This is a genomic window from Nakamurella sp. UYEF19 (genome assembly GCF_040546275.1).
Taxonomy (GTDB): domain Bacteria; phylum Actinomycetota; class Actinomycetes; order Mycobacteriales; family Nakamurellaceae; genus Nakamurella.
Genome location: NZ_JBEPNO010000010.1, coordinates 1 through 55,637, shown reverse-complemented (window position 1 = coordinate 55,637; position 55,637 = coordinate 1). Strand labels below are relative to the sequence as shown.

Annotated in this window: 57 protein-coding genes and 3 pseudogenes (1 of these 60 running past the window's edge); 34 read left to right on the top strand and 26 right to left on the bottom strand. The window is 65.9% G+C overall.

What is annotated here, in order from left to right; translation table 11 throughout:
* The 3 genes in view from ABIB25_RS15185 to ABIB25_RS15175 are tightly spaced (at most 1 nt apart) and all read right to left on the bottom strand, a layout consistent with a single transcriptional unit that may run on beyond the window.
* Window positions 1-742: the 5' portion of a carbohydrate ABC transporter permease gene (locus ABIB25_RS15185; protein WP_354529306.1), read on the bottom strand. The gene continues 152 nt to the left of window position 1, outside the view; only the first 742 of its 894 coding nucleotides appear in the window; its start codon is at window positions 740-742; its stop codon lies off the left edge, out of view.
* A 1-nt stretch (window position 743) separates the two neighbouring features.
* Complete coding sequence (locus tag ABIB25_RS15180; RefSeq protein ID WP_354529305.1) at window positions 744-1,763, bottom strand: carbohydrate ABC transporter permease; 1,020 nt, start codon at window positions 1,761-1,763, stop codon at window positions 744-746.
* Window positions 1,760-3,109, bottom strand: coding sequence for an extracellular solute-binding protein (locus ABIB25_RS15175; protein ID WP_354529304.1), 1,350 nt, complete (start codon window positions 3,107-3,109; stop codon window positions 1,760-1,762). Before ABIB25_RS15175 ends, ABIB25_RS15180 begins: the two co-directional genes overlap by 4 nt.
* Window positions 3,110-3,329: 220 nt before the next feature.
* On the opposite strand from ABIB25_RS15175, the gene ABIB25_RS15170 reads away from it, so the two are divergent.
* Window positions 3,330-4,370, top strand: a complete 1,041-nt coding sequence (locus ABIB25_RS15170; RefSeq protein WP_354529303.1) for a LacI family DNA-binding transcriptional regulator — start codon at window positions 3,330-3,332, stop codon at window positions 4,368-4,370.
* A 128-nt stretch (window positions 4,371-4,498) separates the two neighbouring features.
* On the top strand, window positions 4,499-5,320 hold the full coding sequence (locus ABIB25_RS15165) for a pentapeptide repeat-containing protein (protein ID WP_502919820.1): 822 nt from the start codon (window positions 4,499-4,501) through the stop codon (window positions 5,318-5,320).
* A gap of 392 nt (window positions 5,321-5,712) precedes the next feature.
* Here ABIB25_RS15165 and ABIB25_RS15160 read toward each other — a convergent pair whose 3' ends face one another.
* Window positions 5,713-6,684, bottom strand: coding sequence for a GNAT family N-acetyltransferase (locus ABIB25_RS15160; RefSeq protein ID WP_354529302.1), 972 nt, complete (start codon window positions 6,682-6,684; stop codon window positions 5,713-5,715).
* Between the two features lie 660 nt (window positions 6,685-7,344).
* Between ABIB25_RS15160 and ABIB25_RS15155 the strand changes: the two genes are divergently transcribed.
* The gene (locus ABIB25_RS15155; RefSeq protein ID WP_354529301.1) at window positions 7,345-7,563 is read left to right on the top strand and encodes a hypothetical protein; all 219 of its coding nucleotides are present in this window, start codon (window positions 7,345-7,347) and stop codon (window positions 7,561-7,563) included.
* Between the two features lie 156 nt (window positions 7,564-7,719).
* Here ABIB25_RS15155 and ABIB25_RS15150 read toward each other — a convergent pair whose 3' ends face one another.
* Together ABIB25_RS15150 and ABIB25_RS15145 are read right to left on the bottom strand one after the other, a co-directional pair.
* A complete protein-coding gene (locus tag ABIB25_RS15150; protein WP_354529300.1) occupies window positions 7,720-8,376 on the bottom strand; it encodes a hypothetical protein in 657 nt (218 codons plus the stop codon).
* A 384-nt stretch (window positions 8,377-8,760) separates the two neighbouring features.
* Entirely contained in the window at window positions 8,761-9,525 is a 765-nt protein-coding gene (locus ABIB25_RS15145) for an AAC(3) family N-acetyltransferase (protein ID WP_354529299.1), read from the bottom strand.
* A 479-nt stretch (window positions 9,526-10,004) separates the two neighbouring features.
* Between ABIB25_RS15145 and fxlM the strand changes: the two genes are divergently transcribed.
* The 3 genes from fxlM (at window position 10,005) to ABIB25_RS15130 (ending at window position 11,908) form a co-directional block, all read left to right on the top strand.
* Window positions 10,005-11,228, top strand: coding sequence for a methyltransferase, FxLD system (gene fxlM, locus ABIB25_RS15140; protein ID WP_354529298.1), 1,224 nt, complete (start codon window positions 10,005-10,007; stop codon window positions 11,226-11,228).
* 156 nt (window positions 11,229-11,384) lie between these two features.
* Window positions 11,385-11,666, top strand: coding sequence for a hypothetical protein (locus ABIB25_RS15135; protein ID WP_354529297.1), 282 nt, complete (start codon window positions 11,385-11,387; stop codon window positions 11,664-11,666).
* Complete coding sequence (locus tag ABIB25_RS15130; RefSeq protein WP_354529296.1) at window positions 11,663-11,908, top strand: hypothetical protein; 246 nt, start codon at window positions 11,663-11,665, stop codon at window positions 11,906-11,908. Before ABIB25_RS15135 ends, ABIB25_RS15130 begins: the two co-directional genes overlap by 4 nt.
* A 440-nt stretch (window positions 11,909-12,348) precedes the next feature.
* Here ABIB25_RS15130 and ABIB25_RS15125 read toward each other — a convergent pair.
* Together ABIB25_RS15125 and ABIB25_RS15120 are read right to left on the bottom strand one after the other, a co-directional pair.
* Window positions 12,349-12,933: pseudogene (locus ABIB25_RS15125) on the bottom strand (dihydrofolate reductase family protein).
* A gap of 365 nt (window positions 12,934-13,298) precedes the next feature.
* On the bottom strand, window positions 13,299-13,553 hold the full coding sequence (locus ABIB25_RS15120) for a hypothetical protein (protein ID WP_354529295.1): 255 nt from the start codon (window positions 13,551-13,553) through the stop codon (window positions 13,299-13,301).
* A 41-nt stretch (window positions 13,554-13,594) separates the two neighbouring features.
* Between ABIB25_RS15120 and ABIB25_RS15115 the strand changes: the two genes are divergently transcribed.
* Complete coding sequence (locus ABIB25_RS15115) at window positions 13,595-14,374, top strand: phosphotransferase family protein (RefSeq protein ID WP_354529294.1); 780 nt, start codon at window positions 13,595-13,597, stop codon at window positions 14,372-14,374.
* A gap of 787 nt (window positions 14,375-15,161) precedes the next feature.
* Complete coding sequence (locus ABIB25_RS15110) at window positions 15,162-15,647, top strand: GNAT family N-acetyltransferase (RefSeq protein WP_354529293.1); 486 nt, start codon at window positions 15,162-15,164, stop codon at window positions 15,645-15,647.
* A gap of 89 nt (window positions 15,648-15,736) precedes the next feature.
* Here the strand turns inward: ABIB25_RS15110 and ABIB25_RS15105 are convergent, their stop codons facing one another.
* Together ABIB25_RS15105 and ABIB25_RS15100 are read right to left on the bottom strand one after the other, a co-directional pair.
* Entirely contained in the window at window positions 15,737-16,027 is a 291-nt protein-coding gene (locus ABIB25_RS15105; protein ID WP_354529292.1) for an antibiotic biosynthesis monooxygenase family protein, read from the bottom strand.
* 280 nt (window positions 16,028-16,307) lie between these two features.
* Window positions 16,308-16,871, bottom strand: a complete 564-nt coding sequence (locus tag ABIB25_RS15100) for a GNAT family N-acetyltransferase (RefSeq protein WP_354529291.1) — start codon at window positions 16,869-16,871, stop codon at window positions 16,308-16,310.
* A 254-nt stretch (window positions 16,872-17,125) separates the two neighbouring features.
* Here ABIB25_RS15100 and ABIB25_RS15095 point away from each other — a divergent pair, with 254 nt between their 5' ends.
* Window positions 17,126-17,497, top strand: a complete 372-nt coding sequence (locus ABIB25_RS15095) for a hypothetical protein (RefSeq protein WP_354529290.1) — start codon at window positions 17,126-17,128, stop codon at window positions 17,495-17,497.
* Here ABIB25_RS15095 and ABIB25_RS15090 read toward each other — a convergent pair whose 3' ends face one another.
* Window positions 17,498-17,914 (bottom strand): SRPBCC family protein, encoded by a 417-nt coding sequence (locus ABIB25_RS15090; RefSeq protein WP_354529289.1) that lies wholly within the window; start codon window positions 17,912-17,914, stop codon window positions 17,498-17,500.
* A 671-nt stretch (window positions 17,915-18,585) separates the two neighbouring features.
* Between ABIB25_RS15090 and ABIB25_RS15085 the strand changes: the two genes are divergently transcribed.
* Both ABIB25_RS15085 and ABIB25_RS15080 read left to right on the top strand, forming a co-directional pair.
* A complete protein-coding gene (locus ABIB25_RS15085; protein ID WP_354529288.1) occupies window positions 18,586-19,506 on the top strand; it encodes a methylenetetrahydrofolate reductase in 921 nt (306 codons plus the stop codon).
* A gap of 129 nt (window positions 19,507-19,635) precedes the next feature.
* Entirely contained in the window at window positions 19,636-19,959 is a 324-nt protein-coding gene (locus ABIB25_RS15080; RefSeq protein ID WP_354529287.1) for a hypothetical protein, read from the top strand.
* 80 nt (window positions 19,960-20,039) lie between these two features.
* On the opposite strand, the gene ABIB25_RS15075 is transcribed toward ABIB25_RS15080, so the two are convergent.
* Entirely contained in the window at window positions 20,040-20,207 is a 168-nt protein-coding gene (locus tag ABIB25_RS15075) for a hypothetical protein (protein WP_354529286.1), read from the bottom strand.
* 546 nt (window positions 20,208-20,753) lie between these two features.
* Between ABIB25_RS15075 and ABIB25_RS15070 the strand changes: the two genes are divergently transcribed.
* The 4 genes from ABIB25_RS15070 to ABIB25_RS15055 all read left to right on the top strand — a co-directional run bounded on the left by ABIB25_RS15070 (window position 20,754) and on the right by ABIB25_RS15055 (window position 23,560).
* Complete coding sequence (locus ABIB25_RS15070; RefSeq protein WP_354529285.1) at window positions 20,754-21,395, top strand: dihydrofolate reductase family protein; 642 nt, start codon at window positions 20,754-20,756, stop codon at window positions 21,393-21,395.
* A gap of 37 nt (window positions 21,396-21,432) precedes the next feature.
* The gene (locus ABIB25_RS15065; protein WP_354529284.1) at window positions 21,433-21,996 is read left to right on the top strand and encodes an RNA polymerase sigma factor; all 564 of its coding nucleotides are present in this window, start codon (window positions 21,433-21,435) and stop codon (window positions 21,994-21,996) included.
* Window positions 21,996-23,273 (top strand): hypothetical protein, encoded by a 1,278-nt coding sequence (locus tag ABIB25_RS15060; protein ID WP_354529283.1) that lies wholly within the window; start codon window positions 21,996-21,998, stop codon window positions 23,271-23,273. The genes ABIB25_RS15065 and ABIB25_RS15060 overlap by 1 nt, the downstream gene beginning before the upstream one ends.
* 164 nt (window positions 23,274-23,437) lie before the next feature.
* The gene (locus ABIB25_RS15055; RefSeq protein ID WP_354529282.1) at window positions 23,438-23,560 is read left to right on the top strand and encodes a hypothetical protein; all 123 of its coding nucleotides are present in this window, start codon (window positions 23,438-23,440) and stop codon (window positions 23,558-23,560) included.
* A gap of 382 nt (window positions 23,561-23,942) precedes the next feature.
* Here the strand turns inward: ABIB25_RS15055 and ABIB25_RS15050 are convergent, their stop codons facing one another.
* The gene (locus tag ABIB25_RS15050) at window positions 23,943-24,110 is read right to left on the bottom strand and encodes a hypothetical protein (protein ID WP_354529281.1); all 168 of its coding nucleotides are present in this window, start codon (window positions 24,108-24,110) and stop codon (window positions 23,943-23,945) included.
* Between the two features lie 555 nt (window positions 24,111-24,665).
* Window positions 24,666-24,761 (bottom strand): VOC family protein, encoded by a 96-nt coding sequence (locus tag ABIB25_RS15045; protein WP_502919819.1) that lies wholly within the window; start codon window positions 24,759-24,761, stop codon window positions 24,666-24,668.
* Between the two features lie 700 nt (window positions 24,762-25,461).
* On the opposite strand from ABIB25_RS15045, the gene ABIB25_RS15040 reads away from it, so the two are divergent.
* From ABIB25_RS15040 to ABIB25_RS15025, 4 genes are all read left to right on the top strand, one after another.
* Window positions 25,462-25,674, top strand: coding sequence for a type II toxin-antitoxin system PemK/MazF family toxin (locus tag ABIB25_RS15040; RefSeq protein WP_354529280.1), 213 nt, complete (start codon window positions 25,462-25,464; stop codon window positions 25,672-25,674).
* 159 nt (window positions 25,675-25,833) lie between these two features.
* A complete protein-coding gene (gene metH / locus ABIB25_RS15035) occupies window positions 25,834-29,484 on the top strand; it encodes a methionine synthase (protein ID WP_354529279.1) in 3,651 nt (1,216 codons plus the stop codon).
* 70 nt (window positions 29,485-29,554) lie between these two features.
* A complete protein-coding gene (locus tag ABIB25_RS15030; RefSeq protein ID WP_354529278.1) occupies window positions 29,555-30,286 on the top strand; it encodes a VOC family protein in 732 nt (243 codons plus the stop codon).
* A gap of 90 nt (window positions 30,287-30,376) precedes the next feature.
* Window positions 30,377-31,258 carry a dioxygenase family protein gene (locus ABIB25_RS15025; RefSeq protein WP_354529277.1) on the top strand — a complete coding sequence of 294 codons (882 nt, stop codon included), beginning with the start codon at window positions 30,377-30,379 and terminating at the stop codon, window positions 31,256-31,258.
* 29 nt (window positions 31,259-31,287) lie between these two features.
* Here the strand turns inward: ABIB25_RS15025 and ABIB25_RS15020 are convergent, their stop codons facing one another.
* A complete protein-coding gene (locus ABIB25_RS15020) occupies window positions 31,288-31,839 on the bottom strand; it encodes a 2'-5' RNA ligase family protein (RefSeq protein ID WP_354529276.1) in 552 nt (183 codons plus the stop codon).
* A gap of 22 nt (window positions 31,840-31,861) precedes the next feature.
* Entirely contained in the window at window positions 31,862-33,118 is a 1,257-nt protein-coding gene (locus tag ABIB25_RS15015) for an MFS transporter (protein WP_354529275.1), read from the bottom strand.
* A 53-nt stretch (window positions 33,119-33,171) separates the two neighbouring features.
* On the opposite strand from ABIB25_RS15015, the gene ABIB25_RS15010 reads away from it, so the two are divergent.
* From ABIB25_RS15010 to ABIB25_RS15000, 3 genes are read left to right on the top strand one after another with little or no spacing between them, the layout of a single operon-like run.
* Window positions 33,172-33,993 carry a DNA-formamidopyrimidine glycosylase family protein gene (locus tag ABIB25_RS15010; RefSeq protein WP_354529274.1) on the top strand — a complete coding sequence of 274 codons (822 nt, stop codon included), beginning with the start codon at window positions 33,172-33,174 and terminating at the stop codon, window positions 33,991-33,993.
* A 34-nt stretch (window positions 33,994-34,027) separates the two neighbouring features.
* Window positions 34,028-35,287 (top strand): M18 family aminopeptidase, encoded by a 1,260-nt coding sequence (locus ABIB25_RS15005; protein ID WP_354529273.1) that lies wholly within the window; start codon window positions 34,028-34,030, stop codon window positions 35,285-35,287.
* Window positions 35,287-35,934 carry a class I SAM-dependent DNA methyltransferase gene (locus ABIB25_RS15000; protein WP_354529272.1) on the top strand — a complete coding sequence of 216 codons (648 nt, stop codon included), beginning with the start codon at window positions 35,287-35,289 and terminating at the stop codon, window positions 35,932-35,934. The genes ABIB25_RS15005 and ABIB25_RS15000 overlap by 1 nt, the downstream gene beginning before the upstream one ends.
* A gap of 44 nt (window positions 35,935-35,978) precedes the next feature.
* Here the strand turns inward: ABIB25_RS15000 and ABIB25_RS14995 are convergent, their stop codons facing one another.
* The gene (locus ABIB25_RS14995) at window positions 35,979-37,820 is read right to left on the bottom strand and encodes a putative nucleotidyltransferase substrate binding domain-containing protein (protein ID WP_354529271.1); all 1,842 of its coding nucleotides are present in this window, start codon (window positions 37,818-37,820) and stop codon (window positions 35,979-35,981) included.
* 166 nt (window positions 37,821-37,986) lie between these two features.
* Between ABIB25_RS14995 and ABIB25_RS14990 the strand changes: the two genes are divergently transcribed.
* Both ABIB25_RS14990 and msrA read left to right on the top strand, forming a co-directional pair.
* The gene (locus ABIB25_RS14990) at window positions 37,987-38,376 is read left to right on the top strand and encodes an amino acid permease (RefSeq protein WP_354529270.1); all 390 of its coding nucleotides are present in this window, start codon (window positions 37,987-37,989) and stop codon (window positions 38,374-38,376) included.
* Between the two features lie 252 nt (window positions 38,377-38,628).
* Complete coding sequence (gene msrA, locus ABIB25_RS14985) at window positions 38,629-39,147, top strand: peptide-methionine (S)-S-oxide reductase MsrA (RefSeq protein WP_354529269.1); 519 nt, start codon at window positions 38,629-38,631, stop codon at window positions 39,145-39,147.
* Here msrA and ABIB25_RS14980 read toward each other — a convergent pair.
* Window positions 39,081-39,725: an AMP-binding protein gene (locus tag ABIB25_RS14980; protein ID WP_354529268.1), complete on the bottom strand. Its 645-nt coding sequence runs from the start codon at window positions 39,723-39,725 to the stop codon at window positions 39,081-39,083. The two genes, msrA and ABIB25_RS14980, sit on opposite strands and share 67 nt — an antisense overlap.
* A 31-nt stretch (window positions 39,726-39,756) precedes the next feature.
* Here ABIB25_RS14980 and ABIB25_RS14975 point away from each other — a divergent pair, with 31 nt between their 5' ends.
* Both ABIB25_RS14975 and ABIB25_RS14970 read left to right on the top strand, forming a co-directional pair.
* Window positions 39,757-40,662 (top strand): ankyrin repeat domain-containing protein, encoded by a 906-nt coding sequence (locus tag ABIB25_RS14975; RefSeq protein ID WP_354529267.1) that lies wholly within the window; start codon window positions 39,757-39,759, stop codon window positions 40,660-40,662.
* A 16-nt stretch (window positions 40,663-40,678) separates the two neighbouring features.
* On the top strand, window positions 40,679-42,721 hold the full coding sequence (locus ABIB25_RS14970) for a purple acid phosphatase family protein (RefSeq protein WP_502919818.1): 2,043 nt from the start codon (window positions 40,679-40,681) through the stop codon (window positions 42,719-42,721).
* 57 nt (window positions 42,722-42,778) lie between these two features.
* On the opposite strand, the pseudogene ABIB25_RS14965 reads toward ABIB25_RS14970, so the two are convergent.
* Window positions 42,779-43,441 (bottom strand): annotated as a pseudogene (locus tag ABIB25_RS14965) (RNA polymerase subunit sigma-70); the annotation flags it as partial.
* A gap of 223 nt (window positions 43,442-43,664) precedes the next feature.
* Window positions 43,665-44,684 carry an LLM class flavin-dependent oxidoreductase gene (locus ABIB25_RS14960; RefSeq protein ID WP_354529265.1) on the bottom strand — a complete coding sequence of 340 codons (1,020 nt, stop codon included), beginning with the start codon at window positions 44,682-44,684 and terminating at the stop codon, window positions 43,665-43,667.
* 67 nt (window positions 44,685-44,751) lie between these two features.
* Here ABIB25_RS14960 and ABIB25_RS14955 point away from each other — a divergent pair, with 67 nt between their 5' ends.
* From ABIB25_RS14955 to ABIB25_RS14945, 3 genes are all read left to right on the top strand, one after another.
* Window positions 44,752-45,168 (top strand): MmcQ/YjbR family DNA-binding protein, encoded by a 417-nt coding sequence (locus ABIB25_RS14955; protein ID WP_354529394.1) that lies wholly within the window; start codon window positions 44,752-44,754, stop codon window positions 45,166-45,168.
* Between the two features lie 104 nt (window positions 45,169-45,272).
* Complete coding sequence (locus ABIB25_RS14950; protein ID WP_354529264.1) at window positions 45,273-45,608, top strand: ArsR/SmtB family transcription factor; 336 nt, start codon at window positions 45,273-45,275, stop codon at window positions 45,606-45,608.
* On the top strand, window positions 45,605-46,090 hold the full coding sequence (locus ABIB25_RS14945; RefSeq protein ID WP_354529263.1) for an SRPBCC family protein: 486 nt from the start codon (window positions 45,605-45,607) through the stop codon (window positions 46,088-46,090). Before ABIB25_RS14950 ends, ABIB25_RS14945 begins: the two co-directional genes overlap by 4 nt.
* Window positions 46,091-46,187: 97 nt before the next feature.
* Here the strand turns inward: ABIB25_RS14945 and ABIB25_RS14940 are convergent, their stop codons facing one another.
* Window positions 46,188-47,102, bottom strand: coding sequence for a 2-hydroxyacid dehydrogenase (locus ABIB25_RS14940; protein ID WP_354529262.1), 915 nt, complete (start codon window positions 47,100-47,102; stop codon window positions 46,188-46,190).
* Window positions 47,103-47,517: 415 nt separating this feature from the next.
* Window positions 47,518-48,126, bottom strand: a complete 609-nt coding sequence (locus ABIB25_RS14935) for an acyltransferase (protein WP_354529261.1) — start codon at window positions 48,124-48,126, stop codon at window positions 47,518-47,520.
* 275 nt (window positions 48,127-48,401) lie between these two features.
* Between ABIB25_RS14935 and ABIB25_RS14930 the strand changes: the two genes are divergently transcribed.
* Both ABIB25_RS14930 and ABIB25_RS14925 read left to right on the top strand, forming a co-directional pair.
* Window positions 48,402-48,569, top strand: coding sequence for a hypothetical protein (locus ABIB25_RS14930; RefSeq protein WP_354529260.1), 168 nt, complete (start codon window positions 48,402-48,404; stop codon window positions 48,567-48,569).
* Between the two features lie 156 nt (window positions 48,570-48,725).
* Entirely contained in the window at window positions 48,726-50,945 is a 2,220-nt protein-coding gene (locus ABIB25_RS14925) for a putative bifunctional diguanylate cyclase/phosphodiesterase (protein ID WP_354529259.1), read from the top strand.
* Window positions 50,946-51,000: 55 nt separating this feature from the next.
* Here ABIB25_RS14925 and ABIB25_RS14920 read toward each other — a convergent pair whose 3' ends face one another.
* A complete protein-coding gene (locus ABIB25_RS14920) occupies window positions 51,001-51,303 on the bottom strand; it encodes a hypothetical protein (RefSeq protein WP_354529258.1) in 303 nt (100 codons plus the stop codon).
* Between the two features lie 77 nt (window positions 51,304-51,380).
* Between ABIB25_RS14920 and ABIB25_RS14915 the strand changes: the two are divergent.
* A pseudogene (locus tag ABIB25_RS14915) lies at window positions 51,381-51,851 on the top strand (RNA polymerase sigma factor); the annotation flags it as partial.
* On the opposite strand, the gene ABIB25_RS14910 reads toward ABIB25_RS14915, so the two are convergent.
* Both ABIB25_RS14910 and ABIB25_RS14905 read right to left on the bottom strand, forming a co-directional pair.
* A complete protein-coding gene (locus ABIB25_RS14910) occupies window positions 51,848-52,681 on the bottom strand; it encodes a glycosyltransferase family 8 protein (RefSeq protein WP_354529257.1) in 834 nt (277 codons plus the stop codon). The pseudogene ABIB25_RS14915 and the gene ABIB25_RS14910 sit on opposite strands and share 4 nt — an antisense overlap.
* Window positions 52,678-54,099 (bottom strand): D-arabinono-1,4-lactone oxidase, encoded by a 1,422-nt coding sequence (locus ABIB25_RS14905; protein ID WP_354529256.1) that lies wholly within the window; start codon window positions 54,097-54,099, stop codon window positions 52,678-52,680. The genes ABIB25_RS14910 and ABIB25_RS14905 overlap by 4 nt, the downstream gene beginning before the upstream one ends.
* 260 nt (window positions 54,100-54,359) lie before the next feature.
* Here ABIB25_RS14905 and ABIB25_RS14900 point away from each other — a divergent pair, with 260 nt between their 5' ends.
* Entirely contained in the window at window positions 54,360-54,818 is a 459-nt protein-coding gene (locus ABIB25_RS14900; protein WP_354529255.1) for an SRPBCC family protein, read from the top strand.
* The gene (locus ABIB25_RS14895; protein ID WP_354529254.1) at window positions 54,815-55,171 is read left to right on the top strand and encodes an ArsR/SmtB family transcription factor; all 357 of its coding nucleotides are present in this window, start codon (window positions 54,815-54,817) and stop codon (window positions 55,169-55,171) included. The genes ABIB25_RS14900 and ABIB25_RS14895 overlap by 4 nt, the downstream gene beginning before the upstream one ends.
* Window positions 55,172-55,218: 47 nt before the next feature.
* Here ABIB25_RS14895 and ABIB25_RS14890 read toward each other — a convergent pair whose 3' ends face one another.
* Complete coding sequence (locus ABIB25_RS14890) at window positions 55,219-55,563, bottom strand: VOC family protein (protein WP_354529253.1); 345 nt, start codon at window positions 55,561-55,563, stop codon at window positions 55,219-55,221.
* Window positions 55,564-55,637 lie beyond the last annotated feature (74 nt).

The following is a 55,637-nucleotide window of genomic DNA, read 5'->3' as shown; positions in this document are numbered from 1 at the left end:
GAATCGTCATCTGCTTCGTGTTGCTCAACACCAGCAACGGCCAGAGCAGGTTGTTCCAGGTGGAGACGAAGGTGAAGATCGCGACCGCCGAGATGGCCGGCCGGCACAGCGGCATGCAGATCTTGGCGTACACCTTCCACCAGCCCGCCCCGTCGATCCGGGCGGCTTCGATCAGCGGATCCGGAATGTTTGACAGGAACGCCTGGAAGACGAAGACCCCGACGGGCGCGGCCACCGCCGGCAGGATGATCGCCCAGTAGGTATTGAGCAGCCCGGTGGCCCGGAACTCCTCGAACTGCGGCAGGATGAGCACCTGGCCGGGGATCATCAGGCCCGCCAGCACGAGTGCGGCGACCCCACCCCGCCCACGGAACCTGGTGCGCGACAGAGCAAACCCGAGCATCGAGCAGACGACCACCGTGAGGACGACGGTCAGCGTCGAGATGACGAAGCTGTTCAGGTACCACCAGCCGATGTCGGTCGAGCCGATCACGTTGCGGTAGGCGGCGAGGGTGAAGTGGGAGGACCACCACGACGTCGGGCTGGTGGTGATCTCGCCGTTCGGTCGGACCGAGGTGATGAACGCCCAGACGAGTGGCACCAACCAGATGATGGCGAAAAGAGTCAGGGTGACGGTGCACAGGATGCCGAAGGTGCGGGAATTGGACCGTGGGTCCATCCGCCTCGTCCCCGGCCGCGGGTTCGGGCGGCGGATCGAGTTCGTGGTCAGAGTGGTTGCCATGTCAGATCTCCCGTGCTGGGTTGATGGCGGGGGACTTCGGCGCAATCGCAGGTTCGTCGACCGCCATGGCCTCGGCGGTCTCCGCCGGGTCGGCGCGATGCCGGTTGAGCAGGAGCCAGCCAACGGAGACGATCAACAGGAGGACGAAGTAGACCATCGTGGCCGCCGCTGCGTAGCCCGCCCGGAAATCAGTGAAACCGACGTCGTAGATGTACTCGATGACCGGGCGGGTGCTGTAGTTCGGACCGCCCTGCAGCAGCAGGTAGATCTGGTCGAAGACCCGCAGCGACGCGAGCAGTTGCAACACGATCACCAGTGCGGTGGTCCGCTTGAGCAGTGGGAAGGTGATCGACTTGATCTGCTGCCAGCCGCTGGCGCCATCCACTGCGGCGGCCTCGTAGAGATCGGCCGGGATGTCCTGCAGACCGGCGAGATACAGCACGAAGTTGAATCCGACGGTCCACCAGATGGTCAACAGGATGACCGAGGCCATCGCCCACGCCTGGGTACCCGACCAGTTCGGGGCGTCGAAGCCCAGCAGCGTGAAAGCCTTGTTGATCAGCCCGATCTGCGGCGCGTAGAGCCAGGTGAAGATGAGCACGACCGAGGCCGATGGCACCACGTAGGGCGCGAAGAAGACCAGACGGTAGAACCACTTCCCGCGGCGGACCCGTTCGGCCATGATGGCGAAGGCGAGGGCCAGCAACACCAGGAACGGGGTCGAGACGATGGTGAACAGGATGGTGTGCCACATCGACGACCAGAATTCCGGGCTGGTCAACGCTTCCCGGTAGTTTTCGACGCCGACGAAGTCCCCCAGACCGCCCTTCACCGTCGTGGTGTTGAAGAAGCTCATCAACAGGCCGTAGATGGTCGGCCCGATCAAGAAGAGCGCGTAGAGGATCAGGAAGGGGAGCGAGAAGGCCCACCCAGCACGGTGTTCCAGCTTCCTGGCGTCGAGCTGTTCGGGTACCGCCTCGACCGGGGCCGTTGTGGTCGGACGGGGGGCGACGGTGGTCATGACGCGCTCACCTCTTTGACGGGCGGAATGGTGTTGGCATAGGTGGTCAGGCCCGCGCGCATCGACGCAATGGCGGCGGCGGTGCTCCCGGATCCGGTCTGCACGGTGGCGACCGAGGAGCCCATGAGTGTCTCGAAGTCCGAGCCGGAACCGCTGTACCAGGCATCCGGGTCGTAGAGCGCCGAGTAGGCAGACTCGATGTAGTTGGACTGCGGTGACATCGCCTGGAACTCGCTGCTCTTCTGCACCGGTAGCCACGCCGGGATGTGGCCGCCCTTGGCCCAGACCAGACTGTTGTCCAGCATGGCCTTGACGAAGGCCACCGCCCGTGCGGCGCGCTCCGGCGAGCGGTTGTGGTCGACCGGGATCACCAGGGCATGCGAATCGGCGTGGGAGACGGACTTCTCGCTGAGCAGGGCCGGGATCGGCACGACGCTGAAGTTGGTCTTGGACCCTTCGTAGGTGGGGATCTGCCATTCACCGTCCAGCAGGAATCCGCACTTCCCGGTGGAGAACAGCGATGTCACGCCCTGGCCGTCGATGCTACTGGGGAACAGGCCGAGTGGTCCGGTCAACTGATGCATGAAATCCAGTACCTTGGCGGCCTTCTCATCGTCCAGGACGACCTTGCGCCCCTGGTCGGTGACCACCTGGCCCTCGAGTTGACCGTAGAGGGTGTTGAACCAACGCCAGTTGGTGGACGGGTCGTTGTTGATGTTGATGACCCCGCCGTAGGCGCCGGTAGCCTTCTTCATCGCCTGCAGCGCGGAGATGAACTCGTCCTTGCCGCTGATCGCCTTCAACTTGTTGTCGGCGTCCAGGAGGCCGGCCTTCTTCGCGACGTCGATGTTGTAGTAAAGGACGAACGGGTGGGTGTCCAGCGGGATCGCGAACGGCTTGCCGTCGACCTGCGACTTCTGCCAGGCGGCCGGGGTGAACGAGGACGCGGTCATCCCCGCCTCGGCGGTGCCGAGCGTGGAGAGATCGGTGACAAGGCCGGCCCTGGCCAGCAGCGCGAGCCGGGTGAGGTGGGTGACCGCGACGTCCGGCGGTTGGCCGCCGGCACTGGCCAGCGCAAGCTTCGTGTAATACGGATTGCCCCAGGCCAAGGTGGTCGATTCGAGGGGGATCGTCGGGTTGGCCTGCTGGTAGGCGTTCTCCATCAGGACCATGTTGGCGCCATCACCACCGGAGAACAGGTTCCAATAGGTGAGCCCGTCGGGATTGGGGGACTTTCCGGTCAAACCGGACGTCACGGGATTGGCACACGCCGATGCGGTCGCACCGGCCAACGCGAGAACTCCGGCAGCGCCGAGGAAACGGCGCCTGGAAAGGGGGACAGCCATGGGCAGGGACCTCCAGGCATCCGCGCCTCGTCGGTGAGGCGCAGGTTGTTGCCGATAGTGTGCCGCTAAATTTGCAACGCTGCAAGCCTCTCGGAAGAATGGATTCACCGGCGCGTCCGAAACGTGGGTGTCCGGCGGAAGCAGCCAGGCGATCGTGAATACTGTCCTTCCGGACTCGAATGGCAGCTTTCGGACCCGACAGGCAGGAGGCAGGAGCACGATGGCGGTCACCCTGCGCGACGTCGCCGTGCTGGCGGGCGTGTCGGTACGGACCGTTTCGAATGTGGTCAACGGCTTCCGTCACGTGTCGCCGCCGATGCGCGAGCGCGTGCAGGCCGCCATCGACCAACTCGGCTACCAGCCCAACGTGGTGGCGCGCAGCCTACGGCGTGGCCATACCGGGGTCATCGCCTTCCTCCTGCCCGAGCTCAGCGTCCCGTACTTCGGTGAACTGGCCCACGAGGTGATCGAGGCGGCTCGGACCCGGGGGCTGACGGTGCTCGTGGACGAGACCGCCGGACAGGCCGATCGCGAACGCGAGATCCTGGATCTGGCCGCCAACTCCGGTCTGGTGGACGGAGTCATCCTCAGTGCCCTCGGGATGCTCGGACGCGAGATCGCGCTGCTGCGGCCGAGGGTTCCGATGGTGCTGATCGGCGAGCGCCTGGCACCCCAGGTGTTCGACCACGCCGGGACCGACAACGTCCGTGCGGCAAAGGATGCCGTGAAGCATCTGGTCGACGGCGGATCGAGGCGAATAGCGACCATTGGAGCCGAGCCGGGCACCGGGCGAGAGACGTCACGTCTGCGCCTGCAGGGCTACCGAGCTGCGCTCAAGGCGGCCGGGCATCAGGTCCGTCCCGGGATGGTTCAGAACGTCGACAACTTCCACCGGCAGGACGGGGCGGTGGCCATGCGCCGCCTGCTCGCACTCGACGAACCCCCGGACGCGCTCTTCTGCTTCAACGACAGCCTCGCCCTCGGTGCGCTGCGAGTGCTGTTCGACGCCGGCGTCCGGTCCCCGGACGACATGCGGATCATCGGCTTCGACGACGTCGAGGAGGGACGGTTCAGCATGCCGACGCTCAGCACCGTGACGCCGGACAAACCGGCGATCGCCCGGGAGGCCGTGGCGCTGCTGGCCGATCGGATCGGCGGGTCGACGGCGCCGCCCCGGGATGTCGTGGTGCCGCACTATGTGGTCGAGCGGGAGAGCACTGCACCGACGGCGCGAACCGTGGCCAGGAAGTCGGCGGTGTGACCACGGACCCGCACAGAGGACTCGGCCCGCGTGGCGAACCCAGCGGGTGCAGCGGGCTCGGCCCGCGTGGCGAACCCAGCAGGCGCAGCGGACCCAATCTGCTCGCCGACTGCTCATCCTGTTTCGGGCTGTGTTGTGTGGCACTGCCTTTCGCCGCCTCGGCGGACTTCGCCGTCGACAAGGCGGCCGGCGAGCCATGTGAGAATCTGCTGAACGACTTCCGTTGCGGCATCCACCCGTCCCTTCGCACCAGCGGTTTTGCTGGTTGCACCGTCTACGACTGTTTCGGGGCCGGCCAGCAGGTCTCGCAGGTGACCTACGGCGGCAGCGACTGGCGGGCTGCGCCGGAGACCTCCGCGGAGATGTTCCGGGTCTTCCCGATCGTCCGGCAACTGCACGAATTGCTCTTCTACCTCGAGCAGGTACTCACCATGGCGCCGGCGGCCACAGTGCACGACGCCGTTCGGCGTGCGCTGCGTGTCACCCGCGGGATGGCCGGTGGTTCGCCGACAACGATTCTCGAGCTGGATCTTCCGGCGCACCGGGCGGCCGTGGACGTATTGCTCCGGCGGGGGAGTGGGCTGGTGCGATCCGGGTACCGCACCGGGCCCGAGAACGTCATTGGGAACGCCGGGTCTGTGAAGAAACGTGCCAGGAAAGGTTCTGCCGCCGGGGATCTCGCGCGTGCCGACCTCATCGGGGCCGATCTGGCGGGGGCTGATCTGCGTGCTGCGGATCTCCGGGGGAGCTACCTGATCGGCGCCAATCTGAGGGCAGCGGACCTACGCCTCGCCGATCTCATCGGAGCTGACCTGCGCGCCGCTGACCTCCGCGGTGCCGACCTGTCAACGTCACTGTTCCTCACCCAGTTCCAGGTCAACGCCGGCAGGGGAGACGAAGGCACCCAACTGCCGCCAGGACTCACCCGGCCCGGACATTGGTCGAGTTGACCAGCTGATTCGGTCGGTTCTGGACCCGACTGTCTCGGAACTGGGCCGATCGGGGCTGCTGACAGGAACGGCATGACTATTTTGGCCCCGACGTCGTCGGTGTCGGTCATCCGCCGCACCTGCGCAAACCCGAGCTCCAGGAAGTAGATCCCATGGCGAGGATGTCAACTTGGCGACCCGTTTCCGGGACCTTCACCGGGCGCGCTTGCGGACGGACCCTACGGGAACCACTGCGGAGCGCTGGGGGAGGAGCCTTGTCCGCTGTCGGCGAGGTGCGATCGCGGATTCGGCCTACGTCCGGCTGGCCATCGGGTGGATCGGCGAAGCGTCAGCGCGATCAGCCTACTGACGCGCGGGCCGGTGCGGGTCGAGTGGGCGGATGGTGGAGTGCGTCAGAGTTCGAGGCAGTAGTGGACCTGGGTGTCCTGGGTGACAAACCCGGCATTCTCGTAGACTCTGAGCTCTTTGCTCGAACTATCGGCATCGACCCTGAGGCTGGCCCGCCCGTAACCCTGGTCCTGCGCTTCCGTCAGCGTGTGTGAGATCAGGACTTCGGCCGCACCGCGCTTCTCGTATGCGGGCCGCGTGGCGATGACCCTGAAATACGCGTCACGGATGCCGGTCGCCGCCGTTTCCGCCTCCCACGAAACGACCAGGAGGACCCCCGCCGCAGTCCCGGTCTCGATGTCACGGAGCAGGAAGCTCAACTCGGGTCGGAAGTTCGCGTTCACGGCCCAGACCTTCCACTCCTCGAGGCTGAGCTGAGATCTGCCCACCTCGTCCTGGACGGTCTCGTTGCGGACCGCGCGGAACTCCTCGTCCGTCTCGGCCGTGTAGCCCTCGACCCGCAGGCCCTCGGGAATAGGGGCCTCCGGAATGGCGGTGCCGAGCGGATGCCTCATGTGCCGGGCCCACTCCGTGGCCGTCATGCCTGCCGCTCGGTACAGGGCGACGGCCCCGGAAACATGCTCACCGTAGATGGATTCGACGAGCAGTTGGAGCGTGGGGTGATGCATTGCGTGCAGCGCCTCGGCGGTCGCCCGCCCGTGCTGCATGAGCTTCGTCCCGAGTCCCCGGCGACGATGGGTAGGGCGGACGGCTCCGGTCGCCTGCACCCGATGGATAATCTCAGCGGTCGGCTTGTAGTGAACGGCCGAGAAGCCAAGCATCGTCGCACCGTCGAAGACCGCCAAAGTGGATGTCGGGAGATCGTCGACCGGTGAGTCCAGCTCCTCGGCCGCATCCTGCTCGGTGTACTGCCCCCAGACGTGGTCCTCCGCGTCGATCGCGTTCAGAAGGTCGGCCATCGCCGCGCCGTCGGACACAGCCATCGGGCGCCAAAGGAAGTTCTGTTCAACAGGCACGATCGAAAACGTATAGGACGCGGCGAGGGCTACAAACCCGATTTCGGTCCCGTCGTGGCCGGGCAAACGTCTCAGGCGGTGGTGGAATGGTCCATCGTGCTCGCCAAACAGGCCCTTCGTCCGACCGCCCAGTTTCCGAATGAACCGGCCAACGGGATGCGCCAGCCGCCCGGGAACCGAACGGCAACCAGGCAGCCAACGATCGGCTGCGACGGTGACGGAGGCGGATCGCAGAGGTGAGGCGGGATTCCGTGGAGAAGACGGCATGTCCGCCACGACGGCCAGGGGCTGCTGGTACATGGTGTCGATCATCACCAGCGTGATGTGCTTGGACTTGTAGCCCGATGGCTACTCGTCCCAGGACACGTCTGGGCGCAACTCCATCAGCCACGTCCGCTTGCGACGGACGTCGACGAGACGGCCGATCTGGACCGCGGAGAATCAGTTCTCCCGCTGGATTCTGACAAGACTGGAGACGTCCGCCATGCTGCGGACGACGCCTGCGACCGAGTTGAGGTCCAAGTCGGCGCGGGGCAGCGTGGTGGCCATGTCGCAAGGGTGCGGGCGAACTTGTCAGCAAGACCACTCGCGTCCATCCGGACCTTCTTGACGTCTTTCAGACGGAACGCTGAATAGCCGTCGAAGTGGCCGCCCTCACGAGTGGCCCTGAACGATTCCCCGGCTCTGACCGACAGCAACGATGAATCCGTCGATCGTTTCTGCGTGCTTCGTAGATCGGATGATTTCGACCAACGTCTGGGCGCGTTGTGCTCGGGCCAGCTTGGCTTGGTTCTTCATACGAGCCAGCATCTCATCGCCATCCGCCTCGATGCATCCGAAACCCCGGCAGCCGAACCCTGGCCGGTCACCGATCGCTGAACGGAACGGGAGCACGTTGCGGTCATGGTCGCCGACCGGGTCCTCCCGTCACCGGTCGGCGTTCGGCCATCGGACAAGCCGACCGAGTGAGTTGGGGCCTATACCGGCCGGCTGAGCCAGATTGACTTCTGAGGTGGAGAGAGTCGCAGCGTGGCTCTACCCGGCCGCGAGGATCATGCGACGGAAGGCAGATGCGCTGATCTCTGAACCTGACGAATGGAGCGGATGGACCGGGTCCTCATAGTTCGGGCACTTGAATGAGACATAGCCGCGCTCAATCAGAAATGCGCCCTCGAAGCCGTCGTTCAGGAAGAACCCAGTTGCTTGTGCACCCCCAAGAAACAAGATGTATTCGGACCCTCCGTCCAGGGGGGCGGGCGCGTCCAGCGTGTACGTCGACGAAGACGCGGTCGCCGGTTTGAGGGACTTGGCTCCAATCAGCCGGTACTCGTAAGGATTCGGGTCCGGTTGCCCCGATGGAGTCCTGGCAACGCTCTTCGTGAACGTCCGCGGCGCCAGCACATCGATGATGGCGGCGGCCGATGCGACGGACTGGGCGAGGTCTGGTGGTGGCATGGTGCAGGGCGTCAGCGGAGGGTGCGCGTGCGGCGCGTTGACCGTGGCCGACGTTCCAGGATCTCCTGCACGCTGCGCCGACGTACTGCTGAGCGTGCTGACGCTCAGGTTGGCGCTGCTCATTCCCGCGCGGGTCGACACCACCGGCGTTGACATGTTGTTGCCGGACAGGTCCGGAGCGGCGCAGCCAGCCATGACGGCCGCGAGGCCCAAAGCCAGGCACCCGACCAACCTCATCGACCTCACGGCGACCTCCCTGATGCCTGCAGTCTTGTCGCATTCAGACGGATGCATGTCTCCTGAGGTTGCAGGTCGAACCCCGACACCATCCGGCACCGGACCCGTCCTCATCCGCATGCGGATCCCGATCCGGGACGGTGGGAATCGGCCTTGCGGTGAGGGGTGACCCACCCATCGTTCGTGACGGAGATCAATCGGCAAGGCGGTGGAGCACGCGGTCCTACCGCGTGCGGGTTGATTCAGACGGTCATGGTCGGTTGCGGCGTACTCGTTGAAACCGCTCACAGTAGCGGCATCCCAGTCGGCGGTTGTCAGACGCGGTCTCACTGTTGTTCCGTCACGGTTCCGCTGACGTCAGAGCGCTGCTCCTGCATCGACGACTCAGACCTGCTCGTGGAGGTAAAAACCGAACCGAGGTGTGGCGAAGCGGACGAAGCTATCGGCGTCGAGCAACCGGCATGACGCCTGCCCGACAAGAGAAACGGAGGACGTTCCCAGCTCCTCGAACTCGGCGCCGATTCGAGGAAACAAGGTGTCCAGATCGTCGGCGACGTCAGGAACCTCGACCCAGACACGCTCCGCTCCGATGATCATCGGAAACCTGCGCAGCTTGTGTCGATGAAGAATGCTCAGGCTTTCGGCATGGTGCAGGAATGTGTTTCGGTTGTGACCGACCCCGAGCAACAGAATCCGGCCACCCAACCTGCGCACGGCGGCGAACGGCGACTCGGCGCCAACCGCGTATCCCAAACTCTGACGCGCGATTATCTCGGCCGCAGCCGGGCCTTGCGCGGCGACCGACACCTGCGGATGAGAGCTACGTAGCGTCCCGGTCGACCGGCGCAGCGTCTCCGCCACAGCGCCCATCTGACTTGGCGTGTCAGACCAGAACACCGGGACCGCCTCTCGCCGCGCTCGGACCTCCAGAGACCGCGCACCGGTAACTTCCGGCGCGGGATCTGCAATCTGAGGTGTGAACGTCGGGACCACAATCGTGCCCGACCGCCCGACGGCGGCGCGGATGCTGTCGACGATGCCCTGAGCACCGTCCTGCACTACACCGAAGGCAGACAGTGACGCATGCACCATGAGTACATCACCGCGATGCACGCCCAAGGCGTCCCACCCGACAGTCAGATCGTCCACAGTCAGCACAGTGCGGGAACGATACCCCGATTGATGCTGCAGCCAGCCGACAGTGGCACCTACCGAGGCGAACAGGTCCGTAGGCGGATCCGCTTGCGGAAGCCCCGCTTCATCGGGCGGCTCATGGCCTGCCTTGTCACAGTGAGTAACGGCGGCCGAGAACCAGCCCGCACTTCGAACCGGTGCATCGTGCCACTCATGCCCGATCTTTCGCGTTCATCGCGCCGACAGGCGTTCGTCCGATCGTCAGAATGCAGTGACGATTTCGTGGGCAGAAAAACTTATGCTCAACGCCGCCGTCCGGCCAACGATCGGTGACCGGAACGGGAGCCCGTTGCGGTGATGGTCGCCGACCGGGTCGTCTCGTCGCCGGTCGGCGTTCCCTAGTTGAACAAGCATGAGCCAACGGTGACTCTTCGAGGGATCACACTCCCACCCAGACCTGGCCTTCGTTTCTTATGTCCTGCAAGACTGCATACATGGGGGACTACGACGGATTTTCGGTATTGCGTGGCCAGCTGGTGGATCGTCTCTCCGCCGCCCGGTACGTCACGACTGACGTTGTCGCAGAGGCGTTTCGGGCGGTGCCGCGGCATGTCTTCCTGCCGGGAGTGGAGCTGGGGAAGGCGTACGCCGACGAGGCCGTCGTGACCAAGTGGGAGTCCGACGGTCAGCCGATCAGCTCCTCTTCACAGCCGGCGGTCATGGCAATGATGCTAGAACAGTTGGCAGTGGAATCAGGCCAGCGGGTCCTGGAGATCGGCGCCGGCACCGGCTTCAATGCGGCGCTTCTGGCTCACCTGGCCGGTGAGGCCGGAGCGGTGACAACGATCGACATCGACCAGGACTTGGTGGCTCAAGCCCGCCGCAATCTGGACACCGCCGGCCACGCCCGGGTCGACGTGGTGTGCTCTGACGGCGCCGAAGGCTGGGCCGCGAACGCCCCATATGACCGGATCATTCTGACGGCCGGCGCGGGCGACCTGACTCCGGCATGGGTGGAGCAGCTCGCCCCGGGCGGGCGGCTGGTGTTGCCGCTGTCGTTGCGGGGAGCGCAGCGCTCGGTCGCCTTCGAACGATCCGGTGATCATCTGGCCAGCGTGTCGATCGTCGACTGCGGGTTCATGCCGCTTCGCGGCACGCTCGCCAGGCCCGGCGCGGTGCATCAACTCGGCGAGGTGCCGGGGTTGCTGCTCAAGCCCGGCGACGGTCGAGAGGTCGACGCCGCGGCGCTTTCCGCGGCCCTGCGCCAGCCGGGTGAGGCCTTCACGACCGGTGTGAGCGTGATCCCTGCCGAGGTGATGGGTGGTTTGGGGTTGTGGCTGGCGCTGCACGAGCCTGATGTAGGTCACCTGTCTGCGCTGGGCGAGGCCCTCGGCCGCGGCCTGGCCCCGGCCGCGGTGCTGTTCCCCGGGATGGCGCTCACCACGGTGCTGCTGGGAGAGCAAGGCCTGGCGGCACTGGTCCGCGCAGACGAGGCCGGCGTGCCTGCGGACCGCTTCGACCTGCAGGTCCAGCCCTTCGGCCAAGGGGCTACTGACCTCGCGCATCGTTTGGCGACGCAGGTGCTCGCCTGGCAAGCAGCCGGACGACCCTTGACCACGGCACTACGCATCAGGGCATACCCCCGAAACGTGGCAGGCGACGAGGCCAACCCGATGGTCATCGACACTGCGCACGCCCGGCTACTCCTCGACTGGTGAGTTGCGCGAATTTGAGCCACCGGGCGAGCCGGTTGAGAGGATCGGCGACCACATCGTGCGGCCAACCAGTGACCCGATTGGACCCAGACCAGCCGGGACGGTCCCGAACTGAGGGCAGGCTCGGAGGCGCAGCGGCCCACTGCAAGACTCGTGCCGGTGCCCGAATCTGCGCTTCCCCTTCATCCCCCGGCGCAGCCGGTCGAGTTGGTCCGTGTCGACCGCTCGCACCGCGCGGTCCTGGAGAACCTTGGCCAGCGCTACCGCCACGACCTGTCGGAGGCATACCGACAACTGCCGAATCTGGACGGCACATTCAACAACCGTCGCCTGGACCTGTTCCTGGCCCAGGTCGATCCGCAGCACAGTGCATGGCTGATGATGGTCGCGGGCGCTCTCGGTGGATTCGCCATGACATCACCCACCGCAACGGCGACATGACAATCAGCGACTTCTTCATCGTCCGCGCACTCCGCCGTACCGGAGTCGGGCGAGCCGCGGCCGGCCAGGTACTTGCGTTCCTTCCCGGGCCATGGAGCATCGGGTTCCAGGCCTACAGCCCCGGCGTTCAACGTCTCTGGTCGCAGGTGGCCTCCGACGCAGTCGGAGACACCTGGACCACGCACGACGATCCGCCGATACAGGGACGACCTCCGGACTCCTGGATCACCTTGACGATCTAATCCGGCCAACGCGTTCGCCCGAGCCACCGAATCTCCCGGAAACATGATCGTCGATCATCGAGCGGCCCCCCACAGTCGCCGTCAATGAAGGTGGCACACTCATGTGGCTTGCGGCGGCGAAGGTACAACCACAGGATCCCGGCCGGCCTCGAGATGAACTGACCTCACTGAACATGTAGACGCCTGATCGAGGCCCTAGCCAACCCGATCTCGTCGCGGTTCTGATTGGTGACTTCGCGCTCGGCGCCGTTCGGCGATCCTCATATGGCCTCACCGAGGTTGAAGCGGACCCCGGGTAGACACGGCAGCAACCAACCGACTCTTGCTCGCCGAAAACTGAGTGCCGGACAAGTCGGATTCAGCCGCCGTGGCCGCGTAGTCGTGCCCCGATCACGTGATCATCACGAACTGCCTCGCTCGGGAGTTTTGGTGGTGTCCTGTCAGTGCCGGTCGTCAGTGCTTTCCAGTAGCGCGGGCCGGTATCGCAGGGCCACCGCCCCCGACCGGAACTCACGGCGATCCACAAGCTCGGGCTGGATGCGCTCGCGCAGACCGGCAAGCAACGTCGGCCCGTGTCCGGCAAGGACGGGCTGCACAACGAACTCGTACTCGTCGATCAAACCCAGATCGGCCAACGCCAGGGGCAGCGTCACGCCACCGACCCACAGGCCCTCGCCAGACTCCTGTTTGAGCCGCTGAACCGCTTGCCCCAGGTCGCCTCGCACCAGCTCGGCATTCCAATCAACTCCGCCAAGCGTGCTCGACACGACGTACTTCTTCGCCCGGTCGATGGTCTCGGCGAACGGGATCTGCGACCCATCCATCCAGGCGGGCCACTCGCCCGTCGCGGGTTTCTGCCACACCTACACCATTATCTCGTAGGTCACGCGACCGAACAGCAGGGCATCGGCCCGCTGCATCTCAGCGGTCCAGTAACGCATCGAATCCTCGTCCGGGGGGAGCCCCGCCTCGTGATGGCAGCAACCGTCAAGAGTGACGTTGATCGAGTATCGAAGTAGTCTCATCAGGTTGCTCTCCCTTGATGCGCAGCAGCTCGTTTTCACCGGACCGACGGTCATCCAGACCGTGTTTTCATTCGAACCGTTCGTGGGCAAAGATAATCAGCCTCGCGGTCCGACGGCAGGGTCAGCGCAGGAATTCGGCCTGGACCCGGCCACCGAGTACGACGAGATCGGACTCGTTCTCAACTCCGGGTGGACCCCGCCCAGAGGGGTTCGGCTTCCGACACGATGGCCTCTGTCCTTCGATGATCGAGGGATGGCCGGGGTGGCCGTGAGACATCCCCTAAATCGGCGGTCCGGAGGTCGGTGGTCGCGATAGTGGATAGTTTCTACATGAACGAGAGGCGGCCCAGATCCGTAGCAGCGGATCACTGGGTACCGGCGGCTTTGGCCCGGTTGGATGTGGACTGGTTGATCGGGCTGCGCGTTGCGCAGGCCCGGGCGTTGGTCCAAGAGGCCGGCGGGTCACGGTGGAACTCGGTCGGGATCAGGTCGTCAAGGTGTTGGGCCGAGGCTAACCATTCCCGGTTGCCGCGGCCGCCGACAAATGTCCCCAGAGTTTTCGTGGCCACGACAGGCAAGGACCTTTGTATCGTCATGCATCCCATTGCGATGACGGTCATCGACGGATGGTCCCTTCTCCGGATGACCTTCCTTAAATGGGATGACGTCGGTCGTGAACCGCGCGATCATTGCCGACGTGAGTCCGGTCGAGGTGGAGGTCGTCGTCGCTCATCGCGACCGCGCGACCCTGCGCCTCGGCGACGTGTTCTTGAAAATCGACGCCGATCAGAGCCGTACCGACGTCGAGGTACGAGCAATGGCATTGGCGCCCGTCCTGACCCCGCGAATCCTCTGGCGGGACCCGCCCGTGCTCGCACTCGCCGCTGTGCCGGGGACGGCTCTGGGTCACCTCGGCGAGCTATCTACCGAATCCCCGGCGGCGTGGGCCGCAGCGGGCGCAGCCATTCGGTTGCTGCACGACGCGCCGCTGCCACCCTGGCCCGGTCGGGACCTCGACGATCTGGCGACGCGCTTGGCCGGTGAATGCGAATGGCTCGTCGACAACGACATCCTCCCCGTCGACGTGGTCACTCCCAACCGCCGCCTTGCCGAGACTGCACTGCGCCCATGGACGCCGGTCTTCATTCATGGCGACCTGCAGATCGACCACGTCTTCGTGGCCGGTGACAAGGTCACCGGCATCATCGACTGGTCCGAAGGAGCCCCGGGCGACGCACTCTACGACCTCGCCACCCTCACGCTCGGACACCCGGAACACCTCGAGGATGTCATGGCCGGCTACGGCGGCGAGGTCGACCGTGACCTCATCCACGCCTGGTGGTCGTTGCGCTCCCTGACCAGTGTCCGCTGGCTGGTCGAGCACGGCTACGGGCCGCCCGAGGGCTATCCGGAAGTGGCCGTGCTGCGATCGTTCCCATAAGGCAGACCCACCGAGCCGAGCCTGGGGCAGCCCCGCCGGCTGACCGCGAACACCCCACCGGAGCACATCGCATCACTGCCGACAGCCCCGGCCGGACCGCCTTTGAGATCTGCCGGGGGCCGCGGAAGCGGTTCGGCCGGCGTTCTTGGAGGCTCAAAATCCGGTGACCCGTTGGGCGGCGCCCGTTCCACCATAAAACATTACCGCGGGTTGGCAGTTGTCGTAGCCACCACGGCCTCACCAGCCAGCCTCCCATCGGACTTGAGTCAGGGCTTCAGCCGATTCGACGACGAAGCCCGCGCGGTGGTGGTCAATGCGCAGGCGCGGGCACCCAGGGACGTTCGACCTCAAAGACTTCCCCGAGAAGTCCGCCGCCGTGCACGGCAGCGTCATCGTCCACCCCGACATCTTCCTCAGCGCTGCTGGTCGAGGACACCGAGCAGGTGCTGGCAGCGCTGGATGTCGCAACTGCGCGGCTGCGGCGGGCGCCGATGGCCGACCCCGGCGACGCCGGCGCTGGCGGGCCCTTTGGTGCAACGCGTACATGCGTCCGTCGGCCAGTACGAGATACTGGCCCGGTGACGTCGAGATAGGTGGGACCCCAAGATCACCATTTCCGTCCAGTCGGCGGCGAGCTGCCGCCCTCATTCTCGACGATCGGACTCCCATGAACCCGGGCTTTGTCATCCGCCCCTACCTGCCCACCGACAGCGAAAGCTGGCTGCGCTGCCGCGTGCTGTCTTTCTTGCACACCCAGTACTACGACGACGTCAAACCACACCGCACCGTGCTGGCCGAGACGGCCGTGGCGCTGGTGGCCACCCCGGCCACCTACCAGGTCGATCCGCTCGAAGGTCCCGACAGGAACACAGTGGTCGGCATTCTCGACATCACCATCGCCGGCGAGGCCGCGACCATCGACACCATCGCTACTCACCCTGACCATCAGGCCCATGGCATCGCCACCGCGCTGCTTCAACGGGCCCTTCCGATGCTTGCCGACCGCGGCGTCGCCACCCTCGACGCCTGGACTCGCGAGGACCAGGCGGCGAACGCCTGGTACCGCAGGAACGGTTTTGCCGAGACCTTTCGCTATGTGCACGCGTACGTCGGCGGTGACGATGATCTGGCAGGCTTCGTGACGCCACCGGGGTGCAGCCAGCCCGTCACGGCCTTCGTGCACGCGCCGATCGACCAGGAGGCGCAGGTGCGGGAACGCTTCCACCGGGTCTATGTATGCCGGCAATACCGGCGGTCCGTCATCCTGCGCTGATCGTTTGACCAGGCCCGGTCGGCACGTTCAAGATCTTGGTCCGCGGTCGCCGCCGCAAGACCGGTTTCGGTCACCGCAGGACGTTCGGTCTACGGGACGGCGACGAAGTGTTCGACGGTCGGAAACGACTCGTAGAAGTGGTGTAGGAGCCGCTTCCAGTTTTGGTGCTCGTTCGAGGTTCGGAATCCGTCGGTGTGTGCTTCGATGCTGTCCCACTCGACGAGCAGGAGGTATAGGTTCGGTGACTCGCTCGAACGCGAAAGCGAGAGATTGCGGAAGCCCGGTTGAGAGCTGATCAACGGCCGGGCCTCGTCGAAGGCTACCTCGAAAGCCGACTCGTCGCCGGGACGTACAGGCAAGACCGCGTGTTCAAGAATCACACCTCAGCCTTTCACAGCCCGCGTCCCGCGTCCGTGAACAATCGGCTTGCGAGCCGGACTTCGGAAACCATCTATTTGCGCGCAGTGTCGAAATGCAGTGGTGGGTGGTCGGGGTGGATTGTGTGCGATGAGATGGCCAGCCGTGCGCCGCGCGTCGAGAACGGCCGCGACGCGCATCATCGGAACGTTTGCATCAGCCGGCCGCTGACAGAACCTACTACGCCCGGCCCTCAACTCGGCTTGGTGCACGGCATGCGCGGGACCATCTGGTGCGTCCTGACTACTGCTGCTCCCACTGCTCCTTCGCGATCTCGTACCGCCAGCCACCAAGTTCAGAGCCCTCGATCATCTTCATGTCATCAGGAGAGGGGATCGCTTCAGCGACCGTCATTCCGACCTTCTCCATCACTTTCTGTGAGGGCAGGTTGACGAACATCGTTTCGGCCCAGACCAAGCGCACATCGAGTTCGACAAAAGCCTTCCCCAGCAACGCCCGCGAGCCCTCGGTGGCATAGCCCTTGCCCCAGGCCTCCTGGCGCAGTCGATACCCCAGTTCGACCTCGGCCGTCGAGCCGCCCCGTTCCGGGCGCAGGCAGAACCAACCAATGAACGCCCCGCCGTCCTTCTCGCGCGCGGCAAACACCCCGAAATTGCCGCCCCACCTCTCGTACGCGCCGAGAATGCCCGGCAGGTGGAGCTCACGAACAACGGCCGGCGCGGTCGGCTCGCCTCCGGTCAGGTAACGCATCACGGCTGGATCGCTGTCCAGCTCGATCAGCAAATCGGCGTCGTCCGCCGTGAAGTGTCGTAGTTCCAGGCGCTCGGTCTGCACGAAAGGGTCCACGGAAGGAGCATGCACCGGACGGCTCGGGCGTCCTACTGATTTCCTCGAAGGCAGTCCGCTTCGACACGCCGACCCGTTGTTTTCTACCCGACCAGGGCCCCGGCAGTAGGTGCTCCCGGCAATGGCCGTCCCCCCGGTGATCCCGTTGAGCTGCACCGGAGTGTCCAACCGTCAGCGGTCAACGCATAGGCCGTGGAAAGCGTGGCGTCTGTGATGGCGAAGCCGTCCCCTCCGGACGCGCCGATCCCCACTGCGTGTCCGAGCCCTGGAACCTTTTCCGCTACCAGACCGTACTACCCGTAGGTGGCGCCGATACCGGCGCCGAAGACGTCATCGGCCCCACCGCCACAATGCCGGACGTCGCCGCCGTCGCGGCCAACGTCACGGCAGTCGCTCCCGTCAGTCCCGGCTACCTGATCGTCGCACCGAACCTTGGTGTGCGTCCGCCCCCGTTCACCTCGAGCAGCAACCTCTCGCAGATGCGGAGCGTTGCCGACGGCACCTTGACCGGCGTCGGGACCGGTGGCGCCATCGCGGTCTACAAACACTCCGACAAGCCGATGAATGTCATCATCGACGTCACCTTATTCTTCCGCCTGTTTGCAGTGGCGGCCTTCCACACCTGATCAATGCGGGTCGGTGTCTGTCGTTTCGAGGATGCGTTTGAGGGAAATGAGATCGGCGCGGACGGCGGCGGCGTCGGCGGCGAACTGTTCATCGGTCATTCCCGGGCGCTGCCGAACTGTGAACACCACTTCGCTGGCATCGCCGTAGGGGATCACCCGCAGCGGGTTGTAGACGCTCTCGCCCGATGGCAACGTGACGACGTGATCAAGCACTCCGAGGTCGTTGCGCTCAGCGAAGCCGATCGTGATGCGGCCCATCGGCGAGTCGGCCACCCATTGACCGTCCACCCGATCAACGGTTGTTCTTGCGAGCCCGGCCGCCCAAGTCGGCAGGTTGGTGGGCTCGGCCGCGTAGCAGTACACCAATGCGCAGGGTTGCTCGATCACGATGCTCAGATGCTGGGACCCGGATGCCATGGTCGACATCGTGCCGCACGATGGCCACAGCTCAGTCTCACTTCGCACGCCAAGGAGCCGGATGCACTGACCACATGGCAACGGGACTTCGGCCGCCAAGCGCGCAGTCATGGTGGCTGCGGAATGCTTTCGTCATTGCGGCCATCGTCATCATCATCGCTGGATCGCTCGTCTTCTTGGTCGCGCCCACGACGGTGCCTGCCTACGGTTGGACCGCCTACACACCCCAGTCATCCGGACCTGACTACTCGAGGACTTCCTACCTCACCGAACAACACCTCGCCGGCGCAGCGCTCGCCGTCCTCGGATTGATCACGCTGGCCGGTGCCGTGGGTTTCGACTTGGCCTACGTCGGAGGGCAGCCTGACGCCGACACTCGGCCAGGTTCAGGTGATCGCCCGACCCGGCCTCGACGGCCAGGTATGTCGTCAACGATCAAGAACAACAGATCCTGCGGAGCGGGGGATTGGTGGGAGTCATCACGCGGCCGTGGATTGTCCGGACGTCAAGCCTACGTGAGAGCATTCTCTTGACGTGATCGGGCACCTCACGTTGGTAGTTGTGGCCTGTCTTGCCTTCTCAAGTCGCAGCGTCGCAGGGGGTCACGGATCGTCCACAGGACAGCCTTCATCGCGACCTCTATGTTTCGCGAGCTGAGCTAGGGTCGGCCGGTGGATCTCGTACAGCGATTGAGCTCGGGTCAGGGGGGTTTCCTGCTGTTCGCCATCACGCCGCCCAAGGCGGCCACCGGCGCCGAGGATCTGCGACGGATCGCCGAATCGACCCTGACCCGACTGCGTGCCCTGAACCCGGATGGCGTGGTCCTGTACGACATCCTCGAAGAGCGGGACCGCAACCCCGCAGTGAGACCGTTCCCGTTCCTACCCACCCTCGATCCGGCCGACTACCTGACCGATTACCTGTCCGGCTGGGACAAGCCGGCCGTCGTCTACCGAGCTGTAGGAAAATACTCGGAACCTCACCTCGAGGCGTGGATGCAGCGCCAGTCACCCGAACGGATCGCGACAGTACTGGTAGGAGCATCATCGAGCCGACACCCCGGCCTGACATCTCTGGAGCGGGCCCACGCGCTCCGGAGGCAGACGCAGCCGGATCTCATCGTCGGTGCGGTCGCCATCCCGGAAAGGCACGCGGCCCGCGGTGACGAGCACCGTCGGATGCTCGACAAGCAGGCCGCCGGATGCTCCTTCTTCATCAGCCAGGTCCTCTACGATGCAGACGCCGCCAAGAATCTTCTATCTGACTACCGAGATGAGTGCTACTCCCGCGGAGTAGCACCTCGACCGATTGTGTTGACCCTGTCGGTCTGCGGGTCGCTGAAGACGTTGGAATTTCTCGGTTGGCTCGGCGTCCAGGTGCCGCGTTGGATGCAGCGGGACCTGCAGCGTTCGGAAAGCACGCTCGACCTGTCTTTGGAGCATTCCCGAGCGGTGGGCCTCGACATGCTGGCCTACTGTCGGCGGCTCGGGGTGCCGGTCGGGCTGAACGTGGAGAGCGTGTCCAGCCGCCGAGTCGAGATCGAGGCGGCCACCCAGCTGGCCACCGGGCTACGTTCCGCGTTGCAGGGGTGAGGAACCCGATGCGCCGACAACGGGAAGTCGGAGTTCCAAATGCGAACCACAAGCTGTACCGAACAGCCAAGAGAAACGTCCCACCGAGAACGGTTGCCGGTAGCCAACTTGGGCTGCAATGCTTCGCCCATGGCGGTGACGGAGGATCAGGTCTCGTTCGAGGCGTCGAGCGCGACGACGGCAGCGGCCATGTTCACCGAGCGGTCGACCCAGGACTACGCCGACGGGCCGAATCCACTCGACGATGCTCTCACCACTCTGCTCGCTGTGTTCGACGGCAGAGGGGAACAAGTCGAGGCGCTGCGCGAGGAATTCGAGATCCGCGTCAGGTGCTGGGGGTCATCCGGCAGCGCACAGGGCGGCTTCTGGCTCAGCTCAGGGGTGATCCGGCGCGTGGGACAACTCGGAGCGGAGTTTCGCTGCACCGCAAATTTGGCGACTTCCGACGGCTGACGAGACCGGCACGATCGACCGATCACCTCTGTTGAATGAGCCTCGCGGCCATTCTCACCGACTGCGCCACGCTCGACCCACTAGCCGTGCATGTAGGCGCGGGGCGGGTCGATGATCGATTTCAACTGGAGCGCGACGATCATCAACACGAGCAGCAGACCTAGCGCAATGAGCAGGTTTTTCAACCGTCGCCGGCGCTTGGCATGCTCCGTGGCTGGAGCCGGATACCGCTCGCCATCGACGACCATCGGGCAAGTGTAATCGGTCCATCCAGCCCCGTCCCGTCCGTGGATCCATTTTTGGGGACTCCACTCGCCGTGGAGTTCGGTCGGTGACTCTCGTTGATGGGATTATCTTTGATCGCCCCACCACGGAAAGGACCGCTCAACGCCATCCTTGTACCATCGGCACCGCGACTGCAATGTCCCGAAATGGCTGCCATCGTCGAACTTCAAGTCGCGCAGTATCATTGGGCTCGAATGGTCGCCAAGTATCTCGGGCATCCACACCACGACTCTAGTGTCGCTTCCACCTCCTGTGCACTGCTTGCCATCGATTAGCACTTGTGATTGAGTACCGAGTGCTTGCATATCAAGAGCACTAAGGATGAGTGACGACCTCGGCGCGGCCGCCGCGCTTGGCCGCTGCCGGGATCGAACGCGATGGCCCGCTGTCCGGTGGCGAAATCTGGATCCTGCGACCCACCGACCCGACGGCAACAGCAGTCGTCTTCGCCGGGAGTCTGAAGCCAGAAATGCCGCACCAAACCCGCGGCGCAACCACAGGAGGTACTGATGTCCCGGACCCGCGTTCACAACTTGAACATCTCGCTCGACGGCTTCGCTGCCGGAGAGCACGTCACCCTCGACGAGCCGATCGGTGGTGCCGAGCAGCTATTCGCCCGGTTTGACGGCCGCGTGATCCACGGTGTCCACCACACGGAAGACCCGTTCACGATCGACAGGGCGCTGACTTCTCTCTGGGGGCAGGGGGTCGGCGCCGAGATCATGGGCCGCCGCAAATTCGGTCCACAAAGCGGGCCATGGGGTGACGATGACTGGCGTGGCTGGTGGGGAGACGAGCCGCCGTTTCGTACCCAGGTCTTCGTGATGACTCACCACGCCCACCCGCCGATCCACTTCGACAACGGCACCTCTTTCCATTTCATCGACGCGCCGCCACAGGAGGTGCTCGGGTACGCGAAAGAGGCAGCGAACGGGCTGGATGTACGCCTCGGCGGCGGCCCGAGCACGATCCGCCAGTTCCTCCATGCCGATCTCGTCGACTTCATGCATCTGGTGACCGTGCCGTTGGTCCTCGGTAGCGGAGTCTCGCTGTGGGAGGGGCTGGCCGGAGTGCATCAGCGGTTTGATATCGAAGTCGTCGTCGCAGCCAGCGGCCAAGTCCACCAGTTCTGGAACCGACGGACCGGCTGACCCTCAACCTTTCCGGGCAGCGAGAAGTGAAGAGGCGGTGGACCGCATACAGGAGGACATGTCGCCGCCGGCCGACGTCGGTCCCGCCCGGCCGACGTCGGGCGCAGGTGCCGCGCGAGGTGATTTCGAGAGCATCTTCCAGCGCCACTTCGCTGCGATGGTGCGCCTCGCCCATCTGCTCGGCTCGGACGACCCGGAGAACGTGGCGCAGGAGGCGTTCAGCAGGTTGCACACCCGGCTTCCGCAACTTTCGGAGCCGGACCGAGCCATCGGATACCTGCGGGCCTGCCTCGTGAACATCACCAGATCACGTCACACGCACCTGGCGGTGGTAGCCCGCTACCAGCGCACCGCGGACGCCGACGTGGCCAGCGCGGAAGCGTTGGCCATCGCCGACGTCGACCGGGCGGTGGTCATCGCCGCCCTGGGCAGGCTGAGCCCGCGGCACCGTGAGGCTCTGGTGCTGCGGTACTGGCTCGATCTGTCCGAAAAGCAGATGGCCGACGCGATGGGCACCTCTGTCGGCACCGTGAAGTCGCATGTGTCGCGCGGCCTTGCGGCGCTTCGGAGCGCCCTACCACCGATGGACCGAGGACTGTGATGGACGAACTGGAACGCCGGCTGGCCAACGCCCTGCACAGCGAAGCGCAGGCCGTGGAACCTCACAACACGAACTGGAAGGGGCGCCCGCCCGCGTCGGCCCGACGCGGCTGGCCAACATGGGCGGCCATCGCTGCAGTCGTCGCCGCCCTGGTGGTGGGGATGACGCTCGCGATCACCAGGAGCGCGGGGACACCAGATACGGCGCTGCCGCCGTCTGACACCGTCGGCTCAGTTCCTGCCACAACTGATTCCGCGGGGTCACGTTCGTGCGACGGCGGCTGGGCTGCCAACGGCACCAGCATCATCGCCGCCGGCAACAACTCAGTCGTTACCGGGACCACCGCGGTGCTTCGATTCGCTGGCGGTAACCCCGGTCCGGCGACTCTCTGCGCGCTGGTGACCGGTTCGGACCACATCACTCTCGCCAGCGGATCCGCCACGCTGGACGGCTCGAAACTTGGTTACCTGACGATGATTTCTGGAGAGGGCGCCTACTTCGTCGGCGCGTTCGGCGGCGCCACCACCGCGGTGACATTCGCCGCCGGCGAACTCGCATCCTCTCCAGGCGAGTCGGGGCCGGTCACCATCACAGCTTCAACGCGGGGGGTTATCGACCTCGGTGACGGCTGGCACGGCTACGCGGTCCTGGCTCCGAGAACCGCGTCCCCGGTGATCATCGCGACAGCGACCTCCGCCGGCGGTGCCGTTCTGGGGCGCCAACAGTTCCGTCTGATCAACCGAACCTCCTCGCCAACGCCATTGCCGTCCTCCAGCATCAACAGCTCGACACAGCCGGACGTTTCGTCGGGCAACAGTCCTGTCAGCAAGACCGATACCAACGGAGGCGATGCGCCGACAAGCCCGCAGTGTGGCGGTCGACTACCTGCCCCACTGCCAGGACTGACGGCGACGATCATCCCCGCACCGAATGGTCAATGGCAGTTCCGGCTCACCAACGCCACCACCCTGCGGCTCACCGTCGACACCGTGCGCGGTTCCGCCCAGGTCATGGCAGACGATCACGGCGTGGTGCAATCGGTCGGCCGCGACGAGTCCTACGTTCTGCGTACGGTCGTCTTGAACGCCGCCGAGAGCAAAGCCGTGGAGGTGGTCGGCGTCGACACTGCTCTGTGCACCGGCGGCCGGGTACCGACCGGCGACCACACGATGCACCTGGTCCTGACCGGTCAGCTCGGTAGCCGCAGCGTGGTCTTCACGGCAGCGACCTACGTCCTGCATTTCTCGCAGTCTGCTCCACCCACCCTCATCACGTGAGGCGGTCAACAATCGACTCCTGATCGCACGTCGTCCCGGCATGCCTATTTGAAAATTTTCGGTCGTTCGTGGCGGGGAAATCGCGTCGGGGCCAGGACAAACGCGACCAAGCTGTGGAAGCAGCGATCGCCGACGGCGGGGCATTGGCGTCAAGATGGCGTTGGATGATCGGGGATCGCAGCGTCCGGGGTGTGGTGGCGGCGTGGGACGCACGGGGTGTCGGGCGTGCCCTGCGGCGCGATGACGACACGCATCCCGACACGCCGCAGGGTTGGTGCCGGACCTGACTCCAGACGCCGGGCTCGGGTTGCCGCCGACCTTTCAAATTCGGGGCGGGGCCCGCACTACCGTTGGTAACCCGATAGTCAGCGCGCCGCCCCGGCCAGCAGATGTCCGAATTGCCGCTTCCGCGGCATCGTTTCGACTATGCCGCGTACCCGACAGGACTGCGGGGCGGGGGCTACCCAATCGTTCATCACCGGACGATGCCGTTCAGCCGAGCTCCGGGAAGGCGCGGCGGATCTCGTCGACCAGTGCCGGGTACTGATCGCCGAAGCTGACGGCGGCCGCGAACATCTCGTCCATCGCCGCGACCAGCGGGTCATCGGCCGCCGCGCCTCGGAGTGCCGGTAGCGCAGCATGCCGCGAGTGCCGATGGGGCCCACCGTCCTAGGCGGCCACCGTGGTGTAGACGACTGCGGGATCACGGTCCATCAAGGCGAAGGGGTCTCGCGCAGGTTCGTAGAGGTCGGTGGCCTCGGTGATCGAGAACTGCGCCGCGGGGAGTTGCGGAGCACCGACCGGCTGGGGGGAGCGGCGATCCGGATTCCATCGCATGCAACGCAGGCGCGACGCAAGGCAGCAGCGCAAGCCCTGCCGCCTCCAAGGCTCGCCGAGCTGCCCAATGCGTGCTGTTGACGGTCCGTTGGCCGCCGTTCGCAAAGGCGGTGCAGGCATCCCGGCGGCAGTACGGTGCCAATGAGCGGTGTGCTCGCTGGTCTGCCTGAGGACCATGTCCGCGGCAGGTGGCGCCGGCCGGAACGAGAGGAGGTAACGATCGCCCACCAACTCCTCAACGCCCGGACCCTGATCGTGCGCGCTGTCCCTTCCAGAGGCGCAACACCGGACCCGGTAGCTCACACCATGAGTCAGAGGAATTGGACACGCGGCCATCTTATTCATCTTGACCAGGCTCACCTCTTCGTCGCTGGACTGGTACAAAACCTCGACGACGTCTTCCCAGCTGTCTTCGATTGGCGGGGCGGTGTCCGCTGCTGTCCACGACGTAGGTCTGCCCGTATTCGACGCCCACCAGCGCTGCATGGGGTAGTCGCATGAGATGGGCCTCTTCTCGTTCGAACGGATTGGTCCAGCATGGCTGTCATCGCATGGCTACAGCTGCTGGCCAACGTCGATGCGGTTGCCGTCCGGGTCGGCGAAGACGAAGCCGCGCAACCCGTGATCGGCATCACGAATTCCTTTGACGATGCAGATTCCTCGTGCGGCGAGGTGATCACGCAGACCGCGGGCATCGGGTTTCGTGCGAAGGGCAGGAGAGCGGTCAGCCGGCCCAGACGGTGCTGAGCGGACTCGATCGTTTGCACGGTGGCCTGAAGTTCAGACGATAGCCGACCGACCTGATCGGCAGCGCGAACCTCGACGCACCGTCGCAACCCGTCGATCACCCGGGTTCGGCACAGCGGACCATGTGATTGCCCGCACCCATATCGTGTGATCATGCGTCCCAGCTTCTACTGCGTCGAGCACGCCATGAGTGAGTCACTCGTCCTCGCAACATCTGTCTGCAACGGACTAACCGCATGCGCGGACCACATCAGGACCGCGAACTCGCAGCAGGTTCCGACGGCACCGGGACGGAGAGCAAACCAATGCAGGCACTGCCTTCAGGTTCCGCATCGCGCCCACTTCATCGTCGACCAGCTGCCCCTATGCATCAGGCACGCGGCGGACGCCGTCTTCCCGCAGGACGACATGGGGGCCCACTACATGGCGCACGCCGCCTATCTCCGTCTTCAGATTGACGGAGTACGCGGCGCCTATTGACCCGTGTCCGCCATGCAACGCGTGAGCCGTCGGTCTCGTCTTCATCGGGAACGTCCGCAGGGATCGGGAAAGCAGCAACATATGGTCAACCGTTCGCGTCTGGGAAATACTTGCGGGTGGCGCCGTGGTGCCACTGACCAGCAACACCGGTAGAGTGTTTCCGTTTCAGGTACTCGTCCCCGCCGATGGCGCCGGACTGCGCGTTGCATCCAAAGCCCAGCCCGAACAGGTCCGCTCCGTCGCGGTTCAGCGGTTGGGACCGCCGCTCGGACTGTTGCGGGCATCCGTCATGGCCAAGATCGACGAAGCACTGCGGCTTCATCTCGACCTCTGGTAACGATCCTGGCCGCGCGCTGACACGCCCGCTTCCGGGCCTGACGGGCCGACTTACGGTATCGTTGACCAGCGAGGTCGAGGGGCGCTGCGACGGATGAGAATCCGCCACGCTCGACCCGATTTTCTGCGAGAAGGGCGCCTCCGATCCGGAGGCTCACCGATGCTCGATACTGCCAGGCCAGACGTGCATTCCCGCGCGGTCGCACTGCGCGACCTGTTCGCCAAGAAGGTCGCGGTACTCGACGGCGCCTGGGGCAGCATGTTCCAGAACGCCGGCCTGAAGCCGGAGGACTACCGCGGCGAGGTGCTGCCCAACCCGGAGCGCGACGTCACCGGCGACCCGGATCTGCTGAACCTCACCCGGCCCGACGTGGTCCTGGACGTGCATCGCCAGTACCTCGCGGCCGGCGCCGACATCACGACCACCAACACCTTCACCGCCACCAGCATCGGGCAGGCCGACTACGCACTGCAGGGCATGGTCCGCGACATGAACCTGGCCGGCGCCCGCCTGGCCCGCCAGGCCGCCGACGAGTTCGGTGGTCGGTTCGTCGCCGGGTCGATCGGGCCCCTCAACGTGACCCTGTCGCTGTCCCCGCGCGTGGAGGACCCGTCCTACCGCGCCGTGTCGTTCGACGACGTCCGCGACGCCTACGCGGAGCAGATCCAGGCCCTGTCCGACGGCGGCGTCGATCTACTGCTGATCGAGACCATCTTCGACACCCTCAACGCCAAGGCCGCGATCGCCGCCGCCCAGCAGGTGGCACCCCACCTGCCCCTGTGGATCTCGGTCACCATCGTCGACCTCTCCGGGCGCACGCTGTCCGGCCAGACGGTCGAGGCCTTCTGGAGCGCCGTCGCGCACTCGCACCCGCTGGTGGTCGGCGTCAACTGCTCGCTCGGCGCGCAGGAGATGCGGCCGCACGTCGCCGAGCTCTCCAAACTTGCCGATACCTTCGTCGCCTGCCACCCGAACGCAGGCCTGCCCAACGCCTTTGGCGGCTACGACCAGACGCCGGACGAGACCGCCGAGATGCTCGGCGAGTTTGCCGGATCCGGCATGGTCAACATCGTCGGTGGTTGCTGCGGAACCACTCCCGCCCACATCAAGGCGATCGCCGCTGCGGTGAACGGACTCCCGCCGCGCAAGCTCGCGCATCCGACCGGCAACACCAGGTTCAGCGGACTCGAGCCGTTCGTCATCGGGCGCGACACCGGTTTCGTGATGATCGGGGAGCGGACCAATGTCACCGGCTCGAAGCGGTTCCGCCGTCTCATCGAGTCCGACAACCACCAGGGCGCGGTAGATGTCGCCCTCGAGCAGGTGCGCGGCGGGGCGAATCTGCTGGACGTCAACATGGACGCCGACCTGCTGGACAGCGAACAGGCGATGACCACGTTCCTCAACCTGATCGCCACCGAGCCCGAGGTCGCCCGGCTACCCATCATGATCGACAGCTCGCGCTGGTCAGTCCTGGAAGCCGGCCTGAAGTGCGTCCAGGGCAAGGGGGTCGTGAACTCGATCTCCCTGAAGGAGGGCGAGGAGTCGTTCCTGCAGCAGGCCCGGCGGATTCACCACTACGGCGCAGGTGTCGTGGTGATGGCCTTCGACGAGCAGGGCCAGGCCGACACCGTCGAGCGCAAGGTGTCCATCTGCGGACGGGCCTACGACCTGCTGACCGAGCAGGCCGGGTTCGATCCCGAGGACATCATCTTCGACCCGAACGTGCTGGCCGTCGCCACCGGCATCAGTGAGCACAACGGTTACGCCAAAGCCTTTCTCGAGGCGCTGCCGCTGATCAAGAAGCGGTGTCCCGGTGTGCACATCTCCGGCGGCATCTCCAACCTCTCGTTCTCCTTCCGGGGCAACGACGTGGTCCGCGAGGCCATGCACTCGGCCTTCCTGTTCTACGCGATCCAGGCCGGCCTTGACATGGGCATCGTCAATGCCGGGCAGCTCGTTGTCTACCAAGACATCCCGGCCGACCTGCTGGAACTCGTCGAGGATGTGCTCTTCGACCGTCGTGAGGACGCGACGGACCGACTTGTCAGCTTCGCCGAGACGGTCACCGGGTCGGCGACGGTCCGGACGATCGATCTGTCCTGGCGCGAAGCGCCGGTGGAGGAGCGGCTGTCCTATGCACTCGTCCACGGCGTCGTCGACTTCATCGAGGAGGACACCGAAGAGGCCCGGCTGACCAAGGCCCGCCCCCTCGAGGTGATCGAGGGTCCGTTGATGGACGGCATGAAGATCGTCGGCGACCTGTTCGGCGCCGGGAAGATGTTCCTGCCGCAGGTGGTCAAGAGTGCCCGCGCGATGAAGCGGTCGGTCGCCTACCTCGAGCCGTTCATGGAGGCAGAGAAGGAGCTGGCCCGCCAGGAGGGACGTGCACACGCCGAACGTGGCCAGGGCACCGTGGTGATGGCCACCGTCAAGGGCGATGTGCACGACATCGGCAAGAACATCGTCGGAGTGGTGCTGGGCTGCAACAACTATCGGGTCATCGACCTTGGGGTTATGGTACCGGCCGCCAAGATCCTGGACACTGCGATCGCCGAGGGCGCCGACGCGATCGGCCTCTCCGGCCTGATCACCCCGTCACTGGACGAGATGGTCAACGTCGCCGCCGAGATGCAGCGGCGCGGCATCACGCTCCCCCTGCTGATCGGTGGCGCGACCACCTCGCGGCAGCACACGGCCGTCCGGATCGCACCGGCCTACGAGGGCCCGACGCTGCATGTCATCGACGCGTCTCGGGTGGTGGGCGTGGTGTCGGACCTGCTGGACGAGGGCCGCGCGAAGACGCTGGACACCGACAACCGGGCCGAGCAGGACCGGCTGCGCGTGCAGCACGCGAATCGGCAGCACAAGAAGCTGCTGAGCCTGGCGCAGATCCGGGAGAACCGCGAGGACGTCGACTTCGCCGAGCTGCCGGTGCCGGCGTTCACCGGCGCGCGGGTGGTGCATCCGGAGATCAAGGAGCTCCGCGAGATGATCGACTGGCAGTTCCTGTTCCTGGCCTGGGAGCTCCGCGGCAAGTACCCCGCGATCCTCGAGCAGCCGGTGGCTCGCGAGTTGTTCGACGACGCGAACACCCTGCTGGACCAGATCATCGCCGAGGGGCTCTTCCACGCCGACGGGGCCTACGGGTTCTGGCCGGCGCACGCCGAGGGCGACGACATCGTGCTGGACGGGGCCAAAGGCGACAGCGCCGACGTCCGGTTCCCGATGCTGCGGCAGCAGACCGAGAAGCCGGAGGCACGGGCGAACCGTTCGCTGGCCGACTACGTGGCGCCGACGGGGGACTACCTCGGCGGGTTCGCGGTGGCGATCCATGGCGCGGAGGCGCTGGCCGCCAAATACGAGGCGGAGCAGGACGACTATCGCGCGATCATGGTCAAGGCCCTGGCCGATCGGCTGGCCGAGGCCTTCGCCGAGCACATCCACCTGCAGGCCCGGCGCGAGTGGTTCGAGCCGGACGCACACCCGCTGCTGGAGGATCTGCACGCCGAACGGTTCCGCGGGATCCGGCCGGCGCTGGGGTACCCGGCCAGCCCGGACCACACGCTCAAGCAGGAGCTGTTCGACCTGCTCGGCGCCGACGGGATCGGGATGACCCTCACCGAGTCGTTCGCCATGTCGCCCGCCGCGAGCGTCAGCGGCCTGATCTTCGCCAACCCGGCCTCCCGATACTTCACCATCGGCCGGATCGACAAGGAGCAGGTCACCGACTACGCCGCCCGGCGCGGGATGGGCCTGACCGAGGTCGAACGCTGGCTGCGCCCGAACCTGGCCTACGAACCGGCCTGATCCGGGCCGGTGCCGGCTCGCTCGAACCGAACGGGGCGCGGCTCCAGGAGCGGCCTGCCAAACTGGATCCATGAACGAAACAGAAGCAGGGAGAAGACTTTCGCGGACGGCGGCCTCGGAACAGGTCGTCGACATCGGCTGGCGGTACCTGCTCGGCACGCTGTCCACCAGCGTCGCGGTGGGTTCCATGGCCGAGTCCGTGCAGGTAGCAAAGGCAGCCGTGTCGGCGTGCTCCGAGCACGCCGAGGCGCACCTCCGGGTGGACCTCCGTCCCGACCGGGTGGAACTTTCCCTCCAGACCAGGACGATGGGTGCGGTGACCGGCCGTGATGCGGCGCTGGCCCGTGCCGTCACCGCAGCGCTGACCGGCCTTGGTTTCCGGACCGGCGGATCCACGACCGGCGAGTTGCCTCGGCCGGTGCAGATGCTGGAACTGGCCATCGACGCGATGGACATCGTTGCCATCCGGCCCTTCTGGGAGGCGGTGCTGGCCTACGTCGACGATCCGGGTGACCCTGGTCCCGATGGCGGAATCGTCGACCCCACCGGACAGCTCCCCACCATCTGGTTCCAGCAGATGGATGCTGAACGGCTGCAGCGCAACCGCATCCACCTGGACATCACCGTTGCGCATGACGAAGCCGCGGACCGCGTCGCGGCGGCGGTCGCAGCCGGCGGACGCTTGATCGACGACTCCTACGCCCGGTCCTTCTGGGTGCTCGCCGACGCCGAGGGCAACGAGGTCTGCGTCTGCACCTGGACCGACCGAGACGAGCGGGACGCCGCGCGGACCGAGCCCTGATCCTCTTCGACGGGTGGGAATGCAAATCCTGGAAACTTGTTGAATCTTCAAGTAAGCTGGATTCAACAACCACCAGTGGGAGTGCCCGTCATGAGTTCACCGGTCGACCTGAGCGCCCCTGCCGGCGCGTACGACGCATTCCTGCCTGCAGCAGTGCAGACCAGCCGGGAGCAGCGTCTCTGGAGCCCGGCGGACGGTGCACTTCCCTCGTTGTACCTCGGTCACGGTGCTCCGCCGCTGCTCGACGACCCGCTGTGGATCGACCAGCTCTTCGCCTGGGGACAGGGTCTGCCGAAGCCGAAGGCCATCCTGATCGTCAGCGCCCACTGGGAGCAGGCGCCGATCAGCCTCTCCGCGCACGGCGCGAACACGCCGTTGGTCTACGACTTCGGCGGATTCGCTCGGCGCTTCTTCACCCTGCAGTACAACACCCCCGACGCGGGAACCCTCGCTGCCACAGTGCGTTCCAAGCTCGCCGACACCACCCCGGTGCACCAGCACACCACCAGAGGACTCGACCACGGCGCCTGGATCCCGCTGATGATCATGTACCCCCTCGGCGACGTCCCGGTGCTCCAGCTCAGCATGCCGACCGAGGACCCGGCCGCCCTGGTGGCCATCGGCGGTCGACTGCGGGAGCTCCGCGAGGAGGGTGTGCTGATCGTCGGATCCGGCTTCATGACCCACGGTCTTCCCTATCTCACCCAGGACGCCGTCATGGGCCGCACCCTGCCCGGCTGGTCGGCCGATTTCGACCAGTGGGCGGCCGAAGCCCTGGCGCAGGGTGACGTCGAAACGTTGGCGCGCTTCAGGTCTCAAGCGCCGGGGATGCCGTACGCGCACCCTACCGCCGAACATTTCCTGCCGCTGTTCGTGACGCTCGGAGCGGCCGGCAATCCGGAGAAGCCGGTGGACACCACCATCGAGGGATTCGCCTTCGGCCTGTCCAAGCGGTCGATCGCCGTCAGCTGACAGACGGTGCACCGGGGTGGGCCGGCTGATCAGAACTGTGATGCCGCACCGAGATCCCGCGCCCAGACGACTCGGCGTAGCCGCGCGTCGCCCTGCGGCTCCATGTCGACGATGACCGCCTGGGTGGGTTCGAGCACATCCCCGGTGTCCACCCGTCGGCCCTGCCGGACGGTGACGTGGGCGCGATAGCCCGACCCGGTGAACTCCGGGTCGTCGAAACGCGCACCGAGATCCGACAATGCCGCCACCAGCAGGTGATGCAGCGCATCCAGTTCGACTGAAGGCTCCACCACGGTCACCGGGATCGCTCCCGATCGCCCGAAGCCCTCGTCGCCCGCCGCCAGGAGGCGGAGGCTCGGACACTCCACGAGAGGCCCCTCGATGGCGGCCGAGACCATTTCGAGCACAGCACTGTCGAGCACGGCACTGTCGAGCATGCACCCGTCGTCGGAGCCAGCGTCGCGAGCCGGGCCGTCGAGGACGAAGGTGGGCGCGACCGTGACGTGAAGCGGCCAGTCCCGCAGGGCAAATGCCTCACCCACCTCGAGTCGGCGCAGTGGGAGAACGACGACCAGACGCATCCTGTGAACAGTAGCGGCAGCTCTAGCGACCGCGATCGCCCCGGACGTGTCCGAAGGTCCAGACCGCGGCGGAGGCCACGAACAGCAGCCCCCCGAAGATGCTGACCCCCACCCACCCGACGTGCTGGTAGAGCAGTCCCGAGACGGCCGATCCGATGGCCCCGCCGATGAAGATCGTCGTCATGTACACCGTGTTCAGACGCGCTCTGACCTCGTCACCCAGCGCGTAGATGTCGCGCTGCCCCAACACCTGATGCCCCTGGACGGCCAGGTCCAGCAGCACCGCGGCGATGGCCAGCAGGACGACGCTCGACGAACCGAAACCGGCCAGGACCATCGACAGGACGCCCACCAGGATGGCGCCGAACCGGCCGAGATGACCGTGCCCTCGGTCACCCAGCCGGCCGGCCAGCGGCGCCGCGGCGGCCCCCGCCGCGCCGACCAGGGCGAAGATGCCCACCTGGGCCTGGCTCAGACCGAATTGCGAGATGAGCTGGTACGCGATCGATGTCCAGAAGCTGGAGAAGGCGGCGAACTGCAACGCCTGCACCAGGGCGCGATGGCGCAGCACCGGCTCGGTCCGCAGGAGGTGCACGACCGACTTCAACAACGCACCGTAGGTCACGCCCCGCGTCGGCCGGCGCCGGGGGAGCACCACCCGAAGTGCGGCCGACAGCAACAGCATCAGCACCGCGGAGATGACGTAGATCGTCTGCCAGCCGAAGGCTGCCGCCACCAGGCTGGAGAGCGTGCGGGCCAGCAGGATGCCCAGCAGCAGGCCGCTCATCACCTGCCCGACGAACCGGCCGCGCTGGTCCGGCGGTGCCAGATGCGCCGCGAAGGGCACCAGGATCTGCGCGACCACCGACGTCACACCGATCAGCACCGAGGCCGCCAGGAACAGGCCGAAGTCGGGGACGAAGGCTGCCGCCCCCAGCGCCAGCGACGTCCCCACCAACGTCCGGCAGGCCAGCGTCCGGTTCTCCAGCAGGTCGCCGAGGGGGAGAACCAAGGCCAGGGCGAGGGCGTATCCCAGTTGGGTCGCGGTCACCACGACACCGGCAGCACCACGCGTGACGTGGAAAGAGTCCGCGATCACCTCGAGGAGCGGTTGAGCGTAGTAGAGATTGGCCACGGTCAGACCGCAGGCGATGGCCAGCGCCCAGGTGACGACCTTCAGACCGAATCTCGGCTGCGCCGACACCCGATCCCGGATCTCCTCGGACACCATGAATCCACGACCTCCCCTGACTGCTGCTGTTCGGACGGTCTCCAGCATGCCTGGCATCGGATCGGGGTGTTGCCACCCCGTGCGGCGGGTAGTACGCATGCGTGCCAGAACTCCCCGAGGTCGAGACCGCCCGCAGCCTGATCGCCGACAAGGCGTTGCACCGCCGCATCATCGCGGTCGACGACGCCGACACCTTCGTCTGTCGACCACATTCACCCGGCCAGCTGCTCGATGCCCTGGTCGGGCGCGCGCTTGTCGCAGCCCGCCGTCGCGGCAAGACGATGTGGTGCGAGACCTCGGGAGTCGGACGGTCACGCACCGCCGGACCGGATCTCGGTATCCATCTGGGGATGGGCGGCCGCATCGTGATCACCTCGAAGGCCGGCAACCAGGAGCAGGGTGGCGGTCCCGGACGTGGGGATGCGCAACCACGCAAGGCCGAGTGGAACCGATTCACCCTCGAATTCGCGGACGGCGGCAGCCTGGTGCTCTTCGACAAGCGCCGGTTGGGGCGGGTGCGCCTGGACCCGGACGTGGACGCCCTGGGGCCTGACGCCGAGGAGATCAGCAAGGCCGAATTCCGGGCCTTGGTCACCAAGGGCACCATCGCGGTGAAGGCCCGGCTTCTGGACCAATCCAAGATCGCCGGTATCGGCAATCTGCTCGCCGACGAGGTGCTGTGGAAGGCGAAGATGTCGCCATCCGCGCCGGTGGACACCCTGCAGGCCAAGGACGCCGACCGGCTGTTCCGGGCGCTGGAGTCAGCCCTGGCCTCGGCCATCGCCAAGGGCGGCGTCCATACCGGCGAGGTCATCCCGGCCCGTCATCCGGGCGGTTCCTGCCCGCGGTGCGGCGCCGAGATGAAGCACGGGACAGTCGGCGGCCGATCCACCTGGTGGTGCTCCCGCGAACAGGTGGCGTGATCTGTCCTCGACGCGGCCTGCGATCATGCAGGGGATGAACGATCCAGCGCAGGACCTCACCGCCTTCCTCTCCGCCGCCCCGACGCCGTACCACGCGGTCGCCGAAGCGGCCCGGCTGCTCGCTGCGGCGGGCTTCATCGAGCAGCTCGAAGCCGAGCCGTGGGAGGCCCGGACCGGAGGCCGCTTTCTGATCCGGGACGGGACTTTGCTGGCTTGGTTCGAGCCCGAGGGCGTCGAGACCGGCGCACCGCTGCGGGTCTTTGCGGCCCATACCGATTCGCCGACCCTCAAGGTGAAGCCGCGTCCGGACATCGGACGTGCGGGCTGGCGCCAGGTGTCGGTCGAGATCTACGGCGGGGCGCTCTGGAACTCCTGGCTGGACCGGGATCTCGGACTCGCCGGTCGGCTGGCCCTGTACGACGGCAGCACCGTCCTGGTCAATGTGAACCGGCCGCTGCTGCGAGTTCCACAGCTGGCAATCCATCTCGATCGTCAGGTGAACCAGGGTCTGACCCTCGACGCGCAGCAGCAGATGCTGCCCATCTGGGGACTCGGTGAGGCGCGCGAAGGCGACCTGATGGAATTCCTCTGCGCTGGGGTCGGCCTCGACGTCGACCAGGTCGCGGCCCACGACCTGGTGGTCCACGACCTGACCCCGCCGGCCACCCTCGGGCGGGACCACGAGCTGCTGGCGGCACCCCGGCTGGACAATCTGGCATCGGTGTACTCCGGCGTCACCGCCCTGCTGGCTGCTGCAAAGAACCCGGGCGGAACCATCCCGGTGTTCGTCGGGTTCGACCACGAGGAGATCGGCAGCGAGTCCGCCACCGGTGCGTCCGGCCCGCTGCTGGAGAACCTGCTGACCCGACTCGCCGGCGGATACGACGCCCGTGCAACGGCTTTCGCACGGTCACGGTGCCTGTCGGTGGACGTCACCCACGCCGCCCACCCCAATTACCTGGACCGCTACGACCCGACCCACCAGTCGCTGCCGAACGGCGGGCCGACGCTCAAGGTCAATGCGAATCAGCGGTACGCCACCGACGCTCCGGGTGCTGCCGCGTGGCACCGGGCCTGTCGGGCGGCAGGCGTGCCCAGCCAGGTGTTCGTCGGCAAGAACACGGTGCCGTGCGGTTCCACGGTCGGGCCGCTGATCGCCACCCGGCTCGGGATCCGCACCGTCGACGTCGGGATCCCGTTGCTGTCCATGCATTCGGCACGCGAGCTGTGTGGAGTGCGGGACCCGGGGTACCTGGTGGCCGCGGCCACCGCCTTCCTCACCGACCCGGCCTGATGGAAGAACCGTCGGACGTCACGCAGACCAGGGTCGCCTACAACACAGTGGCGGCCGATTATGCGGCGTTGCTCGAGCACCACCTCGACGAAAACCCCTACGACCGGGCGGTGCTTGCCTTGTTCGCCGACCTGGTCAAGGCCGGCGGCCAAGGACCGGTCGCCGATCTGGGCTGCGGGCCAGGCCGGATCACCCAGCACCTTGCTGCTCTGAAGCTCGACGCCTTCGGGATCGACCTGTCACCTGCGATGGTCGAGGTCGCCCGCCAGTCGTATCCGGGGCTGTCCTTCTCCGTGGGCAACCTGGCGCGACTGGACCTCGCCGATGGCGGTCTTGCCGGGGTGGCGGCCTGGTACTCGATCATCCACACGCCACCGGAGCGAGTCCCGTTGCTGCTGAGCGAGTTCCACCGAATTCTGCGCCCGCAGGGTCATCTGGTGCTGGCGTTCCAGGTCGGTGACGAACGGGTTCAGATCATCCATGGTTACGGTCACGACGTCGAACTCGATGCCTACCGGCTGTCACCCGACCACCTCACCCATTCGCTCGAAACCGCCGGCTTCCGGATCACCGCCCGACTTACCCGTGCCCCGGTGACGGGCGAGAAGACAGACCAGGCCTACCTTCTCGCCCAGCGGGTCGACTGAAGGTCACGGTTCCGACAACTCCGGGCCAGGCAGGAATCCCACGGTCATCCGGCCCAGCTGCCGGGCGAGGAGACCTGCGAAAGGTTGGCCATTCTCTTCTGCACGGAGGCGATCTCGCGAACCGCCTGACCGACGAGGCTGCGATCGAGGGGGGAGAGTCGTCTCATCGACAGGACGTCCGAAGGAGCTTCGCCCCGATCGATCTGCGCCAGTTGATACCGGATCCTGGTCTTCTGCAGGACCTCGAACACCTCGACGAGGCTGTCGGCCTGATCCTGCATGAGCATCGGCGACCCGGCAGCCACGGTGAGTCGGCCCCCGGTCGACAGTTCTTTCGAACCGACCGCCAACGCGGCCCAGCGGGCGATGTCGACCACCGGCCGCAGGGCGTGGGTCTTGAGATCGAAGGTGCCGCCGCGTCGGGCCAGCACATCCCGCATGGAGCGCAGGCGGGCACGGTGGGACAAAGATTCGGCCAGCAGCAATCTCAGCGTCGCCGGGTGTCCGTGCATGTCGCCGAAGACCTCGTTGACCACCGGCAGCCCCGGGTCGCCCTGGACCGGTCGCGCGTCCAGGAGGAGCGACGTCATCATCATGCCGTTGGCCTCCAGCGGGGACGCCATCCATTCAAGGGCCGCCGACCGCCATGACGAACCCGTCCGGGCAAACATCGGCACACCAGGCGTCGCGCCGTGCGGATCGATCGACAGCCCGCACCTGGTCAGGATGGTACTGACGTCCTGAAAAGCATTGCGGTACGGAGCTTCCCGGTCTGGCGAGTCCACCGACTCGGCGAAAACCACGGCTGCGTCGATGTCGGAACTGGGGACCGGTTCGCGACGACCGTTGCTGCCCAGCGACAACCACGTCACCTCCGCCGCATCGAGGTCGGGAAGAGAATCCAGCGCCAGCCCCAGTGCCCGACGCACCACCGCGTCCACCACCGTCGAGTAGATCGTGGTGACCTCGCCCGCGGAGCGACCACGCCGCAACAGATCTCCGAGCAGCAACGGCATGCGGCGGGCCAGCACCTCCAACTGCTCAACGGTCGCGGTCCGGCCCACCTGCTCGCGCAACGAGACACCGGCCGTCGACGGCGACACGATGAAGTCGTCCCGTGCGACTATGCCTTTCAGCGCCCCCGCTCGATCGGTGACCAGGAGCGCGTCCAGATGCCGGTCGGTGAGTTCCAGCAACGCCTGCGCGGCAAGCGTTCCGGTCACCACGGACGGTGCCGGATCGAGCATCACGGCGGAGACCCTGGTGTCACCAGGGAGCCCGGCGGCCACGATCCCTGCGCGCAACCGCCCGTCGGTGAGCAACCCGTACCGGCCACTGCCGGTGTCCACCACAGCCCACCGGCTGCCCCTTTCCGTCATCAGCCGAGCGGCCTGGGCGACTGTGGTGTCGGCTGCCACCAGCACCGGCTCGGTGAAGATCAACTGATCGACGATGCCGTAGGTCGAGGCCGAGGAGGGCCTGGCCACCGCAGCCGTCAGATTCCGGGCGAGGAAACGCAGGCCGGCGGCCGACGAGAAGACCGGCTCCACGGCCTCGGCCGGAATGCGGGCCAGACGAACCGGTCCGAGCGCAGCCGCCAGCGGACCGACGGCGGACCGGCTCAACATGGCGGAGAACCCGAACACGCCGCCCGGGCCGAGGACCTCGTCGGCCTCCCGGGTCCCGGCCTCGTCGGAGTTCCACAACTCGACCTGCCCGGACATCACGACGAACATCTCCTGGCTCGGTGCCGCGAAGGCGTCGAGGATGCGTTGTCCGGCGGTGAAGTCGGTGATCAAGGCGGCCGCCGCGATCCAGTGGAGATCGGACTCGGGCAGGGCGTCGAACGGTGGGTGTCCACCGAGGAACCGCTCCAGATCGTCCATGGTGGCATCGTGCCAGCCGGGTACCGGTGCGAGTACCCACGGGGCTACGCCGTACGAGCCAAAGGCATGTCGCACTTACCCGGATCTTTAACTTTCCACCACGCGCGGCATGCCGCTGCAGTTGGACAGGGATCCGATGACCACGACCGAAGACCGAAAGTGATCGTTGGATGCCGAACAAGTCGGCTACGAACAATCGCTCGGGCGGCGCCACGTCCACATGATCGCGATTGGCGGTGTCATGGGGACCGCCCTGTTCCTGGGGTCCGCATCGCGTCCGCACGCGACTGGCCCGGCGCTTCTGCTGAGCTACGCCACGGTCGGCGTCATCGCCTACTTCCTGATGCGCGCCCTGGGTGAACTCGTACTGCACCAGACGTCCGGTGCATTCGTCTCGTACATGCGGGAGTTCTTCGGTGAGCGCGCCGCATTCATCACCGGCTGGATGTATTGGCTGAACTGGGCTCTCACCGGCATCGCCGAGCTCTCCGCAGCAACCCCGGCGGATTCTGGCCGGCCTCCGGCGCCTTCGTCTGGTATAGACCGATCCTGGTGATGTCGGGCGTTGTCTGGTCTGACCGCCTCCGACACGGTCGATACCGAAGGTACTGGTCGTTCGTAGTCGAACGACCAGGACCTGCGCTGTTTGCAGTCTGTCTCCATCTGACCCGCGGAATTCGCCGGTACGTCGCGTCGTTGACCATCAGTGGCTGCCACCTGCAGTGAGTACTGTCGAAACAAGGCAGGCCGACGGAAGGAACCGACGGTGGTGGCCGGGTCGGTCCGCGAAGACGAAGGAGCACATCTGATGACGACGAACCAGACGGCGATTCTTGCCGGCGGATGCTTCTGGGGCATGCAGGATCTCATCCGCAAGCGCCCGGGAGTCATCTCGACGAGAGTCGGCTACACCGGCGGCGAGAACGCCAACGCGACCTACCGCAACCACGGGTCGCACGCCGAGGCGATCGAGATCGTATTCGACCCGACCAGGACCTCCTACCGTGATCTGCTGGAGTTCTTCTTCCAGGTGCACGATCCGACCACCCGGAATCGTCAGGGCAACGACATCGGGGCCAGCTATCGGTCGGCGATCTTCTTCACGGACGAGACCCAGGAGCAGGTCGCCCGGGACACCATCGCCGACGTCGAGGCCTCCGAGCTCTGGCCGGGCAGGGTCGTCACCGAGGTCAAGCCGGTCGGACCGTTCTGGCAGGCCGAGCCAGAGCACCAGGACTACCTCGAGCACTACCCGAACGGCTACACCTGCCACTTCGTCCGACCGAATTGGAAGCTCCCCCGCCGGCAGGAGAAGGTCAGCCAGTAATTGGATCTCGGCGATCCGCTGGAGAGAACCCGTCCGCGAGCACCCGCTCGCGAACCTCGCTCCAGCGGATTTTGCCGGTGTCGGCTCGCAGCAGCTCGTCGACGATCAGTATCGACCGGGGCACCTTGATGCGTTGCAGTCTCGCGGCCACCCAGTTCAGGATCTCGCCCGGTCCGGTCTCCGCGCCGGCGGTGTCCCACCACCGCGTGGACGCGCTGTCCGAGGTCGTCGTCCGGCAGTCCGATGACGGCGCTGGATCGCACTGCCGGATGGGCGTCGATGACGGCCTCGACCTCGGCGGGCGCGAGGGCGGGGGACAGGGGCGCCGGGGTAGCATCCAGCTTCCAGATGGCCACGCAGGCCAACACCATCTCGGCGCTGTCCGGCAGCGTCACACTGACGAGATCGTCATGCCCGACGCCAGGTTCCGCATAGGCCCGGGCAAGCCAATTGCTCTCACGATCGAGCTCGCGGCGGGTCAGCACTCTGTCCGGCGCACGGACGGCCACCGCGTCCGGCTCCAGGTCGGCCAACGTGGTGATGACCGCACCGGTGGACATCCTGCTCGTCTGCCTCATGATGCCCGAGTCCGGGGATACTCTTTGCCCGATGAATCCGGACGACGACGCCATTCCTGATCCGCGACAGTGGTCCTGGGGCAGCGACGACGACTCCTACACCGTCGAGATTACGGGAACGCTGATCCACTGGACGGATCAGTTCTACGACGAGCGGCTCGGCGGCTTCCAGCACAACGGTCGCAGCCAGACTCTCGAGGACTTCCGCGGCTACGGCCCGATGGCGGCCGCTGCACCGCCCGAGGTCGTCGCCGAACTGGCCGCCCATCTGGGCGTGCTCGACCCGACGTGGGCGCGGCCGGTCCCGCCGGAGGTCACCCGGACCATCCAGCTGGCCGGGAAGGGCGACACCGCGGCCCTGAACGCCCTCAGGGTGATGGGGGCCGATGTCGACCTGCCGGATTCCCAGGGCAACACGCCGCTGTGGTGGGCGATCGCGCGGCGTCACGACGACACCGCCCTAGCCCTCATCGACTGGGGCGCCGACGTCCACCGACCTCTTCGTCATCACCGGGACATGCTGATGCTCGCGGCGAGCGTCAGCGGGCCGCCGTTGGTCCGCGCCTTGTTGAGTCGCGGTGTGGCGCCGCTGGCAGTCGAGACGATGTATGGCGGAACGGCTCTGACCCAGGCCATCGATCGAGGTCAGAGCGAGGAGGTCGTCAAGCTGTTGATCGACGCCGGCGCCGATGTGGACCACCGACCGGCGGACGGAAGAACGCCACTGTGGATGGCCGAACGCCGCGGGCGGCCGGAGATCGTGCAGGCGTTACTCCGGGCCGGTGCCACGCCGTCGGATTCGCACTGGGCAGCAGGCAACGGGCACGTGCCACCGGTGCGCTACGCCGGGCGGGCGAAATGTCCGCACAATGGGTTCAGCCATCGTTCATCCTCGGTTCATCTTTGCGTTGCGTCACGAGTTACTTCGGCGGAGTGAACTACCGATCATGCAGATGCCCCGAAGTGACCATCCCTTGACCGTTGACGAATACAGCGAGTGGAACGCACGAGAACTGGCTCGCCATCCGGTCAGTCGGCGGTTGATGCTGAAGGCCGTTGCGGCCGGTGCCGGCGGATACGCGCTCGCCCAGTTCACCCTGGCCACTTCGGCGTTCGCTGCCGGTGGTGGTACCGCCGGTACCCAGGGCGTGGTGGTCTCCGGACGTCACCTGTCGTTCATGGCGATGTCGCGCTACGGGCACCTGCCGAGCAACTCGATGGCGGTGACCGCTCAATTGGTCAGCAAGACCGGAAGCCTGCCAAAGGGGTTGCGGGCATTCGTGGACATCGGGACGGCCGCGGGTCAGTACGGCCGCAGGGTCGAGACCGACATCCAGCATCTGATCGGCCAGTACGCCATTCCCGGCGGCCCGATCGGTAGCCAGTTCTACGCCAAGGCCGAGCTGACCGGCCTGCACGCTGCGACGCGCTACCACTACCGCTTCCGGCTGAGTGACGGCACGGTCACGGGTGATGCGTTCTTCACCACCGCGCCTGTGCGGGAGAAGTGGAACTCTCGGAGCAAGGTGCTGGATCCGTTCACCTTCACCGCATTTGCTGACGTGGGCACCAACACCTTCCCGACCGACCCGCAGTACGCCTGGGGCGAGGACCCAGCACTGGTCAAGGCGGCCGGAGGGGCATGGCCGAAGGCAGTGTTCGACAACAACTACTACAACCCGGCCGATCCGGTGGCGGGCTTGGGCGGCACCGATCCGACGCCTGCCGTCACCCTGACCCATCTCATGTCGACGCAGAAGCCCCGCTTCACCCTGCTCGCCGGCGACATCTGCTACGCCGACCCCAGCGGGACGGGTCTGCCGGCCGACGACAGCGGCGCGCTGACGACCGGCGCGGCGCCCGGGAAGAACCTCTACAACCCCTACGTCTGGGACGTCTTCCTCAACCAGATCGAAAGCCAGGCTGCATTCACCCCGTGGATGTTCGCCACCGGCAACCATGACATGGAACCCCTCTATGGGAACACCGAATTCCTCGGCGGAAGTGCCAACCACGGCTACGGCGGGCATCTGAAAAGGCTTGATCTGCCCGGAACCGGACCCAAGGGCTGCCCATCGGTATACAGCTTCATCTACGGCAACGTCGCGGTCATCTCGCTGGACGCCAATGACCTATCGGCCGAGATCCAGACCAACACCGGCTATTCCGGTGGGGCCCAGCTGAAATGGCTCGAGGCGACGCTGAAGGAATGGCGGACGAACCAGCACGTCGCGGAGACGATCGATTTCGTGGTGGCGTTCTTCCACCACTGCGCCTACTCGACAACCAACAACCACGCGTCGGACGGCGGCGTCCGGGATGCGCTGGACCCGTTGTTCACAAAATATCAGGTGGATCTGGTGGTCCAGGGCCACAACCATCTGATGGAGCGGACGGATCCGATCAAGAACGGCAAGGCGACCCGCAAGGCGCCGGACGGTTCGACGATCAACCCCGCCCGCGACGGTGTGACCTACCTGACCGTCGGCTCGGGTGGCCGCCCGCGGTATCCCTTCCGGGCGGCTCCGAGTGCGACCGCCCCAGCCGCGCCGGGCACCGACCCGTTCGGTCCGCAGTTGCTACCGGAGGGCCAGCGCTACCGCGGCTACCAGGCGCCGGGTGGTGCGAACACGACCGAGAACAACACCGAGAACGTGGTGAACAGCTACGTCTGGTCCACGGAGGGCACCACGGTCAATGCCTCCGGTTACCCCGCCGGCACGAAGGTGCCGGAGGAGATCGAGTGGTCCCAGGTGCGGTACGACGACTACGCCTTCATCGCGGTGGATGTCGTCCCGGCCAAACCCGGCGGGAAGACCACGTTCACCATCCGCACCATCGCCGACGCTCTCCCGGGGAGCGGGAAGCCGTTCCAGGAGATCGACCGGCTGACCCTGCGTCGGGTGGCGGGGGAGAACGGCATCGGTTGCGGCTACGGACGCAGTGCCCTGATTCTGCCCAACGGCCAACCGGCTCTGTCGACTGCCACGTCCTGACGAAGCGGTCGGGGATCCGCCCTGCCGGGTGGCTCCCCGACCGACCGAACCGCTCCATCAGGACAGGACCATGGGCAGGCCGAATGGCTCGAAGTGTTCGCCGCCGATGAAGGATGTCACGTCCGTGATCAAGTCACCACGAAGAGTCAGCACGTTGATCGACCAACGGGTGTGGGCGGCGGCGGCCTCGTTCCAGAGGTAGAGCGCTACGGCGGGTTGTCCATTCGAGTTCACCGAAACATGTCGCCAGGAACCACATCCGGTCAACGGGACCTTCGTCGCAAAATCGGTGACGGCGTCGATCCCGCGGTACCAGTGCGCCATCGGCGGCATCGACCAGGTGACGTCCTCCGTCAGCAGCGCCACCAGCGCATCGGCGTCGCCGCGCTCCAACGCCGAGCTGAAACCGGCGACCAACTGGCGAAGACGGACATCATCGATCCGCCGGAGCGTCTGCTGCTGGGTCCTGGCCGGCACCTTGTCGGCCACGATAGCGCAGGCCCGTTGCAATGCGCTGTTCACCGAGGCGGTGGTGGTGTCCATCATGGCGGCGATCTCGGCGGCCGTGAACCCGAGCACCTCGACCAGCAGCAGAGCCGCGCGCTGGTTGCCAGGAAGGTGTTGAAGCGCAGCCACGAAGGCCAGCTCGACGGCTTCCCTCTGTTCGTAACGGGTTTCCGGCCCGGCATGACGGACCGGCAGGCCGCTGTCCTCGTAGGGGCTATCACGCCAACATCGAGGCAGTTGCCATGGTCAGCGGCCGACGATGACCGGCACCCGGACACCACCGCCGCTCGATTTCCAGTTCACTGCACCAATCGAGAAGGACGGTGCCGGCTGATCGGCAAGGGGGAAGCCGGCGACGAGGTCGACATCCACCTGACCCGGCGCCTGAGCTGACGCCGGCCGACCTCGATACCCCCTGGGGTGTCTTTGGCATCGGTCAGCCGGCGGGATGCCAACCCAGCGCGGGGCCGAGTCTGGTGGCCATGTCAGTGAGGATCTGGACGTAGTCCTCCTGCTCGAAGCTGAAGGGAAGCGCGAACGCCACCTCGTTGATCTCGCGGAACGCCGCGTGCGCGTACAGCTTCTCCGCGATCTCGTCCGACGTCCCGACCAGATCCACGGCGAACATCATCCGTGCCGGCCCCTGCGGGGCAGCAGTCCGCGCAGTCCGCGACTCGGCGTACCGCTGGTACTTCTCGCGTTGCGCCGAGGTGGCGGTGTCCGTCGGGATGACCACGAGCCCCTGGGACACCCGGGCCCGGTCGCCATCCGGGTGCCGGGCGCGGAACGCACGGATGTGGGACAGCTGGATCTCGGCGAAGTCCTCGGACTGCTCCGCTCTCACGACGCTGCTGGCCAGCAGGTTCAGGCCGTGTTCGCCGGCCCACTGTGCAGACTTGACACTGGCTGCGCCGAACCACATGCGCTGGGCGAGACCCTCGGCGTAGGGCTGGATCCGGTCCGAGAACACCTCGATGCCCTCCTTGCCGCTGAAGTCGGTGACTGACTCGCCGCGCACGAACCGCAGCAATCTCTCGACCCTGTGGTAACTGAAGTCCTCGACCTCCGCCGTGTCGGGATAGAGCACCTGCTTGACGCGGTCGAAGTTCATCGGCGGACCGACGCTGACGCCTGGGTTCAGCCGGCCCCCCGACAGGATGTCGACGGTGGCAAGATCCTCGGCGAGGCGCAGCGGGTTCTCCCATCCGAGCGGGATCACGGCGGTGCCGAGTTCGATCCGTCGAGTGCGCTGCGAGGCGGCCGCCAGGATTGCGACAGGCGACGAGATCCCGTACTGCAGATGACGATCGCGTAGCCAGGCACTATCGAATCCCAGTTGCTCGCCGAGTTCGATGACCTCCAGCGTCGACTCGTGACCGGGACGGGGATCGCTCCCGTCGAAGACACCGATGGTCAGGAACCCCATCTTGAGCAGGGGCTGTGAGGGCAGGGGCACGTTGGTTCTCCTTCGTTCCACCCGTATTCTGCCCACCACACGTGTGCGACGACGAGCCGAGGTCACGATGGTCGAGAGAACGCAACCTGCCCAGGTGGCGGATGTCCATCGGCTGGCGCGTGACATGCCCTTCGTCACGGTTGATGTCAGTCGAAATCCCGTGTATCAGGTGGGCGGCAGGTCGTTCATCTTCTTTCGCAATCCGCGGCCGGATGCCTTCGACCCCGTGACCAAGGACCGCTACGACGACGTAATCGTCTTCTGGGTGGCCTCCGAAGCCGACAAACAAGCGATGGTGAACGATCCCGGCTCACCGTTCTTCACCACGTCACACTTCAACGGCCACCCGTCGGTACTGCTGCGTGCAAGCCGGATCGGTGAACTCGGCCGGACCGAACTGGCGGAACTGGTTCAGGACGCGTGGCTCTCCCGTGCTTCGGCCCGCCGCAGTGCCGCCTGGCTGGCCGATCACGACTTGGTCTGAGCGGCAATTGGTCCGGCCGACTGGGTTGTGGCCGCATCACACAGGTCGGGCCCCCGCGAGCCAGGTCATTGAACTCATCGGTTCAGTGATGTATGGTGAACCGTATGGTTCAGCAAGAGGTTCTCGACCGGGCGTTCGCGGCGCTCTCGGATGCCACCCGGCGAGGCGTTCTGGCCCGCCTGGGGGAGGGACCGGCCACCGTGGGCGAACTGGCCGAGCCGGCCAGGATCACGCTCACCGGGATGCAGAAGCACATCAGGGTGCTCGAGGATGCGGGGTTGGTCATTACCGAAAAGGTCGGCCGCGCAAGGCAATGCCGAATCGGCAAGGAGCGATTGGATGACGTCATGGCATGGATCTCGTTCTACCAAGGCCTGTGGGAGCGCCGGCTCGACGGCCTCGAAACCTATTTCACCCTCCAGAAAGGGAAGACCCGATGAGTGACGAGAATGCACGCGGTGCCGACACACTCGAGATGCGGATGTCTCGATTTCTACCCGCCACCCCGCACGAGGTGTTCGACGCGTACACCGATGCCGAGAAGCAGAAGATCTGGTTCAGCATCCTGGACGAAAAGCCCGGGATCGTGGAGATCGAGGTCGACCTACGCGTAGGCGGGCTGCAGACCGCCGTCTGGGGACCGGACGAGTCGAACCTCTTCCGGGAGACGCAGACCTTCCTGATCATCGTCCGCCCGCATCGTCTGGTCACCGAGTCCACCGGCAGCACTCCCGACGGAATGACGATGACCACCCACATCGACGTCACCTTCCAGGCCCAGGATGACGGCACCCTGTTCAGCGTCGTGCAGAGCGGATTCCCGAACGTCGAGATGCGCGACTTCTTCAGCCAGCACGCCTGGGTCGGCGCCATCGACCGTATCGGGGCGTTCCTGCTGGGGGAGATGGAATCCAGCAGATGAGCCCGAAGAGTCGCCCCGCCGATATCAACGACCTGATCGAACGGATTTCGGCCGCGATCGTCGACTTGCACCAGGTCTGAGCCGGATCAGGACCCGGTCAGTAATCACCCTCGACGACGTTGAGCAGTTTCTCACCGCCGAGGTAACGCCGCAGTTGGGCGTTCACCAGGGCGAACGCCCGTGGACCGGCCTGCTTCACGTGGCCGGCCGCGTGCGGGGTGATGATGACGTTCGGTGCAGACCAGAGTGGATGACCCTCCGGTAGCGGCTCCGGGTCCATCACATCCAGGCCGGCCCGGAGCCGGCCGGAATTCAGCTCGGCGAGCAAGGCGTCCGTGACGACGATCTGACCGCGGGCGACATTCACCAGCATGGCCCCGTCCGGCAACCTGGCCAGGAACTCCGCATCCACCAGGCCGGCGGTCCGGGGCGTCAATGGCAGGGTGAGCACCACGACGTCAGCCGTCGGCAGGAGCTGCGGCAACTCGTCGAACGCCGAAGCCCCCTCGCGAGCGGTCCGGGCGACCAGGATGGGCACGGCGTCGAAACCCCTGAGCCGACGGGCGGTCTGCTCGCCGAGATCACCGGCACCGATGATGAGCACACGTTTGTCACGGAGATCGTCACCCTGGATCAGGTCCCACCGACCCTCGTGTTGGGCGGCCAGGAAGTGCAGCAATTGGCGTTGGGAGGCAAGGATCAGCAGCAGGACGAGTTCCGCGACGGAGGTCCCGTGCACGCCACGCGCATGGCACAGCGTGACACCAGGAGCGATGTGGCCGACCAGGTTCTCCACGCCGGCGCTGGTCAGCTGCATCACCTTCATCGCCGGCATGGCCGAGAACATCGTCGGCAGGTCGCCCTCGTCCTCGACCTTCGGGACCCAGAACTCCGTCAGTTCCAGCCGTGCAGGTTTCGGCCCGCTGCCGTCCCAGACGATCACCTCGACGCCTTCGGGCACCGTTCCGAGCAGCTCTACCGCACCCTCGTCGGGCACACACACCACAGTCATGACCGCCACGGTAGGCGATGCAGCCTGGGCATCCCGGCGCGGGTCCCGCCACACTTGCGGGGAGCAAAAATCCGGCGAATCGGACAAGGGAGGGACATTCGATCCCCGCTCGACTGCGGGGAGTGCGGGCACACATTGTCATCCAGCCGCAACCACTCTCGCCCATCAAGCGCAGAGAGCCACGCCATCGACGAGGCTCGCCCGGCCGGGTTGCTCCCGATCGTCCCCATCAAAGCGGACAGCGCGACGCGAACCTCCGACCGTCCACCGCGGTCGAGGCCGTCACCTGGGAGGTCGCCTGCCGTCATCTATCCATCAAACACGTTCGGCACCAGCGTTTCCGGCGATCGACGAACTCGGTCCTGCCCACCGGCGGCGAATCAGGCCGGGTTGGCCTGCTTCACCGGCGACGCAGTCAGATGCGCCGCAGTAGTCTGGCAGGCGCCCCGGCCACCACGGTTCTCGGCTCGACGTCACGAGTGACCACTGAGTTCGCGCCGATCACCGCACCATCGCCGATGTGGACCCCGCGAACGATGGTGCAGTGCGAACCGATCCAGACGTTCGACCCGATGACGACATCGCTCACGATCATCGGCCGCTCGCCCATCGGGGTGCCGTCGAACTCTGCACCGATCGCGTGATCGTCGTCGTGGATGGAAACCATTTCACCGATCAAACTGTCCGACCCGATGACCACCCGACGGAGAACGTTCAGATTGCACCCGCGGTTGAAGAACACCCGATCGCCGAGCACGAGTTCCCCGCCTACCCGAATGGTGACATCGCGCATGATGCGAAGTTCCCGACCAATGGTTACTTTCGCGCCGGGCGCGATCACCACATCTGCATTGCGGTCGATGAAGAACAGGGTGGACCGGAGCTGCGGATAGCTGATACCGAGTTTGACCAGTCTGACGAGCGCCGACAGGTTCTTCCACGACCAACGACGCCCGCCGAAGTTGGCGCCGGCGACCATCTCGCCACCTCGCCTGTCCTGGGCCAGCGCATCGGGGCCGGTCATGAACCCATTCCGCAACAGGAAGTAGGTCCTCGCTGCGATTCCGAGGGACACAAATGCGATTCCGTATCCGATTCTCCGGTAATTTTCATGGGCTAATGGTAATCGCCATCCGCCACTGGTAAGTCGCGTGCGGCCGAGCCCACCCGAATGCCGGTGGGCGACTCCGACACACTCGACCAGCCGTGCGCAACACCGTCGGGTCACCGCCTTGACATACTGATCACGTGCCGAGGAGAAAAGGTGAGACAGCCGCTCTGTGGTACGAACGAGCGATCGTGACGAACTCGATCGCTGCTTCGAGGCTGGATGATCTGGAGCGCTACGCCGAACCGGTGACCCAGGTGCTCCACCGAGCAGTGGCCAAGTCGGCCAGATCAGCATCTGCTGATCTCGACGCAGCCCTGGAAGCACTGTTGTCCGAGCGCGGCGCCGCACGGAGCTAGATCCCGTCACAGGCCACCGATGGGGTGGTGGTCGGTTGCCCGTTCGAGTGAACTCAACCTGCCGGGACACGGTTGGCTCGTGGCAAAAGTTACATTCGGGTGACTGATGAGCAACGAGCTGAGCCGTGAGCCGGAGGGGACATGGTGAGTGGGTCGATGCGTGGACCTGAGGCGTCTTCGCGGCGCCATCTTGTCCGGACGAGCGTCGGCACGCTTCTCGTCATCACTCTGGAGTTCTTCCTCCTCACCTACGTCTACCACCACCGGGACGGCGTACGTAGTCAGCAACTCGCTGTCGCGAGAGCGTCGGGTGCACTATTCGCCACCCCCGACGACACCCGCATGGCGCAGACCGTGCTCGACCGCCTGACCAGCGCGCTGGGCAACCTCGATACCGACAGCACCCTGATCGCCCAGATCCAGCGGGCCGACGGACGCCTGACGGCCGGTGATCGGTCCCCGGCGGCGGCCGTGGCCGATGCACGTGTGGCCATCACGCAGGTTGCGGCCTCCCTCGAACAGTCACAGCAGGACATGGCCGTCCAAGCCGAGATCACCTTTGTTGTCCTCCTTCTCATCGCGTCCGTTGGTTGGATGGCCTGGTTCCGTCGGCTGGTGGCTCGTCACCGGCGTCTGCAGGACGTCCTGACCGAAGAGAAGGCCAGGACAAGATCGGACCAACGACTGGCCGAACTCATCCACAGCTCGTCCGACCTCGTCGCCGTCTGCACTCCGGACGCCACCATCACCTATGTGAGCCCGTCGGCCCAGTCGCTGCTGGGTGTGGGTCCGGCCGATCTGATCGACACCCGGTGGACCGATTTCGTCCATCCCGACGATCGGGTGTCCTTCGGCCACCAGCTGTCGGCTCCGGCAGCCGGGTGCGAAGCGGATCTGCGGGTCCGGTTGGTTCGCCCGGACGGACCGGTTCTTCATGTCGAGGGCACCGTCGCCAACATGACGACCTCCGAGACCATCGGCGGACTGGTCGTGACGGTGCGGGACATCTCCGGCCGGGTCCAGCTGGAGGCGCAACTGGCCGAGCACGCATTTCACGACCCGCTCACCGGCCTGCACAATCGCCGGCTGCTGGCCGATCGTCTTGATCATGCCCTGACGATCCGGGCGGATGACGCGTCACCTCTCGCGGTGCTGTTCTGCGACCTCGACGACTTCAAGAACATCAACGACCGTCTCGGCCACCGGGTGGGTGATCTCGTCCTGATCGAGGTCGGCCGGCGGATTGCGGCCATCCTGCGGGTCGAGGACACGGCTGCGCGGTTGGGCGGAGACGAGTTCGCGATCCTGCTGGAACGCACCGATCCGTTCCGCGCCGGGCTCGTGGCGCACCGGATGCAGGAGTCGTTCAATGCGCCGTTCCTGGTGAAGGGTGAGCATCTGCGGGTGGGCGTCAGCATTGGGATCGCGCCAGGCGTACCCGGCGAGAGCACCGGTGAAGAAGTGCTCCGCAATGCTGACGTGGCCATGTATCTCGCGAAGGACCGGGGCAAGGGTGGGGTCGCCACCTACGAACCGCACCTCCACATCGAGGCCGTTCAGCGGCTGGAACTGCGAGCCGACCTGTTCGCCGCGCTGATCAATGACGAACTGGTGCTCCACTACCAGCCGACGGTCGACATGGATACCGGGATGCTCGTCGGCTTCGAGGCGCTCGTGCGCTGGCAGCATCCGGAACACGGGTTGTTGTCGCCGGCCCGTTTCATTCCCTTGGCCGAGGAGTCCGGACTGATCGTCCGGCTCGGTCGTTGGGTGCTGATGGAGGCCTGCCGGGCTGCCGCGCTGATGCAGGTCGACGGGACCGGCCCGTGCATGGCGGTCAACGTCGCGGCCGGCCAGCTGGTCAGCGACAGCTTCCTGGTCGAGGTGTCCGACGCACTCATCGCGAGCGGGCTCCCGCCTGACCGGTTGATCCTGGAGATCACCGAGAGCGTCGTCGTCCAGGATCTGGACAACGTGATCGGGCGTCTTCGACGACTGCAGAAGCTGGGTGTCCGGATCGCAATCGATGATTTCGGCACCGGTTACAGCTCGCTGTCGTATCTGAACCGGCTGCCGCTGGACATCCTCAAGGTCGACAAGTCGTTCGTCGACGGGGTCACCGAGCGCGGTCAGGCTGCATCGGTGACCGCCGCGATCATCGCGATGAGCAGAACGATGAACCTGGACACCGTCGCCGAAGGGGTCGAGCACGCCGAACAGGCGGTCTGGCTCATCGAGGCTGGCTGCTCCCACGCCCAGGGTTACCTCTGGTCGCCCCCGGTGATCTTCGATCGAGCACTGCAGATGCTCCATGACGGGTACCAGTTCCTCCGCCCCTTACCCGAAGTTGCCGTCTCCACCCTCGGCGGAGCCTGATTCATCGCGTCCAGGGGCGTGATCGATGCGGGAGCACTCATCGATGCGGGAGCACTCAGTGGGCGGATCCGCTCGCGGGTGGTTCATCATGGCCGATGGAAACCACCGGACACCCTGAGACATGCTCCGGCGCCCGCGATTCGCTCCACTCGGCCCCACAGACCCGGCAGAGGCGATGACCGGGTCCGCGTTCGAACATCGCAATCACCGGATCGCCACCGGCCAGGGCGTTGGCGGCAAACGAGTAGATGCTGAGCTCGTCATCCGTTTGATCCTCGCGGGGTTTGTCGACGATCTTCTGGATCCTGTTCAACGCATAGCTGGTCCATGCCGTCCGCAGTGCCGCGTCCTGCTCCATCTGCCTCGCCTGCCCTGTTCTCCTTCAGCGTGCTGGTTCAGCCGGCGAAACCGCCGACTGCGGACTCATCCAACTGCTCGTACCTGGTCCCGGAAGCCACCATGGCCCAGCGGATCAGCCGGGCCAAGCGCACCGTCTCCGGCGTCCGTTTCGATGCACCCGGCGATCCGGCCACCGTCCTCCGTGTGCTGTACCTCGTGTTCAACGAGGGCTACAGCACGGCCGACACGGACTGGGCTCAGATCGTGGAGTGGTATGACGAGCTGGCCATGATCACCGACTCACCCGTCGTGCGCCTGAACAGGGCCGTCGCGGTGGGGGAGGCCGACGGAGCCCGGGCCGGTCTGGCTGCATTGGAGACGGTCGATCCATCGGTGCCCCGGCACCAGGCGGTGGAGGCCTATCTGCGAGAGCGGTCCGGCGACCTCGCCCACGCGGTGCGCCTCTACGCGGACGCAGCACGTGCCGCGACCAACCTCGCCGAGCGCGACCACCTCACCCGGCAGGCCGGTCGACTCCACGAGGTGCTACGAGGTCGACCGCACTAGACGCCTGCAGCCGCCGTGGCGACGTCCCACCAGAGCTTGTTGACCGGGTAGTAGCGATCGTCCGGGTCGAGGGCCTTCTCCCAGGGCTTGTCGATGATGTAGTGGATGTTCTTGACCTCTGCGATGTTCCACAGCGAGGGGTGTTGGAACGGCAGCGTTTTCAGCGCGTTGTAGATGTAGGGCACCGGCAGCCAGCGGCCGGAGTAGTACTCGTTGAGAAAGTCCTGCTCCGCGAACGGGTACCGCGACAGATCGTCAAGGTCCGCCAACGTCCGGATCATGTCGGTGTAGACCTCCCGGTCGGGGGTCAGCACCAGGAAGCCCCCGTTGAGGTAGTCGTCGACCACGCCGGGCTCGGTCGTGTGCTCCAGCCCGCGACAGTGCGTGTAGAAGCAGTTCTCGGGCTTCCAGCTCGCTGGATAGCTCGCAATCCTGTTGGGATTGCATCGGCAGGCGTGGCAGGCGGCGATGCCTCGATCGGCGAGATCCAGCGAGAACAGTTCGTCCATGTTCTGCGTCACGAGCATGTCCGCGTCCAGGAACACGACACGGTCGAAGTCGGTGAGCTGCCAAGCAGCGAGCTTAGTCCATACCTCCGCGAAACGGGCGTTGGCGTAGTGGTTCTCGAGATTGCTACCGGGGCGCAGCGGCTCGACGTCATGCAGCAGGCAGCCGTCGTCCTCGAGCTCCCGGCGGCTGTCGGAGTCGATGGCGTCCGTCACCAGGACGACGAGAGGGTAGGTGCTGCCGGACTTCTCGAGCGAGGCGCGCAGGGTTCGCACGCCGACGAGGTAGTTCGGCTGCGTCAGGAGCGTCGCCCAGGCCTTCATCGGTGAAGTCCTCCATCTTGTCGGCGTCCATGATCACCATCGAAAAGCGCCGTGGTGAAGGCATTCGCAAAACGATGGTGGGGGTCGAGCGCTTCACGGACCTCACGGAAGGCCTCCCACCGCGGATAGAGACTCGGCCAGTCGTAGAGGGTCTCGTCGAAGTACTTGCCCCAGTGGGGCCGACCGTCCTCGACCGCCAGGACCTTCTCGACGGCGTGCAGGAAGCTCTCGCCCTCCTCGGAAAGGGAACCGTCGTCCGCGTAGTAGACGACGAACCCGAAGTAGCAGGTGTCCTGCCCGTAGGACGGACTGAGCCAGGCGTTGGACGGGCCGGTGCTCCGCAGGATCACCGGATAGTGCATCCGGGGTCGCGTCTCGGCGTGCCAGTCCTTGATCTTCTTGATCACCCCGCCCGCCAGGTCGAGCGGGACACCGATCTCCACGTTGATTTGCGGCGTGGCGATCCCACGGCAGAAGACCTGGTAGATGTCGCCGGTGACGTCGGTGAAGTTCCGGAAACGGGTGACCGTCCGGGATGGCTTGTCGTCTTTTGCGACGGGCTTGGTGTCGTCGCGCAGGTGACGGAGGGTCTGATCGATGGTGTCGTTCATGGCTTCGCTGACCGTCGGGTGCTCTACCAGCTCACTGCCCCCGGCACGGTACCGATCGATCTCGTCGTCAGCGGCCTCCCGCGCGGCCCAGACCTGGACCTGACCCTCCTGCGGGAACCACCAGGCCTTGACCAGATCGTTCTCCACATTCCAGGTCCGGAGGTCGTCGTCCAGGGTGTCGGCGCTCATGGCGTTCTTGCGGCAGGTGTACACCGGGGAGTGCACGATGCGCAGAGTCACCGCTGTGATCACGCCAAGGCAACCGAGTCCGAGCTGGACAGCGCCGAACCAGGGGTGGTCGCGGTCGAATTCCTGGACTGTTCCGTCGGCCAGGATCATGCGGATGGTGAGCACCGAATCGGCGATGGTGCTCTGCTGCAGGCCCTGCCCGTGGGTCCCGGTGGACAGGGCGCCCGCCAAGGTCTGCGAGGCGATCACGCCGGGCGACGACGGCAGCATCTTGCCCCGGGGGGACAGGACCGCATAGATGTCACCCAACGGAGTAGCGCCCGCGAAGGTCGCGGTGTGCTCGGTGATCGAGATCAACCCGCTGAGGTGGCTCAGATCCAGCAGAGTGCCGCCCTCCTCCGTCACCTCGGTGAGGCGCCCCGGGGACATGCGGCTGCCGATCATCCGCACCTGTCCGCTGCTTGCCGCCAGGACGGCCTGCAGCTCTGCCTCCGTGGTCGGAGCGCTCACCGATCCGGGCGAGCCGAGGGTTGCGTTCCGTGCCCAGTTCCGGAGCCGGATGTCCTCGCCGACCAGCTCTGGTACGCGGCGTGGATAAGCGATGTGCGCGAGGGTCATGGACGACTCCTAACCTCGGGTCCGGTGCCAGGTTCAGCGATACCGGATCGTTCGGGCAATACCTTCGGGCGTGCCCATGAGTCTTGCCCCTGCGCCCCCCGGATGAACCCCTGACGGACCGTCAGGATGTGTGAACCCGGTCATCACCTGCTCTGCACCCAGGGTGCCAACTTTCGGTCGGATGCAACTTATGGTTGCGCACATTGACCTCGTCCGCTAGATTCGCACGCAACGATAGGTTGCATATCATGGAGGCAGGGATGGAATTTGGGGGCATCGAGCGGGAGATCTTCGTGGACGCCTCACCGGACGTCGTGTTCGACGTGGTGAGTCGGCCCGAGCACGTCAGGCAGTGGTGGCCGGACGACGCCACCTACGAGCCGACCCCTCGCGGGACCGGCCAGATCGTTTTCGGCGTCGACGGGCAAGCGACAGTGGAGTCCTTCACCGTGGTCGAGTGCCGACCGCCGCGGACTTTCTCGTTCCGCTGGACGCACCCGGCGGGGGAGGAGGCCGGCGTGGGCAACTCATTGCTGGTCACCTTCGAGCTCATCCCGGCGGGCGGCGGCACAAGGGTGCGGATGATCGAAACCGGGTTCCGCGAGAGAGGTTGGGAAGCTGCTCTTCTCGAGGAGCAGTACCACGCACACGAAACCGGCTGGGACTTCTACCTGCCGCGGCTGGCGCCCTACCTCGCAACGCTCGGGACCGGGTCGTGACGACGGCGCCGATCGATGACGGCCTCTGGTCCGCCATCGGCGACCCGACACGGCGGCGGTTGCTCGACCTCCTGCTGGCAGGCGGACCTGGCACCGCGACCGGGCTCAGCGGGCAACTCCCGGTCACCCGTCAGGCCGTCACCAAGCATCTCGTCGTCCTGGACCGGGCCGGGCTCGTCCGGTCCGTGGCGGCCGGAAGGGAGCGGCGCTACCACGTGGACGAGGCCCAGGTGGCCCGCGCCGTTGCCCAGATGAACTCCGTCGGCAGCACGTGGGATGCGCGACTTCGCCGCATCAAACGCCTCGCCGAGGCGATCGAACAAGCCAAGAACAACCACGGTCAAGGGGAATGACAACCTCGACATCCCGATCCTTTTGAAAGCGGGCGTCTCATCCAACCTCAGAGCGGTTGGAGACGCGTCTTGAGGAGGCAGAACTCATTGCCCTCGGGGTCGGCGAGGACGTGCCAGGACTCCTCGCCGGTCTGACCGATGTCGACCGGTCGCGCCCCGAGCGCAAGGAGTCGTTCGAGCTCGGCGTCCTGGCCGCGGTCGGTGGCGTTGACGTCGATGTGCAGCCGGGGCTTGCCCTCCTCGGGCTCGTCCCTGCTGCTGAGGATGATTGTCGGCTGCGGACCACCGAACCCTTCACGCGGCCCGATCTCGAGACTGCCGTCCTCCTCGCGATCGAGCACCACGAAATCCAGAACCTCGCACCAGAATCGCGCTAGTGTCGCGTGTTGCAAGTGACTTTACTGTGGATGTTTGAGAAAATGGGGTATGTCCAGAGCTGCCCCGCTGATACTGCGTCCCGGCGACG

What these genes read in the sequence shown, in the direction of transcription:
- ABIB25_RS15180 (WP_354529305.1), bottom strand. Translation starts at nt 1,763, where the DNA reads ATGACCACCGTCGCCCCCCGTCCGACCACAACGGCCCCGGTCGAGGCG.
- ABIB25_RS15175 (WP_354529304.1), bottom strand. Translation starts at nt 3,109, where the DNA reads ATGGCTGTCCCCCTTTCCAGGCGCCGTTTCCTCGGCGCTGCCGGAGTT.
- ABIB25_RS15170 (WP_354529303.1), top strand. Translation starts at nt 3,330, where the DNA reads ATGGCGGTCACCCTGCGCGACGTCGCCGTGCTGGCGGGCGTGTCGGTA.
- ABIB25_RS15150 (WP_354529300.1), bottom strand. Translation starts at nt 8,376, where the DNA reads ATGAGGTTGGTCGGGTGCCTGGCTTTGGGCCTCGCGGCCGTCATGGCT.
- fxlM (WP_354529298.1), top strand. Translation starts at nt 10,005, where the DNA reads ATGGGGGACTACGACGGATTTTCGGTATTGCGTGGCCAGCTGGTGGAT.
- ABIB25_RS15130 (WP_354529296.1), top strand. Translation starts at nt 11,663, where the DNA reads ATGACAATCAGCGACTTCTTCATCGTCCGCGCACTCCGCCGTACCGGA.
- ABIB25_RS15120 (WP_354529295.1), bottom strand. Translation starts at nt 13,553, where the DNA reads ATGACCGTCATCGCAATGGGATGCATGACGATACAAAGGTCCTTGCCT.
- ABIB25_RS15115 (WP_354529294.1), top strand. Translation starts at nt 13,595, where the DNA reads ATGACGTCGGTCGTGAACCGCGCGATCATTGCCGACGTGAGTCCGGTC.
- ABIB25_RS15090 (WP_354529289.1), bottom strand. Translation starts at nt 17,914, where the DNA reads ATGGCATCCGGGTCCCAGCATCTGAGCATCGTGATCGAGCAACCCTGC.
- ABIB25_RS15080 (WP_354529287.1), top strand. Translation starts at nt 19,636, where the DNA reads ATGGCGGTGACGGAGGATCAGGTCTCGTTCGAGGCGTCGAGCGCGACG.
- ABIB25_RS15075 (WP_354529286.1), bottom strand. Translation starts at nt 20,207, where the DNA reads ATGGTCGTCGATGGCGAGCGGTATCCGGCTCCAGCCACGGAGCATGCC.
- ABIB25_RS15070 (WP_354529285.1), top strand. Translation starts at nt 20,754, where the DNA reads ATGTCCCGGACCCGCGTTCACAACTTGAACATCTCGCTCGACGGCTTC.
- ABIB25_RS15060 (WP_354529283.1), top strand. Translation starts at nt 21,996, where the DNA reads ATGGACGAACTGGAACGCCGGCTGGCCAACGCCCTGCACAGCGAAGCG.
- ABIB25_RS15055 (WP_354529282.1), top strand. Translation starts at nt 23,438, where the DNA reads ATGATCGGGGATCGCAGCGTCCGGGGTGTGGTGGCGGCGTGGGACGCA.
- ABIB25_RS15050 (WP_354529281.1), bottom strand. Translation starts at nt 24,110, where the DNA reads ATGCGATGGAATCCGGATCGCCGCTCCCCCCAGCCGGTCGGTGCTCCG.
- metH (WP_354529279.1), top strand. Translation starts at nt 25,834, where the DNA reads ATGCTCGATACTGCCAGGCCAGACGTGCATTCCCGCGCGGTCGCACTG.
- ABIB25_RS15030 (WP_354529278.1), top strand. Translation starts at nt 29,555, where the DNA reads ATGAACGAAACAGAAGCAGGGAGAAGACTTTCGCGGACGGCGGCCTCG.
- ABIB25_RS15025 (WP_354529277.1), top strand. Translation starts at nt 30,377, where the DNA reads ATGAGTTCACCGGTCGACCTGAGCGCCCCTGCCGGCGCGTACGACGCA.
- ABIB25_RS15020 (WP_354529276.1), bottom strand. Translation starts at nt 31,839, where the DNA reads ATGCGTCTGGTCGTCGTTCTCCCACTGCGCCGACTCGAGGTGGGTGAG.
- ABIB25_RS15015 (WP_354529275.1), bottom strand. Translation starts at nt 33,118, where the DNA reads ATGCTGGAGACCGTCCGAACAGCAGCAGTCAGGGGAGGTCGTGGATTC.
- ABIB25_RS15005 (WP_354529273.1), top strand. Translation starts at nt 34,028, where the DNA reads ATGAACGATCCAGCGCAGGACCTCACCGCCTTCCTCTCCGCCGCCCCG.
- ABIB25_RS15000 (WP_354529272.1), top strand. Translation starts at nt 35,287, where the DNA reads ATGGAAGAACCGTCGGACGTCACGCAGACCAGGGTCGCCTACAACACA.
- ABIB25_RS14995 (WP_354529271.1), bottom strand. Translation starts at nt 37,820, where the DNA reads ATGGACGATCTGGAGCGGTTCCTCGGTGGACACCCACCGTTCGACGCC.
- msrA (WP_354529269.1), top strand. Translation starts at nt 38,629, where the DNA reads ATGACGACGAACCAGACGGCGATTCTTGCCGGCGGATGCTTCTGGGGC.
- ABIB25_RS14980 (WP_354529268.1), bottom strand. Translation starts at nt 39,725, where the DNA reads ATGAGGCAGACGAGCAGGATGTCCACCGGTGCGGTCATCACCACGTTG.
- ABIB25_RS14975 (WP_354529267.1), top strand. Translation starts at nt 39,757, where the DNA reads ATGAATCCGGACGACGACGCCATTCCTGATCCGCGACAGTGGTCCTGG.
- ABIB25_RS14970 (WP_502919818.1), top strand. Translation starts at nt 40,679, where the DNA reads ATGCCCCGAAGTGACCATCCCTTGACCGTTGACGAATACAGCGAGTGG.
- ABIB25_RS14955 (WP_354529394.1), top strand. Translation starts at nt 44,752, where the DNA reads ATGGTCGAGAGAACGCAACCTGCCCAGGTGGCGGATGTCCATCGGCTG.
- ABIB25_RS14950 (WP_354529264.1), top strand. Translation starts at nt 45,273, where the DNA reads ATGGTTCAGCAAGAGGTTCTCGACCGGGCGTTCGCGGCGCTCTCGGAT.
- ABIB25_RS14945 (WP_354529263.1), top strand. Translation starts at nt 45,605, where the DNA reads ATGAGTGACGAGAATGCACGCGGTGCCGACACACTCGAGATGCGGATG.
- ABIB25_RS14940 (WP_354529262.1), bottom strand. Translation starts at nt 47,102, where the DNA reads ATGACTGTGGTGTGTGTGCCCGACGAGGGTGCGGTAGAGCTGCTCGGA.
- ABIB25_RS14935 (WP_354529261.1), bottom strand. Translation starts at nt 48,126, where the DNA reads ATGACCGGCCCCGATGCGCTGGCCCAGGACAGGCGAGGTGGCGAGATG.
- ABIB25_RS14925 (WP_354529259.1), top strand. Translation starts at nt 48,726, where the DNA reads ATGCGTGGACCTGAGGCGTCTTCGCGGCGCCATCTTGTCCGGACGAGC.
- ABIB25_RS14920 (WP_354529258.1), bottom strand. Translation starts at nt 51,303, where the DNA reads ATGGAGCAGGACGCGGCACTGCGGACGGCATGGACCAGCTATGCGTTG.
- ABIB25_RS14910 (WP_354529257.1), bottom strand. Translation starts at nt 52,681, where the DNA reads ATGAAGGCCTGGGCGACGCTCCTGACGCAGCCGAACTACCTCGTCGGC.
- ABIB25_RS14905 (WP_354529256.1), bottom strand. Translation starts at nt 54,099, where the DNA reads ATGACCCTCGCGCACATCGCTTATCCACGCCGCGTACCAGAGCTGGTC.
- ABIB25_RS14900 (WP_354529255.1), top strand. Translation starts at nt 54,360, where the DNA reads ATGGAATTTGGGGGCATCGAGCGGGAGATCTTCGTGGACGCCTCACCG.